Source organism: Pseudoalteromonas sp. SWXJZ94C (genome assembly GCF_015864385.1).
Classification (GTDB): Bacteria; Pseudomonadota; Gammaproteobacteria; order Enterobacterales; family Alteromonadaceae; genus Pseudoalteromonas.
Genome location: NZ_JADYXF010000022.1, coordinates 1 through 57,671, shown reverse-complemented (window position 1 = coordinate 57,671; position 57,671 = coordinate 1). Strand labels below are relative to the sequence as shown.

50 protein-coding genes (1 of these 50 running past the window's edge) are annotated in these 57,671 nt (G+C 37.3%); 34 read left to right on the top strand and 16 right to left on the bottom strand.

Features of this window, described 5'->3' with window-relative positions; genetic code table 11:
• The 18 genes from I6F65_RS11220 to I6F65_RS11135 all read left to right on the top strand — a co-directional run.
• A protein-coding gene (locus I6F65_RS11220) for a hypothetical protein (RefSeq protein ID WP_010553037.1) crosses the window boundary here: on the top strand, nucleotides 1–55 show its 3' end. Its footprint begins 512 nt before the window's first position; 55 of the gene's 567 nt are visible here — the last part of the coding sequence; the start codon falls outside the window, past its left edge; it ends in the stop codon at nucleotides 53–55.
• On the top strand, nucleotides 39–1,367 hold the full coding sequence (locus tag I6F65_RS11215; RefSeq protein ID WP_197112904.1) for an AMP-binding protein: 1,329 nt from the start codon (nucleotides 39–41) through the stop codon (nucleotides 1,365–1,367). The genes I6F65_RS11220 and I6F65_RS11215 overlap by 17 nt, the downstream gene beginning before the upstream one ends.
• Nucleotides 1,360–1,716 carry an acyl-CoA synthetase gene (locus I6F65_RS11210; protein ID WP_024611397.1) on the top strand — a complete coding sequence of 119 codons (357 nt, stop codon included), beginning with the start codon at nucleotides 1,360–1,362 and terminating at the stop codon, nucleotides 1,714–1,716. The genes I6F65_RS11215 and I6F65_RS11210 overlap by 8 nt, the downstream gene beginning before the upstream one ends.
• A gap of 12 nt (nucleotides 1,717–1,728) precedes the next feature.
• The gene (locus tag I6F65_RS11205; protein WP_166109547.1) at nucleotides 1,729–2,466 is read left to right on the top strand and encodes a glycosyltransferase family 2 protein; all 738 of its coding nucleotides are present in this window, start codon (nucleotides 1,729–1,731) and stop codon (nucleotides 2,464–2,466) included.
• Nucleotides 2,467–2,479: 13 nt separating this feature from the next.
• Nucleotides 2,480–3,469 carry a family 2 glycosyl transferase gene (locus I6F65_RS11200; RefSeq protein WP_166109549.1) on the top strand — a complete coding sequence of 330 codons (990 nt, stop codon included), beginning with the start codon at nucleotides 2,480–2,482 and terminating at the stop codon, nucleotides 3,467–3,469.
• 19 nt (nucleotides 3,470–3,488) lie between these two features.
• Nucleotides 3,489–5,045 (top strand): histidine ammonia-lyase, encoded by a 1,557-nt coding sequence (gene hutH, locus I6F65_RS11195; protein ID WP_166109552.1) that lies wholly within the window; start codon nucleotides 3,489–3,491, stop codon nucleotides 5,043–5,045.
• A gap of 9 nt (nucleotides 5,046–5,054) precedes the next feature.
• Entirely contained in the window at nucleotides 5,055–5,483 is a 429-nt protein-coding gene (locus I6F65_RS11190) for a thioesterase family protein (protein ID WP_024611395.1), read from the top strand.
• The gene (locus tag I6F65_RS11185; RefSeq protein ID WP_197112903.1) at nucleotides 5,473–6,036 is read left to right on the top strand and encodes a hypothetical protein; all 564 of its coding nucleotides are present in this window, start codon (nucleotides 5,473–5,475) and stop codon (nucleotides 6,034–6,036) included. Before I6F65_RS11190 ends, I6F65_RS11185 begins: the two co-directional genes overlap by 11 nt.
• Nucleotides 6,005–8,347 (top strand): MMPL family transporter, encoded by a 2,343-nt coding sequence (locus I6F65_RS11180; protein ID WP_139015442.1) that lies wholly within the window; start codon nucleotides 6,005–6,007, stop codon nucleotides 8,345–8,347. The genes I6F65_RS11185 and I6F65_RS11180 overlap by 32 nt, the downstream gene beginning before the upstream one ends.
• Complete coding sequence (locus I6F65_RS11175; RefSeq protein ID WP_024611392.1) at nucleotides 8,347–9,621, top strand: NAD(P)/FAD-dependent oxidoreductase; 1,275 nt, start codon at nucleotides 8,347–8,349, stop codon at nucleotides 9,619–9,621. Before I6F65_RS11180 ends, I6F65_RS11175 begins: the two co-directional genes overlap by 1 nt.
• A gap of 2 nt (nucleotides 9,622–9,623) precedes the next feature.
• Complete coding sequence (locus I6F65_RS11170) at nucleotides 9,624–10,184, top strand: DUF3261 domain-containing protein (protein ID WP_024611391.1); 561 nt, start codon at nucleotides 9,624–9,626, stop codon at nucleotides 10,182–10,184.
• A 1-nt stretch (nucleotide 10,185) separates the two neighbouring features.
• Nucleotides 10,186–11,355, top strand: coding sequence for a beta-ketoacyl-[acyl-carrier-protein] synthase family protein (locus tag I6F65_RS11165; protein ID WP_197112902.1), 1,170 nt, complete (start codon nucleotides 10,186–10,188; stop codon nucleotides 11,353–11,355).
• A 3-nt stretch (nucleotides 11,356–11,358) separates the two neighbouring features.
• Nucleotides 11,359–11,820 (top strand): hotdog family protein, encoded by a 462-nt coding sequence (locus tag I6F65_RS11160; RefSeq protein ID WP_197112901.1) that lies wholly within the window; start codon nucleotides 11,359–11,361, stop codon nucleotides 11,818–11,820.
• A complete protein-coding gene (locus I6F65_RS11155; RefSeq protein WP_024611388.1) occupies nucleotides 11,820–12,545 on the top strand; it encodes a 3-ketoacyl-ACP reductase FabG2 in 726 nt (241 codons plus the stop codon). The genes I6F65_RS11160 and I6F65_RS11155 overlap by 1 nt, the downstream gene beginning before the upstream one ends.
• Nucleotides 12,545–13,774 carry a beta-ketoacyl-ACP synthase gene (locus I6F65_RS11150; RefSeq protein WP_166109557.1) on the top strand — a complete coding sequence of 410 codons (1,230 nt, stop codon included), beginning with the start codon at nucleotides 12,545–12,547 and terminating at the stop codon, nucleotides 13,772–13,774. The genes I6F65_RS11155 and I6F65_RS11150 overlap by 1 nt, the downstream gene beginning before the upstream one ends.
• Nucleotides 13,767–14,579, top strand: a complete 813-nt coding sequence (locus I6F65_RS11145) for a MipA/OmpV family protein (RefSeq protein WP_024611387.1) — start codon at nucleotides 13,767–13,769, stop codon at nucleotides 14,577–14,579. Before I6F65_RS11150 ends, I6F65_RS11145 begins: the two co-directional genes overlap by 8 nt.
• Nucleotide 14,580: 1 nt before the next feature.
• Nucleotides 14,581–15,012, top strand: coding sequence for a hypothetical protein (locus tag I6F65_RS11140; RefSeq protein WP_024611386.1), 432 nt, complete (start codon nucleotides 14,581–14,583; stop codon nucleotides 15,010–15,012).
• A 67-nt stretch (nucleotides 15,013–15,079) separates the two neighbouring features.
• Nucleotides 15,080–16,381 (top strand): DEAD/DEAH box helicase, encoded by a 1,302-nt coding sequence (locus tag I6F65_RS11135; protein ID WP_024611385.1) that lies wholly within the window; start codon nucleotides 15,080–15,082, stop codon nucleotides 16,379–16,381.
• A gap of 34 nt (nucleotides 16,382–16,415) precedes the next feature.
• Here the strand turns inward: I6F65_RS11135 and I6F65_RS11130 are convergent, their stop codons facing one another.
• The gene (locus tag I6F65_RS11130; protein ID WP_197112899.1) at nucleotides 16,416–17,921 is read right to left on the bottom strand and encodes an amidase family protein; all 1,506 of its coding nucleotides are present in this window, start codon (nucleotides 17,919–17,921) and stop codon (nucleotides 16,416–16,418) included.
• Nucleotides 17,922–18,009: 88 nt separating this feature from the next.
• Entirely contained in the window at nucleotides 18,010–19,617 is a 1,608-nt protein-coding gene (locus tag I6F65_RS11125) for an NAD(P)/FAD-dependent oxidoreductase (RefSeq protein ID WP_197112897.1), read from the bottom strand.
• 195 nt (nucleotides 19,618–19,812) lie between these two features.
• Between I6F65_RS11125 and fdxA the strand changes: the two genes are divergently transcribed.
• The 3 genes from fdxA (at nucleotide 19,813) to I6F65_RS11110 (ending at nucleotide 24,649) form a co-directional block, all read left to right on the top strand.
• Nucleotides 19,813–20,136, top strand: a complete 324-nt coding sequence (gene fdxA, locus I6F65_RS11120) for a ferredoxin FdxA (protein ID WP_024611382.1) — start codon at nucleotides 19,813–19,815, stop codon at nucleotides 20,134–20,136.
• Between the two features lie 151 nt (nucleotides 20,137–20,287).
• Nucleotides 20,288–22,531 (top strand): carbohydrate binding family 9 domain-containing protein, encoded by a 2,244-nt coding sequence (locus I6F65_RS11115; protein ID WP_197112895.1) that lies wholly within the window; start codon nucleotides 20,288–20,290, stop codon nucleotides 22,529–22,531.
• A gap of 204 nt (nucleotides 22,532–22,735) precedes the next feature.
• Nucleotides 22,736–24,649 carry a bifunctional diguanylate cyclase/phosphodiesterase gene (locus I6F65_RS11110; RefSeq protein WP_024611380.1) on the top strand — a complete coding sequence of 638 codons (1,914 nt, stop codon included), beginning with the start codon at nucleotides 22,736–22,738 and terminating at the stop codon, nucleotides 24,647–24,649.
• 613 nt (nucleotides 24,650–25,262) lie between these two features.
• Here I6F65_RS11110 and I6F65_RS11105 read toward each other — a convergent pair.
• The 7 genes from I6F65_RS11105 to I6F65_RS11075 all read right to left on the bottom strand — a co-directional run bounded on the left by I6F65_RS11105 (nucleotide 25,263) and on the right by I6F65_RS11075 (nucleotide 32,088).
• Nucleotides 25,263–25,964, bottom strand: a complete 702-nt coding sequence (locus I6F65_RS11105) for a TorF family putative porin (protein ID WP_024611379.1) — start codon at nucleotides 25,962–25,964, stop codon at nucleotides 25,263–25,265.
• 9 nt (nucleotides 25,965–25,973) lie between these two features.
• A complete protein-coding gene (locus tag I6F65_RS11100) occupies nucleotides 25,974–27,191 on the bottom strand; it encodes a BCCT family transporter (RefSeq protein ID WP_197112893.1) in 1,218 nt (405 codons plus the stop codon).
• A gap of 157 nt (nucleotides 27,192–27,348) precedes the next feature.
• A complete protein-coding gene (gene betA, locus I6F65_RS11095; RefSeq protein ID WP_197112891.1) occupies nucleotides 27,349–29,016 on the bottom strand; it encodes a choline dehydrogenase in 1,668 nt (555 codons plus the stop codon).
• 11 nt (nucleotides 29,017–29,027) lie between these two features.
• Entirely contained in the window at nucleotides 29,028–30,491 is a 1,464-nt protein-coding gene (betB, locus tag I6F65_RS11090; protein ID WP_197112883.1) for a betaine-aldehyde dehydrogenase, read from the bottom strand.
• A 1-nt stretch (nucleotide 30,492) separates the two neighbouring features.
• On the bottom strand, nucleotides 30,493–31,068 hold the full coding sequence (gene betI, locus I6F65_RS11085; protein WP_024611375.1) for a transcriptional regulator BetI: 576 nt from the start codon (nucleotides 31,066–31,068) through the stop codon (nucleotides 30,493–30,495).
• 451 nt (nucleotides 31,069–31,519) lie between these two features.
• Nucleotides 31,520–31,831 carry a hypothetical protein gene (locus tag I6F65_RS11080; protein WP_024611374.1) on the bottom strand — a complete coding sequence of 104 codons (312 nt, stop codon included), beginning with the start codon at nucleotides 31,829–31,831 and terminating at the stop codon, nucleotides 31,520–31,522.
• The gene (locus I6F65_RS11075) at nucleotides 31,831–32,088 is read right to left on the bottom strand and encodes a DUF3081 domain-containing protein (protein ID WP_197112881.1); all 258 of its coding nucleotides are present in this window, start codon (nucleotides 32,086–32,088) and stop codon (nucleotides 31,831–31,833) included. The genes I6F65_RS11080 and I6F65_RS11075 overlap by 1 nt, the downstream gene beginning before the upstream one ends.
• 146 nt (nucleotides 32,089–32,234) lie before the next feature.
• Here I6F65_RS11075 and I6F65_RS11070 point away from each other — a divergent pair, with 146 nt between their 5' ends.
• Nucleotides 32,235–33,515 (top strand): flavohemoglobin expression-modulating QEGLA motif protein, encoded by a 1,281-nt coding sequence (locus I6F65_RS11070; RefSeq protein WP_024611372.1) that lies wholly within the window; start codon nucleotides 32,235–32,237, stop codon nucleotides 33,513–33,515.
• Between the two features lie 70 nt (nucleotides 33,516–33,585).
• Here I6F65_RS11070 and I6F65_RS11065 read toward each other — a convergent pair whose 3' ends face one another.
• The 4 genes from I6F65_RS11065 to I6F65_RS11050 are packed head-to-tail and all read right to left on the bottom strand — an operon-like array spanning nucleotide 33,586 to nucleotide 38,190.
• The gene (locus I6F65_RS11065) at nucleotides 33,586–34,389 is read right to left on the bottom strand and encodes a DUF1338 domain-containing protein (protein WP_197112879.1); all 804 of its coding nucleotides are present in this window, start codon (nucleotides 34,387–34,389) and stop codon (nucleotides 33,586–33,588) included.
• Between the two features lie 36 nt (nucleotides 34,390–34,425).
• Nucleotides 34,426–35,892: a succinylglutamate-semialdehyde dehydrogenase gene (astD, locus tag I6F65_RS11060; RefSeq protein WP_197112877.1), complete on the bottom strand. Its 1,467-nt coding sequence runs from the start codon at nucleotides 35,890–35,892 to the stop codon at nucleotides 34,426–34,428.
• A 7-nt stretch (nucleotides 35,893–35,899) separates the two neighbouring features.
• A complete protein-coding gene (gene astA, locus I6F65_RS11055; RefSeq protein ID WP_007580762.1) occupies nucleotides 35,900–36,934 on the bottom strand; it encodes an arginine N-succinyltransferase in 1,035 nt (344 codons plus the stop codon).
• A 50-nt stretch (nucleotides 36,935–36,984) separates the two neighbouring features.
• Complete coding sequence (locus I6F65_RS11050) at nucleotides 36,985–38,190, bottom strand: aspartate aminotransferase family protein (RefSeq protein WP_166109571.1); 1,206 nt, start codon at nucleotides 38,188–38,190, stop codon at nucleotides 36,985–36,987.
• A gap of 194 nt (nucleotides 38,191–38,384) precedes the next feature.
• Here I6F65_RS11050 and I6F65_RS11045 point away from each other — a divergent pair, with 194 nt between their 5' ends.
• A complete protein-coding gene (locus I6F65_RS11045; RefSeq protein ID WP_166109573.1) occupies nucleotides 38,385–38,813 on the top strand; it encodes an Lrp/AsnC family transcriptional regulator in 429 nt (142 codons plus the stop codon).
• Nucleotides 38,814–39,032: 219 nt separating this feature from the next.
• Here the strand turns inward: I6F65_RS11045 and I6F65_RS11040 are convergent, their stop codons facing one another.
• Entirely contained in the window at nucleotides 39,033–39,983 is a 951-nt protein-coding gene (locus tag I6F65_RS11040) for a hypothetical protein (RefSeq protein WP_166109575.1), read from the bottom strand.
• 372 nt (nucleotides 39,984–40,355) lie between these two features.
• On the opposite strand from I6F65_RS11040, the gene I6F65_RS11035 reads away from it, so the two are divergent.
• From I6F65_RS11035 to rluF, 10 genes are all read left to right on the top strand, one after another.
• On the top strand, nucleotides 40,356–40,658 hold the full coding sequence (locus I6F65_RS11035; protein ID WP_166109577.1) for an isoamylase early set domain-containing protein: 303 nt from the start codon (nucleotides 40,356–40,358) through the stop codon (nucleotides 40,656–40,658).
• A gap of 9 nt (nucleotides 40,659–40,667) precedes the next feature.
• Complete coding sequence (malQ, locus tag I6F65_RS11030) at nucleotides 40,668–42,659, top strand: 4-alpha-glucanotransferase (protein WP_166109579.1); 1,992 nt, start codon at nucleotides 40,668–40,670, stop codon at nucleotides 42,657–42,659.
• A complete protein-coding gene (gene glgB, locus I6F65_RS11025; RefSeq protein ID WP_197112875.1) occupies nucleotides 42,660–44,930 on the top strand; it encodes a 1,4-alpha-glucan branching protein GlgB in 2,271 nt (756 codons plus the stop codon).
• The gene (glgX, locus tag I6F65_RS11020; protein WP_166109583.1) at nucleotides 44,923–46,986 is read left to right on the top strand and encodes a glycogen debranching protein GlgX; all 2,064 of its coding nucleotides are present in this window, start codon (nucleotides 44,923–44,925) and stop codon (nucleotides 46,984–46,986) included. Before glgB ends, glgX begins: the two co-directional genes overlap by 8 nt.
• Nucleotides 46,979–49,516 (top strand): glycogen/starch/alpha-glucan phosphorylase, encoded by a 2,538-nt coding sequence (locus I6F65_RS11015; RefSeq protein ID WP_166109585.1) that lies wholly within the window; start codon nucleotides 46,979–46,981, stop codon nucleotides 49,514–49,516. The genes glgX and I6F65_RS11015 overlap by 8 nt, the downstream gene beginning before the upstream one ends.
• Nucleotides 49,517–49,530: 14 nt before the next feature.
• Nucleotides 49,531–50,832, top strand: coding sequence for a glucose-1-phosphate adenylyltransferase (gene glgC / locus I6F65_RS11010; protein ID WP_024611360.1), 1,302 nt, complete (start codon nucleotides 49,531–49,533; stop codon nucleotides 50,830–50,832).
• Between the two features lie 84 nt (nucleotides 50,833–50,916).
• Nucleotides 50,917–52,452 carry a glycogen synthase gene (locus I6F65_RS11005; RefSeq protein ID WP_024611359.1) on the top strand — a complete coding sequence of 512 codons (1,536 nt, stop codon included), beginning with the start codon at nucleotides 50,917–50,919 and terminating at the stop codon, nucleotides 52,450–52,452.
• A gap of 90 nt (nucleotides 52,453–52,542) precedes the next feature.
• Nucleotides 52,543–53,757, top strand: a complete 1,215-nt coding sequence (locus tag I6F65_RS11000; protein ID WP_197112873.1) for an HDOD domain-containing protein — start codon at nucleotides 52,543–52,545, stop codon at nucleotides 53,755–53,757.
• Nucleotides 53,758–53,787: 30 nt separating this feature from the next.
• Complete coding sequence (locus I6F65_RS10995) at nucleotides 53,788–54,858, top strand: DUF418 domain-containing protein (protein ID WP_197112930.1); 1,071 nt, start codon at nucleotides 53,788–53,790, stop codon at nucleotides 54,856–54,858.
• An 86-nt stretch (nucleotides 54,859–54,944) separates the two neighbouring features.
• Nucleotides 54,945–55,970, top strand: a complete 1,026-nt coding sequence (gene rluF, locus I6F65_RS10990) for a 23S rRNA pseudouridine(2604) synthase RluF (protein ID WP_197112871.1) — start codon at nucleotides 54,945–54,947, stop codon at nucleotides 55,968–55,970.
• Between the two features lie 14 nt (nucleotides 55,971–55,984).
• On the opposite strand, the gene I6F65_RS10985 is transcribed toward rluF, so the two are convergent.
• Nucleotides 55,985–56,569 carry a hypothetical protein gene (locus I6F65_RS10985; RefSeq protein ID WP_197112869.1) on the bottom strand — a complete coding sequence of 195 codons (585 nt, stop codon included), beginning with the start codon at nucleotides 56,567–56,569 and terminating at the stop codon, nucleotides 55,985–55,987.
• Nucleotides 56,570–56,605: 36 nt separating this feature from the next.
• Nucleotides 56,606–56,860, bottom strand: a complete 255-nt coding sequence (locus I6F65_RS10980) for a MetJ regulator of methionine regulon (RefSeq protein WP_166109593.1) — start codon at nucleotides 56,858–56,860, stop codon at nucleotides 56,606–56,608.
• Between the two features lie 275 nt (nucleotides 56,861–57,135).
• Between I6F65_RS10980 and I6F65_RS10975 the strand changes: the two genes are divergently transcribed.
• Nucleotides 57,136–57,468: a PBPRA1643 family SWIM/SEC-C metal-binding motif protein gene (locus tag I6F65_RS10975; protein WP_197112866.1), complete on the top strand. Its 333-nt coding sequence runs from the start codon at nucleotides 57,136–57,138 to the stop codon at nucleotides 57,466–57,468.
• The last annotated feature ends 203 nt before the right edge of the window (nucleotides 57,469–57,671 follow it).

The window sequence follows — 57,671 nt, the reverse complement described above, 5'->3', positions numbered from 1 at the left end:
GATTGTAAGAAAATGGCAAAAGGCAAAAAATAAATCGAATGAAGTGGCCAAATAATAATAACTATTTTTATGGTGAGAACCATGACTTTACAACTTGGCGTGAGCAGGTTAACGGGCACGCTAAAAAGTTTTCTAAGCAACCTGAAATTACGTGGTTGCTTTTTGATGCTGATAGCTACCAGTTTAGCGTATTGTTTTTTGCTTTATTAGTGGCAAAAAAGTCAATTGTTTTGCCCCAAAATGGACAACCTGCCCAGCTCACGCAATGCTTAAGCTATGCCGATGCATTTTGTGGTGATGCTAGCTTATCATCTGCTGACTTCACATTTACACCAGATTTAAGAAGTAGCACTACAGCTGAGCTTGATATTAACGAGCTTACACGTATTCGCTTTTTTACATCGGGTTCGAGTGGACAACCTAAAGCGGTAGATAAAACGTTTAAGCAATTAGTTTTAGAACTTGATGTACTTGAAGAACAATTTGGCGGGCAAATTGTAAATACGACTTTGGTTGCTACTGTGTCGCATCAACACATTTATGGATTGTTATTTAAAGTACTTTGGCCTCTATACTCTGGTCGAAATGTTTGTTTTAGTAGCTTTGAATACCCAGAGCATTTACTTTCGTTTATTGAAAATACAGCTAAAAGTGACATTACCTTAATTAGTAGCCCAGCTTACTATCATCGATTGGTTCAAGATAACGTATTAGTATCTGTTAAAGATAAATTACGCTGCTGTTTTTCATCTGGTGGACCACTACAATCAGTTGCTGCTAATTTACTAAGCGAGCAGTTTGGTTATGCACCGGTTGAAGTGCTTGGAAGTACTGAAACTGGCGGAATAGCTTGGCGTCAACAAAGTGAGTCTATAATCTGGCAAGCATTTACGCCTATAAAAATAAAAACGGATGACTTACAAAGACTTATTATCTCATCGCCTTATGTTGATCAGCGTCAGTGGTATCAAACAGATGATAGAGCGCAATTAACCAACAGTAATCAGTTTTCCTTATTAGGTCGAGCAGATCGCATTGTTAAAATTGAAGAAAAACGTTGTTCATTAGATGAGATAACACAAAAGATAAATCAATACACTTTGGTTAACGAATGCTATGTATTACTTCTTGAAAGTGAGCAGCAAAACAAACGAAGTGAAATTGCCGCAGTATTAGTGCTAACCCAAGAGGGTGAAGCTGTATTGGCAGAGCACGGTAAATTTAAGTTTTCACAGGCTCTTAAGAGTCATTTAAAAGCATTTTTTGAACCTTTAGTGATACCACGTAAGTTTCGTTATTTGTCGGCATTGCCTTATAACACGCAAGGTAAACTCGAAAAAATGCAATTGGAGAAAATGTTTGACTGATTTTGTATATAAACCTATTTGTGAAGTAATAGAACAAAGCCCTGAACATGTGCTTTTGCGTTTGAAAATACCAGAAAACCTATTTTATTTTCAAGGTCACTTTGCGCTAGCACCAATTTTACCCGGTGTAGCTCAACTTGATTGGGTGATGCATTATTTGACTAAATATTTGAATGTAGATTGCCAAAAAGCAATTTCAGTTGATGCATTAAAGTTTCAGATTATAGTTAAACCAAATTACGAAGTAGATTTATTATTAAAACAAATTAAAAATACTAAATTTAGCTTTAGTTACAGCTCAGAGCATGGGCAGCATGCATCAGGCAAAGTAGTGCTAAATGATGAATAAGAGTGCTTTATAATGTCGAGTAAATATGGATTTGTCATCCCAAATTACAATCACGATTTAGTGATTCACGATACGATATCTGCTTTAGTTGATTTTAATCTACCTATTATATTGGTTGATGATGGAAGCAACGAACAAACGCAAAATGTGCTTGAAGAAATAGATGCAGAGTTTGCTTTGGTTACATTGGTACGTCGCATTGAAAATGGTGGCAAAGGAGCCGCTGTACAAACGGGTCTTGTTCATGCGCATCAAGCAGGTTGGAGTCATGCAATTCAAATTGATGCTGATGGTCAACACGACTTAAACGATGTAGACCAACTTGTTGCACGCTCTAAGCTTTACCCTAAAGCATTAGTGAGTGGGCAACCTATCTACGATGAGTCAATATCAAAAGGACGTTATTATGGACGTTTTATTACTCATTTTTGGGTTTATATAGAAACGTTATCGTTTGCATTAAAGGACACTATGTGTGGCTTTCGTGTATATCCGTTAGATGCTTATATAACGCTTATAAATAGTACTCGTTTGGGCAATAAAATGGATTTTGATATAGAGGTAATGGTAAAGCTTTATTGGCAAGGTACGCCTGTTGAATTTATCAAAACTAAAGTTCATTACCCAGAGAATGGGGTATCACACTTTAATGTGTGGGACGATAACGTGTTAATTTCAAAAATGCATACGAGACTCTTTTTTGGCATGTTGTGGCGTTTACCACGTTTAATTGTAAACAAATTTAAATAGAGGGATTTATTGCGTGTCAGAGCAAAAAAAAGCACCACATAACGACGTTGATAAACCATTTCATTGGTCACAATTAAAAGAACGCGGTTCTATGCTGGGTATCGAAGTATTGGTATTTATATACAAGGTATTTGGTAAGTGGCTGTTTAAAATAGTTTTAACACCAGTTATGTTTTATTTTTACGTTACAGGTCGTTTATCTCGTCAAGCTATTTGGCATTATTTAGATAATCTTAATGTCAGTATGGGTGAGGATAAACGCACTGGTTGGGCGCGATTTAAACAAGGTTTTAAGTTGTACTTCTCGTTTGGTATGGCAATTTTAGATAAATTTGATGCTTGGCTTGGTAAAGTAAATATTAAAGATTTAGAAATTGCTACACCAGAAGGTTATCAGCAATTACTAGAGGCTAAAGGCGCTGTTATTTTTAGTGCTCATTTAGGTAATATGGAAATTTGTCGTGCTATTTTTAGCATGGGAGATAACAAACGACCGCTTAACGTGATTACTTATAATGAGCATACACCTTCATTTAATAATTTTTTAAAGAAAGTTAACCAAGATGCGGCCATTAATTTTATTCATATCAATAACTTTGGTCCAGATGATACAATTAAATTAAAGCAAAAGTTAGACGACGGTGAAGCCGTAATTATTTTTGCTGACCGTACATCGGTTAATAACCCAAATAGTGTACATCATGTGCCGTTTTTAGGAGAAGATGCTCCGTTTGCTGTAGGTCCATTTGCTCTTGCAAATATTATGGAATGCCCTGTATTTTTAATGTTTTGTATTAATGAGCAAGGACGTTATAAAACGTACATTGAAAAATTTGCAGACCCTATCAAGGTTAAACGTAAAGAGCGTCAAGCGTATTTTCAGTTAATGGCTACTAAGTTCGCACAACGACTCGAGTTTTATTGTAAAAAAGCGCCGTATCAATGGTACAATTTTTTTAATTTTTGGCCAAAAGCCACAGACAAAGATTCAAAGCCTAGCTAAATATCTGGAGAAGTAGTAAATGGAAAGTAATACATCAAGTCACCTATTATTTGGTGCAGGCCGTTTAACAATTGAAGACATTATCAGTGTTGTAAAAGATAAGCGCGGAGTTGCGCTTTCTGGTGATAGTCACTTTGCAAAAAAAATTGATTCTGCCGTCGCTTTTTTAGATAAGCTATTAGCTGAAGAAGGTCATATATACGGTGTAACAACCGGTTACGGTGATTCATGCACCGTTGAAATTCCTTTGTCACTCGTTAATGAACTGCCAATACACCTAACGCGTTTTCATGGTTGTGGCTTGGGTGATTTTTTTACGCCAGAGCAAGGTAAGCTTATTTTAGCAAGTCGTTTGGCGTCTTTGTCACAAGGTTATTCCGGTGTAAGTTGGGATTTACTTAAATTATTAGTTGAGATGATCAACCGCGATATTATTCCTGTTATTCCACAAGAAGGATCAGTAGGCGCAAGTGGTGATTTAACACCTCTGTCATATGTTGCTGGTAGCTTAATTGGTGAGCGTGATACGTACTATAAAGATCAGGTTGTTAATTCATTAGACGCATTTTCTGCTGAGGGTTTAAAAGCAATTACGTTACGCCCTAAAGAGGGTCTGGCTATTATGAATGGCACAGCCGTTATGACGGCGCTAGCATGTCAGGCATTCGACCGCTCTGAGTATGCGAGTCGTTTAATGACTCGTATAACTGCGCTTGCAAGTATTGCGCTCAAAGGTAATAGCAATCACTTTGATGATATTTTATTTAGTGTTAAGCCACATATCGGTCAGCAAAATGTTGCTAAACGTATTCAGCATGACTTAAACCATGTTGAGCACCCTCGTAATTCAGACCGCTTACAAGATCGCTACTCTATTCGATGTGCTCCGCACGTCATAGGTGTGCTTGAAGATAGCCTACCGTGGTTAAGAAATATGATTGAAAATGAACTTAACAGTGCTAACGATAATCCTATTATTGATGGTATTGGCGAGCATGTTTTACATGGAGGTCATTTTTACGGTGGGCATATTGCAATGGCCATGGACTCGATGAAAAACTGTGTGGCAAATTTAGCTGATTTAGCAGATCGACAAATTGCGACTATGGTTGATGTTAAAATGAATAATGGTTTGCCATCTAATTTAAGTGCAGCTTCAAGTGAACGTCACTTTATAAACCATGGTTTTAAAGCGATTCAGATTGGCTGTTCTGCCTGGACTGCTGAAGCACTTAAATTAACGATGCCAGCCAGTGTGTTTTCACGCTCTACAGAGTGTCATAACCAAGATAAAGTGAGTATGGGGACCATTGCTGCACGCGACTGTTTACGTATTTTACAATTAACAGAACAAGTACTCGCGGCAACTTTACTTGCTGCTGTGCAAGGTGTTCGAATACGTATTTTAAATAATGAAATTGATGCTTCTGCGTTAAACCCTGAAATTACTGCAATGATTGATGATGTAGCAAGTTTCTTTGATTTATTAGAAGAAGATCGCCCAACAGATATGATATTACGTCAAACGATTGAGTATATTCAAACTCAACGTTGGGCACTTTATCAAAATAGCTAAAGGTAAATAATGAAAAAATCCAAAGCAATTGTTAGTGCCTCCATAGATATGGTGGTGCCATTTTATGATTTAGACCCAATGCGAATTGTGTGGCATGGTAACTATGTAAAATACATAGAAGATGCCCGTTGCGCATTGCTAGATAAAATTGGTTATAACTATAATGCGATGGAAGAGTCAGGCTTTATGTGGCCGATTGTTGATATGCGATTAAAGTATGTTGCATCGGCTGTATTTGGATCTCGTATACGTATTCACGCCTCTTTGGTTGAATTTGAGATGCGGATTAAAATTGATTACCGTATTGAATGCCTTGATACAGATAAGGTTCTGACCAAAGCTTATACGATACAAGTTGCGATGGACTTACATACTCAAGAGCTCCAATTTGAATCGCCAAGTATATTTACTGATAAAGTGATGGTTTATGTTGAATAAACTGGCTTTAGTATTTTTATTTTTTTTTAGTACGCACGCTGCAGCTAATGACTTTAGTCGCTTTAAAGTATCGCAGGGTAAAGGACAGTTTAGCCAAGCTAAACATTTTACATTTTTAAAGCGGGCGATTAAATCGCAAGGTGAATTTGTTATTTATGATCAACATGTTTACTGGCACACCATATCACCGGTTAGCAGTGAAATGCTGTTACTGCCTAGTGGGATTTATCGTCGCTTAGAAACATCAAAAGAATATGAAACGCTTACTCAAGATAAGCAAATAAATAGTTTACTTGCAAAGCTCCTTAGTGGGCAAATTAATGAAAGTGATTGGAACATAACCGCTTTAGACAATGAATATTGTTATAACTTAATACCAAAACTTAAAGACGTTGCTGCATTATTTACCAATGTTAACTTGTGTGCACTTGATGAAAGTCAACGCAGTATAGTATTAACAGACCAGCAGAATAATAAAACAGAGATAATTATGGTATTTACCAGCAAGGAGCTGACTCAAAATGACATGGATGTCGTTAAACTCACGCACTAAGTTACTCCTTTGGGGATTACAACTACTTATTTTACTCGCTGGTTTAAGTTATTTATGGCTATTTAAGCCTTTTGCTATTGTGGCAGATATTAACCAGATATTTACGGTGGAACAAAGTGAGGATGTGCGATTAGTGAGTGATAAAGTTGAGCAGCAACTGTTGCGTCAACACGTCATGCTTGTTGGTCATAAAAAGCGTAGCAACGCGATAAAGTACGCAGAGCAAGCTGCATTTGCGCTAAGGGATATTAATGGTATTGAAGTTAATATTCATTTTGGAGCACTTCCAGAACTGCAATCTGTAGTTAAGGATTACCTACCTTATAAATATGCATTTCTGAGTGAAAAGTATAAACAGCTATTACAAAACAAAAATTCAGATGCTGTGTTTAATTATCAATTTAGTTTATTAAATGAAATGGGGTCGCCGTGGGTGGCAGCAACATTAGCTTCTGATCCTAATTTGGGTTTAGCTGATTTTTTTAATCAACAATACGCCCCCTCAATGAAGCTTAAAAACTACCAAGGTTATCTTATTGCTCAAGATGAGATAAAAAACGGTCGTTCTGACGATAAAATTTACTATGTGCTTATTAATTTTGTTAGTTCTGATACTGGCTTAGATTTAAATATAGCCAAAGACATAGCTGCAAAAGTTAACGATATAAAAAGACAAAATGACGAAAAAAAATCCGGTGTACATTATCTTGTTACCGGAGCCGCATTTTTTACCGCTGACGCAAGTATGACGGCTCAGAACGAGATGACTGTATTTGGCAGTATTTCCATTATTGCTACTTTATTGTTGATTTTGGTTGTTTATAGAAGCACGTTAAGTATTTTTTGTACGTTATTTGTCATCTCTATAAGTATGCTTTACGGTTATAGTGCATTACGTTTATTTTTTACTGAAGTAAATATATTAACGTTGGTATTTGCAGTTACATTAATTGGTATTGCTGCTGATTATAGTTTTCATGCATTGAGCGAATTACGCTTTAGTAAAGTTGACAGGTTTAACCCCTTACTCAGTATTCGTTCGTCACTTTTATTGGGTTTTATTACGACAACAGTCGGTTATTTAATTTTAGTATTTACACCTTTAGTATTATTTAAGCAAATTGCCGTATTTACTATGGCTGGTTTATTAGGGGCTTTGCTTACGGTATTACTTGTTTACCCAAGTATTGTTGGTTTTATTGTAAAAAAACCAAGCGTAATTCCTCACTTTGTTACTCAACTTAATAATTGGCAAAAAGCACTCCTTAAAAAACGCTTAAACTATTGGTGGCAGGCTGGTTTTTTAGTTATAGCGATAGTAGCTTTAAGTATGGTTAATAATGTTGATGATCCGCGTACGTTTTATAAAAGCTCAGCTAGCTTAGTGACTCAACAACAGAAAATTTCAGAAATATTAAATGCACAATGGGACAGCCCATATATTTTAGTGGCGGGGGATTCTTCTCAGCAAACATTGGAACGCTCTGAACAATTAGCTGAAGACTTAAGCCAACTAAAGCAAAATAATGCCTTTTCCAAATATTCAAGTATCAGCCAGTGGTTGCCTTCAATTGCTATGCAGAAAAAGTCGCAAGCGTTAATGTTGCAAGCCGAAAATGACGGTTTGTTTAATCAATTAAAAGCTTTATTAGAATTATCAGAAACGCAAAATAATACAGAACTAAGCCAGTTAAATTTTCGGACGTGGCAAAAAAGTCAAATATCCCACTTATTTACAGATCAATGGGTCGAAATTAATAATCGTTATTACAGTATTATTAAGTTGCAAGGTATTAACGATCCAAAGATGCTCGAAAGGACCTTAAATAACTACAAAGATGTTTTTTTTGTTGATAAAGTATTAGCTGTAAGTGAGCAGGTAGGTTTGTTTAGGCATCATTTGGTTTTAATTTATATTTTTGCACTTGGTGCTGCAATGCTTGTTTTTTGGCTACGGTACGGATTGCTTAATGCGTTTATTGCCGTAAGCCGACCGGCAATTGCTATGGTAATAGCACTTGTTATTAGTGCATGGTTTTTTGACAGCTTAAGTGTGTTTAATTATGTAGCGGGGATACTCATTTTGGCATTGGGTTTAGACTACTGCGTATTTTATGCTGAGCATGGTCTTTGTGAAAAAATAACATTAACCACGCTCATCTCAGCTTTAAGTTCTTTATTTGTATTTGCAATTTTAATTGTTAGCTCAACACCCGCGGTGAGCCAATTTGGTTTCACTGTATTTATAGGTGTTGTTATGGTGTTCATTATGGCCCCGCGCCTTACTCTTGTATCGAAAAGGAATATTTAATGATATCAACTGATTTTGATGTAACTATAATTGGTGCTGGTCCGTCAGGAACAGTTGCTGCGTGTTTATTAATGCAGCATGGTTTAAGTGTATGTTTAGTAGAGCGAGATGAGTTTCCTCGTTTTTCTATTGGTGAGAGCTTATTACCACAATCAATGGACTACTTACGCCAAGCAAATATGCTCGATACCTTATTTGAAAATGCTGAAAAACTGGGTTTCCAATTTAAAAACGGCGCTGCATTTTACCGAAGTGGTCATCATACGAATTTTAATTTTGAAGAAAAATTTAGTGAAGGTCCTGGCACAACGTATCAAGTAAAACGAGCTGAGTTTGATAATTTATTAGCTCAAGAAGCAATTAATCAAGGAGCTGAAATTCGCTTTGGGAACCGTGTTACAAACTTCACAACTAACGAAAATGGTACGTGCATTGACATTACTAATTTAAAAACGGAGCAACAAAGTAAAATAACAGCCCGCTTCACTTTAGATGGTAGTGGATTTGGTCGAGTTCTTCCTCGTTTATTAGATTTAGAAGAAGCGAGTGAGTTATCACCTCGTAAAGCCGTATTTACACATTTTAAAGATAATATAGATTGTCCTAAATTTGATCGTAATAAAATACTTATTACAGTTCACCCAGATATTCCTGACGTGTGGTATTGGCTTATCCCATTTAGTGACAGTACGGTGAGCGTAGGCGTTGTGGGTGAAACCGCACAGATAGAAAATCCAGATATGAGCCTTGAGCAAATATTACTTAAGTTTATTAATGAAGATGATAACTTATCATCATTGTTAGCTGATGCTGAAATAATTGCTCCTGTTCGCACTATTGGCGGTTACTCAGCAAATGTAAAACAGTTACATGGTGATAAATTTGCGTTATTGGGCAATGCAGGTGAATTTTTAGATCCCGTATTTTCTTCTGGGGTAACAATTGCACTTCGTTCTGCGGTACAGGCATCTGAACTTGTGGTTAAACAATTACAAGGTGAGACTGTTGATTGGAAAAATGAATATGAAATACCACTGCGTGAAGGGATCACTGTATTCAAATACTTTGTGAACTCTTGGTATGATACGAGTTTACAATCAGTTATCTTTTTTGCAGATGGTCAGCCTGATGTAAAAGCAATGGTCTGCTCCATTTTAGCGGGTTATGCATGGGATAAAAAAAATCCGTTCGTTAAAAACACTAAACGAGGTCTCAATATTTTAGAAAAAATATGTGACTCTGAAATGGCTGATAACGATGCTGCTGTTGTATAAGTATGTTGCTTAATAAAAGTATTAAAGCGGTATTTATTATCATTTTTATAGTGTTTTTAAATGCTTGCCAGATTACTCATAAACCAAAATTTGATACTGCATTGTTTGAGTTAATGCCAATACCTAATGAAATGGTTGGCAAAGGCTGGCTTGAGAAATTTCAATTTTCAGGTGTTGTTGAGCAGTCAATGCTAGTGTCTACTGAATTTTCTGAGGAAATGATCAACGTTGCAGCATTGAGTTTTGAAGGTGTTCCACTATCTCAGTTGCAATTTAATACCCTCACGGAGCAGTTAACAACGACTAATTCGTTAGAAGTTGACCTTGACGGGAAAAAAATTATTTATGATATGCAAAGTGCATTTTGGCCATTAGCACTACTTAAACAACATATGTGTAAAAACTGCCAAGTAACACAAGCTGCTATTGCAGGGCAACTAACACGTCGTTTTTATCGAGGCGATACATTAATTCGTGAAGTTATATATAATGCCTCACAGACTCAACTTATTGAGAACGAGCAGAATTATCGCTTAACTATAGAAAGATTAGAAGAATATTAATATGCAACAACCGCTATTTATTAGCCATTACGCCATGATAAATGCACTAGGGTGTGATAATCAAAGTATAAAACGTAACTTACTTGCAGGCAGTCAAGAGGGTATTGTTATCAACAATACTTTATTTGACGAAGGTCCTATTTATGTTGGCGCTGTGGATGCAGAGTTACCCGAGTTAACTGACCGACCTCTTGAGTTTCAAACTCGAAATAATCAATTGGCAGCACATGCACTTGAGCAATTAAGAGAGCCCGTTACTGAGCTTAAAAAACAATATGGTGCACAGCGAATTGCAGTTATTGTTGGTACAAGTACATCAGGTATTGCCCAAGGTGAACAAGCAATGAAAACTCAACAGCGGGATGGTCTTTTTCCGAGTGAGTATCATTACCAGCAACAAGAGATGGATAATCTAGCGCAATTTATTCAAAGTGAGCTGGGTTTAGAAGGCGTTGCTTTTACGTTATCTACAGCATGTTCATCAAGCTCTAAAGCATTTGCGACAGCGCAAGAAATGATAGCTTGTGAATTAGCCGATGCTGCAATTGTAGGTGGTGTAGATAGCCTGTGTGGGATGACGGTAAATGGTTTTCATGCTTTAGCATCAACATCTGCAGGTATATCAAACCCATCAAGCAAAAATCGTGATGGAATAAACATAGGTGAAGCCGCTGCTTTATGTATTGTGCAAAAGCAGGGAAAAGTTAAATTATTAGGCGTTGGTGAATCCAGTGATGCGCATCATATGTCGGCACCTCATCCACAAGGTGAAGGAGCTGCAATGGCAATGCAAAGTGCGTTAGCTGCCGCCAATATCAATATAAATGAAGTCGACTATGTAAATTTGCATGGTACTGCAACGCCTAAAAATGATGAAATGGAAGCCATTGCTGTAATGAATGTTTTTGGTATTGAAACACCATGTAGCTCATCTAAAGGTATGATTGGTCATACATTAGGTGCCGCTGGCGCGACTGAAGTAGGTTTATGTTGGTTATTATTAGGGGACAATGATTATGCGCCTCATGTATGGGATGGTGAACGAGATACCAATTTACCCAAAATAAACCTTGTTTCAGTTGGTGCTAAACACCCTTCTATAATAACTACCTGTTTATCAAACTCATTTGCATTTGGCGGTAATAACGTCAGTGTATTAATCGGACTATAAGCTATGAATCACCCTCATCACCCAATCGAAAGTGTATTACCACACACTGCACCAATGATTTTAATCGATAGCTTAGAAAGTTATGACGAAATTAGTGGACGCTGTCTTGTTACAATTACTCCACAAAGTAATTTTTATGACCCTGAGTTAAAGAGGGTACCAAGCCATGTTGGAATTGAATATATGGCACAAACTATTGCTGCTTATGCTAACGCAAACCAAGTAGATAGTGGTGCTAAAGTAGAAGTTGGATTTTTAGTAAGCAGCCGTAAGTATAAAATGCATTGCACTGGTTTTTCTCTCAATAGCACTTTAACCATTGAAGTTGAAAAATTATATAGTGAAGAAAGTGGTTTAAGTGCATTTGAGTGCAAAATTAAAGAAGGCGACGCGCTATTAGTGGATGCCAAAATTAATGTATTTCAACCAGAAAACCCTAGCCAATTTTTAGCGGAGCAAATTTAATGTCAAGACGTGTACTAGTAACCGGTTCGAGTAAAGGTATTGGTAAAGCCATTGCTTTACAGCTAGCTAAAGATGGCTTTGATATTAGTTTGCATTGTCGATCAGGGATAGAGGCGGCACAACAGGTTAAATCTGAAATTATTGCTCTAGGTGTCAATGTTGATATTTTGCAATTTGATGTTGCAGATAGAAAATCAGCTAAAACAATTTTAGGTGGGTATGTAGAGCAACATGGTGCATTTTATGGCGTGGTATGCAATGCCGGGATTACAGCTGACACTGCATTTCCAGCAATGACAGATGAAGAGTGGGATAGTGTAATACACACAAACCTAGATGGCTTTTATAATGTGTTACATCCTTTAGTTATGCCAATGGTAAGTAATCGTAAAGGTGGGCGTATTGTCGCTATGTCATCAGTCTCGGGTGTTGCTGGTAATCGCGGGCAAGTTAATTATAGTGCATCAAAAGCGGGTATTATTGGAGCTTCGAAAGCTCTTGCTGTTGAACTTGCAAAACGAAAGATTACAGTTAATTGCGTGGCACCTGGTCTTATTGATACCGGTATGACTGATGATTTACCAATAGCTGAAATGAAAAAAATGATCCCCGCTAACCGTATGGGAAATGTAGATGAAGTGGCAGCAACTGTCGCTTTTTTAATGTCTGATGGTGCAAGTTATATTACCCGTCAGGTAATTCAAGTTAATGGTGGAATGGCGTAATGAAACGTGTAGTAGTAACGGGAATGGCGTCTATCACTGCGCTAGGTGATGATTGGAATGTATTCAAAGCGGCTTTAATAAAAGGTGAAAATGCGGTTAAACGTATGCCTAGCTGGGATTATATTGATGGCTTAAATACCAATTTAGCAGCCCCCGTTGAAGGCTTTAGTCGCCCAGCAAACTATACGCGAAAGAAGGTTCGTTCTATGGGGCGTGTTTCTCTAATGTCGACAGTTGCGACTGAGCGTGCCTTAGAGCAAGCACAATTGTTGGATCACCCAGCTTTAACTGATGGTTCTACCGGTGTGTCATACGGCTCTTCAATAGGTTCAACAGAGCCTTTAGTCTCTTTTGGTCGTATGATGGAAAGTGGTTCTATGAACGGCGTAACCGCGACGAGTTATATTCAAATGATGGCTCATACTGCACCGGTTAACGTTGGCGTTTTTTTTGGTTTAAAAGGTCGCGTGATCACGACAAGTTCAGCGTGTACTTCTGGTTCACAAGGAATTGGTTATGCTTATGAAGCCATAAAATTCGGTCGCCAAAAGTTGATGGTCGCAGGTGGTGCTGAAGAGTTATGTGTTACAGAAGCGGCTGTTTTTGATACTTTGTATGCAACGAGTACAAAAAATGAAACGCCTAAAAATACACCTAGACCGTTTGACAAAAACCGTGATGGATTAGTTATCGGTGAGGGCGCAGGTACCCTCATTTTAGAAGAGTATGAACACGCTAAAGCACGTGGTGCAACCATATTAGCTGAAGTTGTTGGTTTTGGTTGTAACTCTGATGGGCAACACGTAACGCAGCCAACTTCTGAAACAATGCAAGTTGCAATCGAAATGGCACTGCAAGACGCTAATATCTCAGCGGATCAAATTGGTTATATTAATGCACATGGTACATCAACCGATAGAGGTGACATTGCAGAATCTCATGCAACATTTAATGCATTAGGTGCTAAGCCTATTAGCTCTCTAAAAAGTTATCTAGGGCACACTCTTGGTGCGTGTGGTGCTATAGAAGCATGGGCAAGTATAAACATGATGAATGATGACTGGTTTGCACCTACTATTAATTTAACAGCAATCGACAGTGAATGCGCACCTCTTGATTACATTACTGAGGAAGGTCGAGAGATTCATACAAATTTTGTAATGAGTAACAACTTTGCTTTTGGTGGTATTAATACATCTCTTATTTTTAAACGGTTTCAAGGTGAATAAAGTTAAGTGGTTATACCTATTATTAATTTTATTTAGTACATTTTCGTTTAGTGCATCAAAGCTTGAAGTGGGTGGCGGTATTTTTATGGCTGACATCCCACATTACCTAGGTTCTGATCAAAGTGAACAGTATGTACTCCCCGTACCTTATATCCGTTATCAAAGTGATGATTTAGATATCGACCGCAATAGCTTTACAGGCTACTTGTGGCAGCAGGGGAACCTGCATTTAGACATTTCGGCAGGTGTAAGTATTGCCGTTGACAGTAAAGATAACACAGCACGTGAAGGCTTAGATGATTTAGATTGGGTATTTGAACTGGGACCATCATTAAATTATTATTTAATAGGAACTCCACAAACAAAACACCACCTATATTTTGGGCTTTTTACTCGAAAAGCTATGGCTACCGATTTTGGGTCTATTACGAATGTAGGTTGGCATTATGGACCGAGTGTGTATTTCGAGACGCCACTTTTAATAACGAATGATTATGAGTTAAGCACCAGTATTAGAGCAAATGCTAATTTTGCTGACGATCGTTATTTAAATTATTATTATGGTATTTCATTACTTGATAGTAGTACTGAACGAGCTGAGTTTAATAACCGTTCTGGATATTCAGGATCAGATTTATCCATTGGGATAAATCTTGATACTAAAAAATATTGGTTAGGTGGTTTTGTAAAATATGATTACCTAGCAAATACAAAGCAGCAACAGAGTCCTTTAGTTAAGCAAAATAGTAATATATCGCTTGGCTTTGGCGTTGCATGGAAATTTTATACACGAGAAGGAAGATAAAATGAAAACGATTATAAGTACGTTGCTTATTGCCACAGCATTAATGACATCGGCTGCTCAAGCCCGAGATGATATTAGTAAATACCCAATTCAAAAATTGTTAGAAACAACTAAAGCAAAAAATGCATTATTGGATATTCCACTTTACTTTGCTGACCAAAGTTATTCAAAAGAAAGCAGCAAATACGGTGAAGTAATCACTAATAAAAAAACCAATGCATTTGGTAAGTCTGATACTGAGGCATGTGAGTGGGTAATGTTAAGTGCACTTAAAGCATTACAAGAGCGTGCAGTAAAAGAAGGCATGAATGCAGTTGTTAATATTCAGTCATATTACAAAAAACGTGAGTTTGTTAGTAGTACTGAATTTGAATGCGGTGCGGGTACTATTATGGCCGGTGTTGCATTAAAAGGCACTTTAGTTAAGTTATAACTAACTGTTACTACTTTTTTGCTGTATAATTTGCGACCCTTGATAATGTGGCCGTAGGTTATACAGCATGAATTTTAAATCTTTTAGTTTCGCTCCTGAAATCATCCAGGCGTTGGACGAACTTAACTATCACACTCTTACGCCCATTCAGCGCGCAGCAATTCCAGCTGTTCGTAAAGGTAAAGACGTTTTAGCCAGTGCACAAACTGGTACCGGTAAAACTGCCGCGTTTGCTTTACCTATCATCCAAAAATTGGTTGAGTCTGAACTCAGCACTACTAATGCTCCTCATGCATTAGTTCTTGCCCCTACTCGTGAGCTTGCAGAGCAAATTGCTAATAATTTTAGAGACTTTGCAAAGCATACTTCACTTAAAGTAGTTAGTTTATTTGGTGGTGTTAGTACCGCTGGTCAAGCTAATTCACTTAAAGAAGGCGTAGATGTAGTTGTTGCTACACCAGGTCGTTTATTTGACCATATTCGTTTAGGTAACTTAAGCCTCGCGAATGTTAAGCATCTTGTTCTTGATGAAGCTGACCGTATGCTCGATATGGGCTTTATTGAAGATATGCAAAACGTGATTAAAAGCTGTGCAGAAGAGCGCCAGATTTTACTTTTCTCAGCTACTTTCCCTGCAGCAATTAAACAATTTGCATCTAAAGTATTGAAACAAGCTGAAATAGTTCGTGTTGATCAAACTAACAGTACAGCAAGTACAGTTGAGCATGTTGTTTACCCAGTTGAAGAGCGCCGTAAGCAAGAGTTACTTTCTGAGCTGATTGGTAAGAAAAACTGGCAACAAGTGCTTGTATTCGTAAACATGAAAGAAACAGCTGACGAGCTTGTTAAAGAGCTTAACCTTGATGGTATTCCTGCTGGCGTTTGTCATGGTGATAAGTCTCAGGGTAATAGACGTCGTGCCTTACGTGAATTTAAAGAAGGCAAAGTACGCGTATTAGTAGCTACTGAAGTTGCTGCTCGTGGTATTGATATTGATGGTTTACCTCGTGTAATCAATATTGATCTACCTTGGCTTGCAGAGGATTATGTTCACCGTATAGGTCGTACTGGTCGTGCTGGTAGACAAGGTCAAGCAATCTCATTTGTTAGCCGTGAAGAAGAAAATACATTATTTGAAATTGAAACGTTAATCGGTCAAAAAATCAAACGTGTATATTTAGAAGGTTATGAAGTAAGTAATCGCGAAGTGCTAATTGATAAAATTGGTAAAAAGCCAGCACATTTACGTCGTACACGTTCTAATAAATTATCTGGACAAGCGACGGGTGAAGCACGTGCGGTTAATCGCTCACGCATCTCAAGCATTCGTAAAAACTTAAAAGGCGAAAAATTGTCACTTAAAAAGTAACAGTTAACGCAGTTAAGTTTTTAAAAACCTGAGTTTACTCAGGTTTTTTTATGTCTTTAGAAAGTACTTTATCAATAATTTGAGCATAAGCGTAAGCTGCATACTCACCATTTATATCTGCGATAATTGATAACCCAACAGGTAAATGTTCTACTCTACCAACAGGCAAGGTAATGTGTGTTGTTCCAGCAATGGCAGGTAATGAACTGCTATTGTTTTTAGTACTATCGCCATTAATCAAATCAGTTTTCCAGGCTGGGGATGTTGTGGGTGCAATAACTATATCCAATATTTTATTACTGTATAGATTAGTAATTGCTTTTGTTGCAACAGAACGATAACGTGATTTAATTTGACGATATTTACGTTTTTCATCTAAGTTAATAGCATTAGATTGAATTAAAATATTCTGCCCAAAATGAGGCATTTCAATTTCTTTATTCTTTTCATTAAAATCAATTAAATTGCTCAAACTTTTTACGGTGACTTCTTTTGGCGTGTTTTTAAGGTATTGATTAATTTCATTCTTAAAGTCATAAAGTAGAATGTAGTATTCATCAGCTAATAATGTGTCTAAATTATCGGTTATGATAATGTTGACAAGTATATGCCCTGCAGCTTTTAAAGCTTGAATTTGTTTAGCATAGACTTTTTGTGTTTCAACTGTGAACTTATCACTCGGTAATACACCAATGATGAGAGGTTGTTTATTTTTTATGGTTGTCCGCTTTAGTCTAAAGTCGGTTGTAGATGTGTCCAGTGGATCTCTACCTTGTATTACAGATAAAACTGTTAGTGCATCATTTAAAGAGTGAGCCATTGGACCAATAGAATCTTGACTACTTGAAAGAGGTATACTGCCTGACCTAGATACTTGACCCATACTTGGTTTTATAGCATATATACCGTTAACAGAGGCAGGGCTTGTAATAGAACCATCTGTTTCAGTGCCAAGTGCTACAGGGGCTAAATTAAGCGCTATTGCAACGGCTGAACCGGAACTAGAACCCCAAGGACTTCGCGTTATATCGTGTGCGTTATTAGTTTGCCCTGCTATGCCACTCCAACCTGAAGATGAGAAAGACGACCGAAAGTTAGCCCATTCACTTAAGTTGGTTTTCCCTAAGATAATAGCGCCGGCACTGCGTAATTTTTTAACTACAAAGGCATCATTATTTGTAACGTTATTTTTAAGTGCTAAAGAACCAGCTGTTGTGGGAAGAGTACCTATAGTTTCTATATTATCTTTAAGTAGAACGGGAATACCATGTAAAGGTCCTGCCCATAAACCTCTTTCAGCCAGATTATCAAGAACCCTAGCTTGTTTTAATGCTGTAGGTTCGATGCTAATTACAGCATTATATTGTGGGTTAAGCTCTTTAATACGCTTAATATATAGCAGCGTAAGTTGTTCAGCATTAATGATTTTATTTTTGTAAGCGTTATGAATTTCGCCAATTGTTTTTAGCTCTTGTGCTTTTATATTAAATGTTACGAATATGCTTATAAATATTAGAAGGCTAATTTGTTTTTTAGTCATTATTAAAAGTAACTTAGTGTTTTACATATTTTACATAAAAAAAACCTCACAATGTGAGGCTTTTCTACAAAGAGGGTATTAAGTAAGTTTAAGCGTTTTCTAGCATAGACAGCGCAACCGCCTCAGCTGCTTTAATACCATCAATGCCAGCTGATAAAATACCGCCAGCGTAACCTGCACCTTCACCTGCAGGGTAAAGCCCTTTAGTATTAATGCTTTGGAACGTTTTATCGCGTTTAATACTGATTGGCGACGAAGTACGTGTTTCGACACCGGTTAGTAAACCGTCGTTAGTAGAAAAACCACGGATTTGTTTATTAAACGCAGGTATAGCTTCGCGAAGAGCATCAATAGCAAATTGCGGTAGTACCTTACTTAAATCAGTTAACTTAATACCGGGGGTGTAAGATGGTTGTATTTCACCTAACTCTGCAGATGATTTACCTTTTAAGAAGTCACCAATTAATTGTGCTGGTGCATCGTAGTTGCTACCACCAAGCTCGTAAGCTTGCTCTTCAAGTTTACGTTGTAAGTCTATACCTGCAAGCGGATCACCAGGAAAATCCTGCTCTGGAGAAATACCTACAACAATAGCGCTGTTAGCATTGCGCTCACTTCGCGAATATTGGCTCATGCCATTGGTTACAACACGTCCTTCTTCAGAGGTTGCCGCTACAACAGTACCGCCTGGGCACATACAAAAGCTGTAAACTGTGCGACCATTATCACAATGGTGAACAAGTTTATAATCGGCAGAGCCTAAAATAGGGTTACCTGCATTTGTACCAAAACGGCATTCATCGATCATTGATTGTTTATGTTCGATTCTAAAACCGACTGAGAATGGCTTTGCTTCAACGTAAATGCCTTTTTTGTGGATCATGTCAAACGTGTCACGAGCACTGTGACCTACAGCTAATACAACATGGCGAGTATTTAACTGCTCACCATTTGAAAGCGTTAAGCCTGTTACTTGCCCATCATCTAAATGAATGTCGTCAACACGTGTACTAAAGCGAATTTCACCACCGAGTTCTATTATGCGGGCACGCATTTTTTCAATCATGGTAACAAGTTTAAATGTACCAATATGTGGCTTGCTTACGTATAAGATTTCATCCGGTGCGCCAGCTTCTACAAACTCAGTTATTACTTTACGACCATAATGTTTTGGATCTTTTACTTGGCTGTATAATTTACCATCTGAGAAAGTACCTGCGCCACCTTCACCAAACTGTACGTTTGATTCTGTATTAAGTTTACGTTTACGCCAAAATCCAAACGTGTCTTTTGTACGTTCACGTACTTCTTTTCCACGTTCTAATATAATGGGATTAAAGCCCATTTGAGCAAGCAGTAAACCAGCAAACAAACCACAAGGACCAAAGCCAATAACAACAGGGCGTTCTGTAATGTTTTCTCCTGCTTGTGCTACAAATTTATAGTTTGTATCGGGTGCTGTTTTTACGTGCTGATCTTTTTCAAACGCAGCTAATAAATCAGCTTCGTTATCAACTTCTATATCGAGCGTATAGATAAGTAAAATTGCTGTTTTTTTACGTGCATCGTAACCACGTTTAAATACATTAAAGCTATGCAGTTGTTCAGGTTGGATTTTAAGTTTATTTACAATTGCTTGTCCAATTGCATTTTCGTCATGATCAAGTGGCAGCTTTATTTCGGTTAAACGTATCATTTATATCTCTTTTAGGTGTCATAGCGGGATTTAATTTACCGCTCACAATAAGGGGATGCAGGGCACAAAGTGTGTGCAAACATAAGCCGCGTATTTTACGTTAAAATAGTGCCATATGGCACTTATTTATTGTATTTTTGGGATGGATGGGTATGATCCGCACCTGTTGTTTTAAATATTAGGTATTAAACTATTATGGCGTTTGTAGTCACCGAAAATTGTATAAAATGTAAGTATACTGATTGTGTATCAGTGTGCCCTGCAGATGCATTTTTTGAAGGTCCTAATTTTTTAGCCATTAGCCCTATTGATTGTATTGATTGTGGCTTATGTGTACCTGAGTGCTCAGCCGATGCTATATTTCAAGAAGACGAATTACCTGAATCACAAAAAGAATTTACAGAGTTAAATGCAGAGCTTGCGCTCGTATGGCCACGTATTACAGAAGTAAAACCAGCACCGGACGATGCTGATATGTGGAATGGTGTTACAGATAAACTAAAACTTATTGAAACTTAACCTTTATACTTCGTTTAATTAATCCTTTATTATTAATTAGTTAATAAATTGCGTATTTAGTTTTTCAAAGTATTAACAAATCTATCCAGTTAAATTACAATCCAGCTTAGAAATCATTCTTATTGAATGAATGTAGTCTAAATGGATGTTTATGCAGTACTTTATAACTATAAAAAAACAAATTTACCTCTTTTTTCTAAGTAGCACTTTATTACTTTCTAGCTTTAACACTTTTGCTGACAAACAACACTTTTCACTTACTCGACTTGATCAAAGTATTACTGTTGACGGGGTTATGGATGAACCTCATTGGATCAATGCCACACACATTCCTATAGTTTATCAAGATGAGCCAAATGAAAAGGGCACACCTCCAGTAAAAACGGATGCTTATTTATACGAAGATGGCAGCAGCTTATATGTTGCTTTTATTGCCCAAGATCCAGACCCATCACAAATGCGCGCCTCTCTTCGTGACAGAGATACACTTTGGGAAGATGACGCTGTTATTCTTGTTATTGATACTTTTAACGATGAGCGAACAGGTTATGAGTTTCACGTAAATCCGCTTGGTGCACAAGGCGATATACGAATGACAGATACTGATGGCTGGAGTTCTGATACCTCATGGGATGCTATTTGGGATAGTGCCGGACAAATTACCGATCAAGGTTATGTTGTTGAAATGCGGATCCCTTTTAAAGCGCTGCGTTTCTCCGAAAATAAAAAAGAATTAACGTGGGGTTTTTCAGTAATGAGAAATTATCAACGTGACGTATTTTATCAGTTATCAAACATGGGCTTTGATAGAAATATAAAATGCAGCCTATGCCAATTTGATAAATTAATTGGTTTCAACGATATTGAATCAAGTAAAAATGTTCAAATAACGCCTACGTTAACTGCGCTTCGTAATGATTCAAAACCTCAAGTACCAGGTGATTGGGACAATGGTGATTTAGACACCGAAATTGGCTTAGATTTACGATGGGGTTTAACAAACGACGCCGTTATTAATGCAACAATCAACCCTGATTTTTCTCAAATCGAAACAGATTCTTTAGAGCTTGATGTTAACACTACATTTTCTATTTATTATGCTGAAAAACGTCCATTCTTTTTAGATGGAGCATCGTATTTCAAAAGTAGTTTATTTGAACTTTTATATACGCGAACTATTGCAGAACCCACGTTAGGTGCAAAGTTAACAGGTAAAACGGGAGATCATAGTTATGCATTGATGTTAGCTGATGATGATAATAGTAATATTTTACTTCCAACAAACCAAGGTTCTGGCTTTGCAAGTCTTAACGATAAAACAAATGCAGCTGCAGCAAGATATCAATTTGATATGGGTGAACAGGGTATAATTGGTCTTACAAGTACGCACCGAGAAAGTGATGATTATCATAATACTGTTTTTTCGATTGATGGGAGCTATTGGTTTAATCAATCAGATACTCTTTTATATCAAGCATCGACAGCTGACACCCGTAACTCTGAATTTTTAATTGAAAATTATAATACGTCTGAAACACAGTCAGACCAAGCGTATGCGTTGGAACTAACTCGTGATAAACGTGACTATAAATTATTTTCATATTATGAAAATATTGGTCAAGACTATCGGACTGACTTAGGCTATCAGGCTAAAGTAGATTACGAAAAAGTGGGGTTTGGTGGCGGACAAACATGGTATAGAGACGAAGCTGATTTGCTAACTTCATGGTCGTACGAAGCAGAATGGGATAAAACATGGGCACAAAATGGTGACTTACTTGAAGAAGAATACGAGGGTTTTTTAAGTTTTAAAGGTCAAAAACAATCTATTTTTGAAATTGGTTTAGTGCACCGTTATGAAAATTATAACGACAATTTTTATAATCAAAATATTGGTTATATTTACACTGGGTTTAAACCCACTAAAGATTTAAAGTTATCACTATATATTGAATACGCTAGCCGAATTGACTATGCAAACGAGCAGTTAGGCGATGCTTTTGATACACAAACGCAAGTAGTGTGGGATATTAACGATCATTGGCAAATGGACCTAAAACACAATTACAGCCAGTTAGATGCGCCAGATGGTGAACGTATTTTTACCGCGAACCTTATAGATTTTAGACTTTATTATAAATTTAGTATGCGCTCTATGCTTAAGTTAATATTACAGTTTGAAGATATTGACCGAAATGAAGATGCTTATTTTTATCAGGTAAGTCAAATTAATAAAGACTACGGCAGCCAACTTGTTTACTCATATAAAATTAACGCACAAACGCTATTTTATTTAGGTTATTCAGATAAAGGCTATCAAGATGATTCACTTAAGAGTGTTGAGCGAGATCAGCGTACGTTTTTTACAAAAGTTAGTTATGCATGGCAACTTTAATAATTAGTAATAGGTTGATTGATATTTACGCTATTTATATTAATTAGCTTAAAAACTGAGGTCTTACCAGCAGTTTTTATCAGTCATATTATTGTAACTAATTACTATGTAGTACATTATTACTTGCGTGGTACTAAAAGTAGGCGATATAATCTCTCTTTAGTTTGGGTTTAATAGGAAAGAAAACGTAGATGGATTTTCATAATGAATAAATTTAAGCCGATGGTTGCTCTATTTGTTATTGTTATTTTATTTGGCTTTTGTCTAAATATAGAATTAACGAGTCAAATTAATCGTATAAATTTATTTCAATCGAAAATAGATATACGCACTTTTAATATTAGCAGTACAGATCTTGATATGGCACCTTGGTACAACCCTGTACTTAATGGTCATTATATAATCCATCAGCCCAACATGGATTATTTGTTAATAAAAACAACTGACACTGAATTTGTAGCTGCAAATGCTAACAGCTTAATCATGATGGCTTTAAGTTCTCCTTTTAACTTTTTAATGGTATTTATCGCATTTTTTGGTTTTGCTGTGTATGTAAAAAAAGAGCGAAGAAAAAGCTTTTATAAAAATAAAATTAAACAATTAAATACCCAAACCAATAGTTTATTAAATGCATTTAACTTAAAAAGTAAACTTTCAGAAAATCCCAACGGAATAACAAACCTTGGCCAATCTATAAATACTTTAAATACACACGTTGCAAATTACGTTAAACAAACACAAACCAGTATATGCCAAGATAAGCTAACACTTTTAATTGACCGACATGCATACATAGAGCATATAGATAGACAAATTAATCACACCGAAAATGACACTCTTAAATGCGCATTACTGTTTATAGACTTAGATGGTTTTAAACAAGTAAATGACTCGTTTGGGCACAGCTTTGGTGATGAAATTTTGGTTCAAGTAGCTACTCGTTTAACCAATGTATTGCGCCATCATAAATTAAGTCATATCAACAGTGCTAACCAGCTTGAGCAAAATTTATCGCGTTTAGGTGGTGATGAGTTTTCAATATTTATTGAATCGTTAGAGACAGATGAAAAAGTTGTTGATATAGCAAAGCACGTCCTTAGTGAGCTTGAAAAAGATTTTGTACTTGGTAATAAAATTGTAAAAATTAGTGCAAGTATTGGTATTGCCGCTTATCCAGAGAGTGCATCTACCCCTCAAGCATTATTGCAGTTAGCTGATGTTGCAATGTACCGTGCTAAAAGTGATGGTAAAGGTATTTTTAAAGTTTACTCTCCTGAAATGGGTAACAAAATGCGACGTTACCACTATTTACTCGAAGAATTACGATTAGCAGTAGCCTGTAAAGATTTTTACTTAGCTTTTCAACCAATTGTGCATGTTGAAGATTGCATGATTGATTACTTTGAAGCGCTTACTCGTTGGGATCACCCTATAGAGGGAATGATCCCTCCTTCTGAATTTATACCTATAGCAGAAGAGTCTAATTTAATTTTAGAGTTGGGCGATTGGATAATGCTTGAATCGTGTAGGCAGATGGCTGCTTGGCATAATGCCGGTATGCGAAAAGTTAAAATATCAGTTAATGTTTCAGGGGTACAATTAAAGCATCGTGATGTTTATGATTGGATAATGAAAAAGCTTAAGAAAACAGGTCTACCTGCTAAGTCACTTATGTTAGAAATTACAGAGTCGACATTTATAAAAGCAAATCCACTGATGATTAAAGATCTTGAAAGATTAAGAAAAGAGGGGGTGACTATTGCTATTGATGATTTTGGCACGGGTTTTAGTTCTCTTAGTACACTTGCTGATTTACCAATAGATGTTATTAAAATAGACCGTTCTTTCATAACTCAAGCTAATAAGAGCCAAAAATATAACGATATATTAAATACAATAAGTGAGCTTGGTCAAAAGTTAGGTCTCAAAATTGTAGCTGAAGGGGTAGAGGACATAGCACAATTTGAATTAGTTAAAAAAATAGGTGTTAGTTCAGTACAAGGTTATTTGGTGAGTCGACCAGAGTCATCTGTAAACGTAGGTAATAAAGTGTTACGTAATAACACAAGTAACCTTTCAGCTTCGGGTTCAAGTGCTTGGGAAATACCTTCATCATAATAAGTATTTTATAAATAATGCTTTATTAAAAAGCATTAAGCATACTTTTAGTAATGTAAGAGCTTAAAATATCTTTATATGACATTACATCTTTGTATTAGTAAATCTACTAAATATAAATACACGTTACATAACCACGGCTTAATTTAAAAACTCCTATACCACTTTAAATTTAACTTTGTTATAAGCCAGTGCTCTTAGCATTAAGAGGTTTAATGACTAAATATATTGGCGTAATAGATTAAGTAGGATGATTTAAATATCTTGTAAAACCTATAACTAAAATTATAAATGCTAAATACAACCTGCTAAAAATCACACTTCTTCAATTACCTTTTAAATTTTTGTGCGTAGTTAAATCCCTTTCGTTCATCGTTATATGAACTAAGGTAACAATTGCAGCTAAAAATTTAGAGTAGGTCATTCTTTATTAAATGTTGTTTAAAATTTTAATGAATAGAAGTTAAGTAGAGTGGATAACATTGTGTAAATTACGTGTGCTTTTTACTTAAAGATAAGGGGTGTAGTTGTTATTCTCATAATATTAATTGGTGAAGGTGTAAATAAAATATAAAAAAGAGCCACAAAAGTGGCTCTTTTAAATGAGTATTACTTATAAATCAAATGTACGTGAAATAGCTAAAACAATACGCTCATCAGAATAATCGTAATCTAAGCTGGTATCTTCAGCCGCTACTTCAATATTAAAACCTTCGTAACTAGTTTGATAAGCTAGGCGGTAATGTCTGTATGATTTTTTCTGGTTTACATCCCACTCCCATTTGTCGCCATCAAGTGAGTTTGATATATCAAAGCTGGCACGTAGAGCGTGGTTTGGTGCTAGCTCGTACGTGTGTGCAATCATTGATATTACATGACCCGCACCGGTTCCAAAGTAGTCCCAGCTGTACCAAAAGTTAAGTTCAGTTTGACCATACTCACTCGCATAACCAAATTTAGTGTATGTTTCTGCGTAATTAAAATCGCTGTTGTTACCTTGGTAAGTATAATAAGCGATACCGTAATCTGCACTAAATTGCTCATTTAGTTGTACATATTTACCTACATAAGCATCAAGTTCAAAATCAGTGTCATCACCAAAATCAACATTTGAAGCCCATACGCCAGCATATACGCCGCTATCAAAAGCATAGTCTAAGCTGCCTTGAATTGCTGGGTCGCTATCCGTTTGGCTTACACCGTTAAACGTATAATCAGACGCTGCTGTGATTGTTGTTGACCAATCAGCTGCTGCGGTTGTTGATAAAAGTGCAAATGGTAGTGCTACTACAAGTTGTTTTAGTTTGTTATTCATTGTTTATCCCTAGTGTACAGTGTCTATTTTTGTGTAATCAATTTTATTTTCTTTTGGTGAGCTATCAATATTAGTTACTGTTTTAAATTTGTTATAGCCAATAAATGCGGCACAAATAAAGAACAAACCAATTACTAATGCACCTACCCATTGAATTTGTAAAAATTCTAATTTAAATAATAGCGTCAATAACGATAGGGCAATAACGTTCATCGCCATGTACTTTGCTTTACCAAAACGTTTTACAGTTAAATTAAGGTTATCTGTATATAAGCGCACTAACGAATCAAGTGAGTTAATTACAAATACAATACCTACAAACACCATCGCAAAGTTTTTAATACCCTGAGTCGAAATGCCTGCTTCGTGGTATTGGTATAACACGCTAAACCAGATTGCAATTGGAATTGAAGGAAAGATTAACATTGCACCAAGTACTTGGTATGTTTTAAGACCCCCGACAAAACGTGATGTAAATTGACCAATCATTATGCTCCATGCGAACCACCAGAATAAATAAAACTCATGATAGTCATTAAGCGGTAAAACAAATTCATTAATATTAGCGAAATACGTTCCGATTGATCCTAGGTTATCTGTAAATGCTGACATCTCATTGTCGCCCATTGCAAAAGCGCCAACCCACATAAAGGCAATCAATGCTAAAAACAGCCACGTAGTAGAAATACTTAAAATACGAACATATTTAATATCTGTACTCGAGTACACAGCAAAACAAATAGCAGCGAATACGATTAGATAAAACTCAGGAGCTACACTTGAATCATCAGCCAATCCAGGTAAATACCAAGATAAATTGTTCAATAATAAATAAGCGGTGAATGCGCATGTACCAATAATTACAACATTATTGATAAATTTAACCCAAGGAATTTCGAAAAATTTAACTTTAGGTTCTATTACACAGAAATAAAAGCACGTAAGAAAGTAAAATCCCCAGATTAAAAATCCCCAGTAGCCAAACTCAATAGCCAGTGGATTTGCAAACGCGTATTCTGGGCTTGCTTTTATGTCTGCATAACCTGCAAACTCGGTTAAAGGAAACATAATAAGGCCAACATCAAGGCCTGACGTAAATAGTATAGCGATAAAAGTAAAGGTTTTTACCGGTGTAACACCTACTACGCGAACATTACCCCATTTTATTAAAATAGTGATAATGGCAAGTAAGGTAAAAATGATGCCTGCACTAAGCCAAATAGTCATTGTTACCCTCCAGTAATGAATAAAAATAATTCATAAGCACTCCGTATTTTATTGTTTTATTCTTGCATTAACACAACGTAACCTATTTACATCGTGTGCCACTGCAAGGCGCCCTTTGGTTTAGCCCGACGAGACTAAACCAAGCGAGTGGCTAAAGTTAGATCTCCGTACTACGTTGTGTTTCTTGCCAATTAGAATTTATGGCAACATTCACATCCGATTTCTGTAATGGGTTTTTACCTAAGATTATGTCAGCTGCTTTTTCGGCAACCATAATAGTAGGTGCATTCAAGTTTCCGTTAGGAACAGTTGGGAAGATAGATGAGTCAACAACACGTAGTCCTTCAATACCATGTACTTGGGTATTAGAATTAACAACGGCCATATCGTCTTCACCCATTTTGCACGAGCAAGAAGGGTGATATGCGCTTTCTACGGCTTGGCGTACAAAGGCATCTATTTCTTCATCTGTTTGAATATGTTTACCTGGTTGAATTTCTTCATCGCGGTATTCATCAAAAGCATTTTGCTCAATTATATCGCGCGTTAAGCGCACACAGGCTCTAAAGCCTTCAATATCGTCTTGATGCTCAAGGTAATTAAATAAAATGGTTGGTGGCTGCTCTGGGTTAGCTGAAGCTATAGTGACACTACCACGGCTTTTTGGTTTGTTATGACCAACATGTACCTGAAAACCATGACCAGCAAATGCACTCCTGCCATCGTAACGCATAGCGGCTGGCAAAAAGTGATACTGAATATCAGGCCATTCAACACCTGGTTTTGAGCGAATAAACGCACACGATTCAAAATGATTTGTTGCACCTAAACCTGAACGCGTTAATAACCAACGAGCTCCAATCAAACCTTTTGAAATAAGACCTAGCTTGCCATTGAGTGTAATAGGTTGCTTACACTTGTATTGAAAGTAAAACTCAAGATGATCTTGTAAGTTTTGACCAACACCTGGTAAATGATGTGTTACTTCAACGCCTGCTTTTTCTAGCGTTTGAGTATCACCAATACCAGAGAGTTGTAAAATATGCGGAGAACCAATCGGTCCTGCGCTTAATACAACGTCTTTTGCAGCATGTGCGGTTTTAACGTTGCCATTAACTTTGTATTCAATACCGGTAGCTTTTTTGCCATCTAAAATCACACGCTGTGCTAACGCACCAGTAATAATAGTTAAATTACTACGCGACTTAACAGGGTCTAAATATTCACGAGAAGCAGAGCTGCGCACACCGTCTTTTACGGTCATGTGCATAGGGCCAAAACCCTCTTGCTGCGACGCATTGTAATCATCTGTAGAAGCGTAACCGGCTTGAACACCTGCTTTGATAAAGGTGCGGTAAAGCGGGTTTTTCATTTCGTTGCCGTTATTAACGCCAAGCGGGCCTTTGCCACCACGGTAAGTATTTTCACCAAGGTAAAAGCTTTCTGCTTTTTGAAAATACGGCAAACATGATTGGTAATCCCAACCGTTTGCACCGTGTTGTTGCCATTCGTCAAAATCTTTTGCATGACCACGTACATACACCATGCCGTTTATAGATGACGAACCGCCTAATACTTTACCGCGAGGACAATGCATTTCACGATTACCTAAATGAGGTTCTGGTTGTGTATGAAACTGCCATGCATATTTGTCACTATTCATAGGAATAGATAACGCGGTTGGCATTTTTATAAAAATACTTTTATCGCTACCGCCAGTTTCAAGTAGTAATACACGGTTACTTGAATCTTCAGACAAACGGTTTGCTAAAACACAACCAGCCGAACCCGCACCAACAATAATATAGTCGTAATGATTACTCATAGTAGGGCGCCTTAAAATGGGCTTTCTATGTCGGTCATACCAACATAAATAGACTTAGTTTGTGTGTAATGATCAAGTGTTTCTATGCCATTTTCACGACCAATACCCGATTGCTTATAACCGCCAACTGGCATTTCAGCAGGTGAGTTACCGTAAGCATTAATCCAACAAATACCCGCTTGTAATTGGTGTATAACGCGGTGCGCGCGTTTAATATCGCTAGTAAATACACCTGCGGCTAAACCAAGGTGAGTGCCGTTAGCACGTGCAATAACATCGTCTTCGTCTTCAAAAACAAGCACGCTCATTACCGGACCAAATATTTCTTCTTTAACGATAGTCATGTCGTCATTACAATCAATAAACACAGTCGGTGCTACAAAATAGCCATTAGGGGCAGATTCCGGAGACAGTGTTGTGCCACCAGTTAATAGCGTTGCGCCTTCTTCGATGCCTTTATTAACGTAGCTCATTACTAAATCTTGATGCTTTTTAGAGATAAGTGCGCCAAAGTTTGTATTTAAATCTTGAGGGTCACCGGCAATAATGTTTTTCTCAGTGCGCGCTTTAAGCTCATCAATAAACTGCTGATATACATTTTTATGAACGTAAATACGTGTACAGTTAGTACATATTTCGCCTTGCGTATAAAAATTACCTAACATCGCAGCGCTAACAGCTTGCTCAATATTGGCATCATCAAAAACTAATAGCGGAGATTTACCACCAAGTTCCATCGTTACATCTTTTAAAGTACCCGCAGCGCTTGCCACTACTTTTTTACCTGTGCCTACTTCACCAGTGAACGATACCTTATCAATCTCACTGTGCTGTGTTAGCCACTGACCTACATCGCCCGCACCTTGAACAACATTAAACACACCAGCCGGTACACCAGCTTCAACAAATACTTCTGCAAGTTTTAGTGCACCTAGTGGCGTTTCCTCTGATGGTTTGAATATAAACGCATTACCAGCAGCGAGAGCAGGGCCCGACTTCCAACATGCAATTTGCAAAGGGTAGTTCCATGCACCAATACCAGCACATATACCTAATGGTTCTTTGCGTGTGTAATAAAAATCGTTGCCAACCATTTGTTGCTGGCCTACTTGTGCAGGAGCTAAACCAGCAAAGTATTCAATTACATCAGCGCCAGTTTCTATATCAACACAATTTGCTTCTTGCATTGGTTTACCAGTATCGAGTACTTCTATTAGTGCTAACTCATCGTTGCGTTCGCGTAACAAAGCAACGGCTTTTAATAAAATACGACTACGTTCAATTGGCGCCATTGCTGACCATTGAGCAAAACCTTGTTTTGCGCTTTCAATAGCTGCGTTTTGAATAAATTCATCAGCAATTTCTACTGCGTAAATAACCTCACCCGTTGCCGGATTTGTTACATCAAATGTTTTGCCGCTTTGGTTTGCAAGGAAATGGCCGTTAATAAAATTTTGATAGACAGGTGTAGTCACGCTAGGCTCCATATTGCTTTATGAGTGAATGTACATAGCTTTTTGCTAAATCTTCACTGTGTTTAAACTGGTTATTATCTGATTTACTAAGTACTGCTCTTAACCATAGGCCATCGATCATTGCGGCGCTAAGTTCAGCAGCTTGTTTGGCTTGCTCTGTAGGCATTAATTGCTTAAAAGAGAATGCTAAATTACTTTGCAAGCGGTTACTGTTTACATTTTGTAATCTGTGTAGTTCAGGGTCGTGCATTGATTGAGCCCAAAAGCTCAACCATGTTCTAGTGGTGTCACCGCGTTGCTGAACAAGTGCAAAGTTGGCTTCAACTATAAACATCAACCTCTGTACTGGGCTTGTATTACTATCAACTTTCCCAATTAACTCTTTATTAAGATTTGAGAGTAGGTATCTAACAGTGGCTTCAATGAGCCCTTGTTTGCCACCAAAATAATGACTAATTATGCCAGACGATAAACCTGCATTTTTACTAATGCTATTTATCGTTGTTCCTTGCAATCCACGCATTGCAACCGACTCTATTGTCGCGTCAATTAACTGCTGACGCCTGACAGGTTCCATTCCAACTTTAGGCATAATTATTATTAATTGAACGTTCAATAAACATAAGCTTAAGGTAATAGCTCTAATAATTCAAGGCTAAAGTAAATTACTAGATGCTAAAATGTAGATAGATTATTAACAAAAACACACGAAAGCCCGTAAAGTTAGTGCTTAAAGGAGGTGCTTATAATTCATTAAAAAACAAATGGTTAGGTTTTGCTTTGACGAGGGGGATGGTTGTAACGTATTCTTTACTTGTTCGCATTAATAAAACGATTAAAAATAATGTTAGTACGGTAATGATTAGAGTACTAATAGTATTATTTTAATACAATGGGTCAATAATGGAACAATTACTTAGTACACTAATAAACTTTGAAAGAAGGAATGATTGCTAAAAGCAACCTAATTAGACCATGCACATCTAGCTAAAGTTGCTGTTAAAACTAAATGTAAGCAATACGCCAATTTAATGATCTATTGTATTTATTAACCCTTTAAAAAGCAGAGGGTAGCGTCTTAATCTGTTTCCTATATAGTCATCAGCCAATATTTGTTGGCAAATAAAATCAATATCTTCGCTTGCTTCAAAAACCCAATCAAAGCGCTCTATGGCGAGTAAAAAGCCACGCTTTAAATGGGCTTGGGAGCGATACTGCTCCAAATTGCTTTTAATAATAGAAACTTTGCTAGGATTAGCTCTAAGCTCTTCTACTACTTGATTTATAAAAGTAGTATTGAGCTTACTGGTAGGGCGGTGTCTGCGTTTTCGTGGGTGCATTAGCTCTCGTTTGCAATGTTATATAATTTTTTTAAAAAGTCGTCTTTGTGTTTTTCATGTTCGTATTCAAGATGGTAAGTATTGTGAAAACCAAAGCGTAATTCAACACCGCTACCTTGTAAGTATACGGTGTAACCATCTACGTCTGAATATGCAGTAACACCTTGATAATGTTTACCTTCATCAGTCATTTCACCTTTTTGAATTATGCGTTCATACACCGCTAAAATCTGTTTATTGTCGAGTTCGTTTTTCATGCTTCATACCCTTCGTTTAGTAACTCATACGATATAGATATGAGGGTCGATCATCTTAAAAACAATAGCTAAAAAATTGTGATATTACTTTGTAATTTAGCTTTTTTAAATTATGCTCAAAACTCATTTATTTTTGAGCTTACACCATGATAGACAAGGCGTTACTACTTAAAACTCGAGAGTTATCAGATCAATTAATTGCTCTTCAAACACCCATTAGAATACTTGATGCTATTAATTGGGATAAGCAAACTAAAGAGGAATTTTTTAGACAAAAATGTCAAAAAAATCCACTTATAGACCGCGCATATTACCAACAGCGCGATCTCGGATTTGTACCTAGCGAGTTACGCCAAGCGTTTTCTACTTTGCACCGCAACATTATTAATCAATTGGGGCAGTTAAATCCGATTGCTCAATATATGGGAAAAATGTGCACCGAGTATAAAACGGTATTAAGTATGCTTGAATATCGTGGCACGCCTGAGTTTCATGACTTATCGGTGGAGTTATTTGGTCACCCTAAAGATTTATTTCATGCGGGTGAGCCATCACTATCTGAACTAGCTAATATGTTAGAGCAGCCATTACAAAACTTATTAGTTGCAGACATACTGCCAGATGATCCAAAAAACATTGATGCGGTTGATGCTGTGCGCATTTTATCTGAGCAAGTTAATGCAAGTATGACGGGTATAAATGTAGAAGTAATGCTTAGCGATGGTATTGTCAGTGATGCTGCAGCGGGTGCTAATAATATAAAACTAAATCAAGATGTTAAGTTTTCTCAGCGGGAACTTGATATTTTAGAAGTTCACGAAGGGTGGATACATGTAGGTACAACTCAAAATGGTTTGGCTCAGCCGTATTTAACATGTTTGAGTAAAGGCACGCCTAGCTCAACTATTACCCAAGAAGGTTTAGCGGTACTAACCGAAATTATTACTCTAAAATCGACTCCAAGGCGTTTATCTAAATTAGTGAATCGTATTCAAGCCGTTACAAAGGTAATAGATGGCGCTGAGTTTGTAGACATTTACCGTGATTACGTAGCGCAAGGTTTATCAAAAGACGACAGCTACACACTCGCGCAGCGTGTATTTAGAGGCAGTACGCCAACAGGTCTGCCTTTTACAAAAGATATTGCCTATATTAAAGGCTTTGTACTGGTATATAACTTAATTCGCGTAGCAATACAGCTAGGTCGAATCGATAGACTGCCTTTATTACTCGTGGGTAAAATATCGATAGATGACTTTAGATTAATATCTCAACTTCATGATTTAGGTGTAATAGAAAGCCCTAAGTTTGTGCCACCACATTTTAAAGATTTGCGTGGTTTAGCAACTTGGTTGAGCTTCGGTCGTTTTATTGGTGACTTATCGTTTGAAAAGTTAGAAAACGACTATAAACCGCTATTTTTATAATTAATCAATATACTTATCGACATAAAAAAAGCCCATAACGGGCTTTTAAAATAAAGTACTTTAGGTTTTGCTATCGAGCGTTGGTGCTTTCAAATATTTTGTCAGCTGAGGCTGCAACAAAACCAGTATAAAGCTCACCGTCGGCTTTAGGGTAACGAATAGCAAACTCATAAAAACAGCTAGGAATGCTCATATCACCGTCACTAAAGGTAACAGAGTATTCATCAGCCAGTGTTGACGATTGCTCTAGTAACACCTCTGGTGAGCCTTTAACTTCGCCGCCTGACGTATTAAGCGAAAAGCCAGCGTCTTTTAGGGCTTGGTTAACATCTTCAATGTTATTAAACTTAGCAAGCGTATTAATATTTACGGTAAAGTGATTGGCACGGTAGCCCCACGCCGACATCCACGCTGCATATTCGCTTTCAGCTAGCAGCTGCTTATAAGTATCGGTGCTTACTTGCCAATGCGTGCCTGAATACAAAAAGTTATCAGCAGTAACAGCACTTTCATCAATTTTATCAACCATATCGGTTACGATAGCTTGTAATTCTGGCGAGCATTTTTCTACTAGTAGCTCAGAAATAAACACTTTTGGCTGATTAGGATCGCTATGCTCGTAGTGCTTTGCGTAGAGTTTTTTAGCTTCAAAATGGTACTCACCACATTCTTTGTAACCAATAGCTAAAAAATGAGCTGCGAGCTTTTCAAGACCTACTTTTTCGATATTAAATGTACGCAGCGCAATATGATCGTTAATAATGTCATCTTTTTGCGTTGACCCTAAAAGGTCATGAATTTTGTCTGCCGATGGTGTTACGTTTAAGTAGTTTTTCCAAAGGCTCTCAAATAATGTGTTTACATCAGTATGCATGTTAAATCCTTAAATCTAAAATTTTGGTTTTATTACTTATTCAATTACCAAGCCTGGCGCTAGGGTTTGCGGTAAGCTCACTTTGTCTGACTCAACAGATGCTACAGGATATGCACAGTAATCAGCGGCGTAATAGGCACTTGCTCTGTGATTACCACTGGCGCCTATGCCGCCAAATGGAGCTGCGCTAGAGGCACCCGTAATAGGGCGGTTCCAGTTAACAATACCTGCACGAATGCGCTTTAAAAAGTGAGTGTAATCATCTTCGTTATCAGCTAGTAAACCTGCAGATAAGCCAAAGCTTGTGTTATTGGCTTCAATGATTGCGCTGTCAAAGTCATCAAAGCGATACACTTTAATTAGCGGTCCAAAATGTTCTTCATCGGGCATGTCGGTAATGTTTGTTACATCAATAATGCCGGGACTTACAAAACCTGTGCCTGGTTTTAATTGCTTAAGTTCAACAAGGATTTGTGCGCCTTTTGACACTAATTCACTTTGCGCAGCGACCATACCCAGTGCTGCTTTTTCGCTTATCATTGCACCCATAAAAGGCTGCACTGTAGCAAAGCTGTCGTCTACAACTATGTTTTTAGTCGCGCTTATTAGCTTTTCTAAAATAGCATCGCCATTGAGCGATTTTTCAATAAATAAGCGGCGTGCACACGTACAGCGCTGACCTGAGGTAATAAAGCCTGATTGAATAATATCATGCACAGCAGCGCTTATATCACTCACGTCTTTTACAATAAGGGGGTTATTACCGCCCATTTCAAGTGCTAAAATTTTGCCCGGGTGTCCTGCAAATTGCTTATGTAGTAAGTGACCAGTGTTTGAGCTACCGGTAAAAAATAAGCCATCTATGTCTTTATGAGATGCAAGTGCTTTACCTGTTTCAATTTCACCTTGCACAAGGTTAATAACGCCCGCTGGCAAACCTGCTTTTAGCCAAAGTGAGAGCGTAAATTCTGCAACGTGCGGCGTCAGTTCTGATGGCTTAAATATTACGGTGTTGCCTGCTAAAATTGCAGGAACAATATGCCCGTTTGGTAAATGCCCCGGAAAGTTATACGGGCCAAAAATAGCCACAACGCCATGCGGTTTGTGTCTAATAAACGCTTTAGCACCGGGCATTGGGTTTTCGGTTGTACCAGTACGCTCATGATACGCTTTTACAGATATAGCTACTTTGCCTGTCATTGCGCCCACTTCGGTGCGGGTTTCCCATAATGGCTTACCTGTTTCGCGTGCAATTATGGTCGCAAATTCTTCACTGTGTTCTTTTAATTGTGCTGCGAAGTTTTCAAGAATGGCTATACGCTCTCCAAGTGGCTTATCTGCCCATTGTAATTGCGCAGCTCTGGCTGCTTTGATAGCTGAATCTACTTGATCAGCGTTTGCGCCATTACCTTGCCATACCACATCGCCATTACTTGGATTGATTGACTCAAATGCTGGACCAAGACCCACATGCCACTGGTTATTAATTAGGTGTGTATTCATAAATAATTTACAGGCGGAAAAATCGCGCTGCATCTCCTTGGCTTAAATTAAGCGCCTTAGCTACATCTTGGCTAATGACGAGGGTATGTTTTGCATGATTGTAATGTGCGTCTTTGGTAAATGTTGCTCTAAAGCCACTTACGCCTTGATTACATACAGCCAGCGTATCAGAGCTATTTTGTGATATGTGATCAAGCTCACCAATAGTAATAGGGCAAACTTGAGAGTCGCGAATGCTGCGAATATTACCAAGCTTTGCTTCAACCGTTGGACCTGCGTCAAATAAGTCAACGTAGCCTCTGTGCTCAAAACCTTCTTTTTCTAATAATTTTAGCGCAGGTTTTGTTTTTTCATGCACATGCCCAATAACTGCTTGGGCTTTTTTGCTAAGCAAGTTCACATAAATAGGGTATTTAGGCATTAACTCGCTAATAAATACCTTATCGCCTAAGCCAACTAAGTGATCCGCCTCTGGAAATTCGATACTAAAAAAGTGCTCTTGCAGCCATTGCCAAAAAGGAGAATGGCCGTCTTCGTCGCTAACACCGCGCATTTCTGCGATAACAGTATCGGCAAAACGCTCGCTATGCTGAGCCATAAACAAAAAGCGTGAACGCGATAAAAATCGCCCCGTTAAACCTTTGCGGCTATTTTCGCGCAAAAATAATGTGCATATTTCAGAGCAACCTGTGTAGTCGTTACACATGCTTAAAATATCAACGGTGTTATATACATTTAAAGTAGGCGAGTGGTGTACTGTTTTACCTAAATGATAATGATATAAAGGCACCGATAAACCTACCGCAGCTTCTATAGCGGTTGTGCCAATAACGTCACCTGTTTCACTGTCTTCTAAAACAAATAAATAGCTTTCATCAAGTGGCTGGTTAATGTTTTTGGCAAAGCTTTTTTCAGCACGTTCAATTTTTTCTTTAAGCTGTGCATCGTCCACAGGTAAAGAGGTAAACCCATGACCGGATTCAATCGCTATTTGTTTAAGCGCGTCAAAATCATTGGCAGTAATAGGACGTAATACTTGCATTTATTGCTTGCTCCAATAGCACGCCTGTAGGCGTGCTAATTTAAACTATATTAACCGTTTACTACATCGCTAACGGCTTTTTCAAAGCGCGCTAAGCCTTCTTTAATATCTTCAAACGGAATAACTAAAGACGGTGTAAAGCGAATTACATTCATGCCAGCTACAAGGTTCATTAAACCATTATTAGCACTGGCTACTAAAAAGTCGCGTGCACGTCCTTCAAATTTGTCATTTAGTACTGCGCCAATTAATAAGCCTTTACCACGTACTTCGCTAAATACGTTGTATTTTTCGTTAATTGCGTTTAATCCGTCACGGAATAATTGCTCGCGCTCTTTAACACCGTTTAGTACGTCTGGTGTATTTACTGTATCAAATGCCGCTTCAGCAACAGCACAAGCAAGTGCGTTTCCGCCATAAGTAGAACCGTGAGTACCAATTTTTAAATGCTCAGCAATTGGTGTACGAGTGATCATAGCGCCAATTGGAAAACCACCACCCAATGCTTTTGCCGTTGTTAAAATGTCAGGAACAACACCTAAACCTTCATAAGCGTATAAATCGCCTGTGCGACCAACACCCGTTTGTACTTCATCAAAAATAAGTAACGCGTTATGTTTAGTACAAAGTTCACGTACTTTTTTAGCAAATTCATCTGTTGGTGAAATAATACCGCCTTCACCTTGTAATGGTTCCATCATAACAGCACATGTTTTATCGCTGATCAGCGCTTCAAATGCCGCTATATCGTTAAAATCACAATGTACTATGTCAGCTGGTTTTGGACCAAAGCCATCTGAATAAGCAGCTTGCCCGCCCACAGTGACTGTGAAAAATGTTCGACCATGGAAACCTTTATTAAATGCAATTATTTGCGTTTTTTCAGCGCCATATACGTCCAATGCATAACGACGAGCTAACTTAAGCGCTGCTTCATTGGCTTCTGCGCCTGAGTTTGCAAAGTAAACTTTATCAGCAAATGTTGCTTCAACCATTTTTTGAGCTAAACGAAGTGCTGGCTCATTGGTCATAACATTTGATAAATGCCAAATTTTTTCGCCTTGCTCTTTTAATGCTTTTACTAATGCAGGATGACAGTGACCCAAACAGTTAACGGCAATACCACCAGCAAAATCGATAAACTCGTTATTATTTTGATCCCAAACGCGCGAACCTTCACCACGAACTGGAATAATTGCTGATGGATTATAGTTTGGTACCATTACGTCGTTAAATAAGTCTCTTGTTACTTGCATTTTTACACCTAAATTTTGTGGCTGTTTAAAAAGAATTGTTGCTAAAACAAAGAAGAATATAGCCTGTATTCTTCAGCAAGCTTGATATTATTTTGTATAGAGTGTCATTATCGAACGTTAGAGGTTAAATTTGCAGTGCTATTTTGTGAAAAATGATTAGAATAAAAGGCAAAATAACGAAAGTAATGTGCATTATGATAACTCCACAAGACGAAAAGCTATTATCTATATTAAAAACAAATGCTAGAGCGAGTATTTCAGACTTAGCAAGGCATCTCAATCTTTCGCGCTCTACCGTACAAAGTAGAATGTTAAAGCTTGAGGAAACCGGTGTAATTAAAGGGTATAGCGTAGATTATGGAGATGATTATTTAAGCAAAATGGTGTCGGCGCATGTATCTATTAAGGTAAGACAAAAGCTAACAACAAAAACTAATTTAGAATTAAAACAAATTGATGCTATTTCACAGCTGTATGCCATAAGTGGTGAATTTGATTTAATTGCTGTAGTACAAGCGCAAAACTTAGAAAAGCTGAGTCACTTGCTCGATGATATTGGAAATCTTGATGGGGTAGAGCGCACAACATCTTCTGTTATTTTAGAAACAAAATTCAAGCGTTAAAGCTGTATAGTATTTTAAAAATATAAGCATTATGAAACGTTTTAATAATTAAACGTTCTATTATTTAATATTATATAAAGATTAATACTAGATTTAAGTTGTGCACGTTTTTATAAGCTCTGTTTTGCAAGCGGTTGTTTTAAAGCTTAGCTAAAGATTGGTAATCAATAAAAATAAGTCGGTTTAATAATGATAACTTTTTTATTAATTCTACCGTTATTATTTAGTTTGTATTTGCTTTTTTTCTGAGCTCTCTGGATGAAGCGCTCTTTTTACGACTATTTTTTTAGCTTTATCAAGCTTTATAAAATAGGCATTACCGCCAATTCCATTAAATTCTTCATCAGTAAATACAATTGTATTATCGTCGTAAAAAGTAATGGCTTCTTTTTGCGTAACAATACCTAAGTCAATTCTTGATACATCCCCTGAGAAAAACTTGTCGCCTTTAAAGTTCTCGAATAGCCAAATACTGGTTGAATCGAGTAATACTAATTTTTTACGATCAGGACTTAATGCAGCTGATGTTATCCAACATAGTTTTTCCATGGTTGTGCAGGTTTTAAATGAGTCGATGAGCTCGGCGTTAAAATTGGCAGCATGATCTCCCACTTTATAAACTTTTGTAATGCCATCAAAAGGTTCAGTACGATTTTTAGTAAATAGATACAAGTGACGCCCTAGCGCTACAAAAGCTTCTAAATCAAAATTACGGTTGTTTGGTTTAATAGGTGTGCCATCCATTTCTGGATAGGTAAATTTTATTATTTCGGCTTCGGTTGTATTTGTTTTTATATCGATTGGGTTTTCTATTTTGTAAATTGTTAACCATTTACGATCGTTTTTGTTATTTCCAAAGTCCCCTAAAAAGAAATGCCCAAATTTGTTTTGAGTCATGTCTTCCCAGTCAATATTTTTAGCATTAGTTACTAATATCTCTTTAGCAATTGAACCGTCTTTATTTAGTCTGTATAGCTTAGGATCGTCGCCACTGTCGTTAATAGCCCACAAGCGTTTATGCTTATCAAATTCGATGCCTGATATTTCTTTTAATTTAGGGTCTACTGATATTTCTTTTTTACTATAAAGGGTATAAATTGAAGATCCAATGAAGCTAGTAATAATAATAAAAATGAGCGCTATAGTAATAAAAATGCTTTTTTTCAACATGAAATTATATATATTTCAGAGTATTAAGATGTGTGTATTATCGCTGATGAAAGTATATAACAAAAGCGTTTTATAAAATTAGTATTATAGTTAAGGCTAATTGTGTCTTTAATAAATAAGTACCAGCTTTATATTTAGTTGGTTTAAAAATTGCTCTATATAACGGTGGTTTTTAAAACGCACTATTGAGCATTAAATTGCACTTAATGAGTGCGTTAAAAGAAACTACTGCACTGTAATAATGCGTAAATAAAGTTTTGTTTAACTTATACATGTTTAATGATTTTGAATGGAATCCACATCGCCTTTTTGTTTAGTTGTATGGCCTGTGGCAAAGATTAATTACCCTTTATGGTTTAGTTGGAGCCTGCTATGTTGAATAAACGTTTTTTTAAAACAAAAGATGAAGCTGAAGTTACTTTTGAATTTTCTCACCCAGAAGCAGAGCAAGTCTGTTTATTAGGTGAATTTAATGATTGGCAACCTGTGCCAATGAAACTTAATAAAAAGCAAGGTGTGTTTAAATACAAGCAACGACTTCCCGTTGATAAGCAATTTCATTTTCGTTACTTAATAAATGGCGATATTTGGGATAATGACCATCAAGCTGATGGTTATATTGGCAATACATTTGGAACAGAAAACAGCATAGTAAATACGCAACGTATAAATTAAGGTAGGGTAATGGACGCTCTTTCGCAGTTGTTTTACCTGCATGGTATTGGCTATGAATTCACTAAATATACTGGTGAACAGGTTTTTTTTAGCGAAGAAACGCGAAAGCGTGCTTTGCAGTGCTGTGGTGTAAACACCGAAGACAGCAATCAGGTTGCACATCTTAACTATGAGCTAGACGCCGCTGGTTGGTTACAATTAGTGCCAAGTGTTAGCTTGGTTGAATCACCTAAAAATACGTTAAAAATACGCATTGATGAGCGCCAACGTCATTTTACTGCCCATGTAAATATTGAATCACTTAATTGTAATTTAACATTCGATACACTTAATGATTATTCCGTTACAGGCGAATATAATTTACATGGGGTACGTTATGTTGAGCTCAGTCTTTTATTGCCCGATATGCCATCTGGTTATTATGATGCGACGGTGCAGGTAGGCGATAATTTATCTCATACTCAAATCTGGTTTGTGCCTGAACAAGTTTATCAAACCGTAGATAAAAAACGCACGGGTTTATCTATACAGTTATATACCTTAAAAAATAACGCTAAGCTTGGTATCGGTGATTTTAGTGATTTATTTACATTAACAAATTTGTGTAGTGAACAAAATATGGATTATATTTTACTTAATCCATTGCATTTATTGTTTGCAAATATGCCAGAACGAGCAAGCCCGTATAGCCCCAATAGCCGTGCACTTTTAAATCCTCTCTATATATCAATCGACTTATGTGAAGACGCTAATAATAACGCACAGCTGAGCACTTTAATGCAAAGTGATGACGTTGTATCACTTACACAAAGCAATGATCAGTTTATAGATTATGAAAAAGTAAGCCGTATTAAGTACACGTTATTTACAGCGCTCTATAATCAGTTTGAATTAACAGCAAGTAAAGAGCGCCAACAAGCATTTACTGATTTTTGTAAAACAAACACAAGCACATTAAATACGCTTGAGTCACTTAACCCATCATTTGACTATTACTTACAATGGCAAGCTCATACTCAATTAGCACTGTGCCAACAAAATTGTGAAGTTAAAGGAATGGCAATAGGTTTAATTAATGACTTAGCTGTTGGCTGTGCTGGTGATGGCGCAGAATTTAAAAGCCAACAGTCCTTATTTAGCCAAGGTGCTAATGTTGGTGCACCGCCAGATCCATGGGCAGAAGCGGGTCAAAACTGGGGATTACCTGCACTTAATCCACATAGCTTGAGCAATAATCATTATGAATTTTATCGCGCACTTATTCGCGCCAATATGCAAAATGTTGGCGGGCTCAGAATTGATCATGTAATGGCAATTCGGCGCTTATGGTGGTGTTTTGACAATAATAGTCAACAAGATGGTTGTTATGTTTATTACCCGTTTGAGCATTTACTCGCGATTTTAAAAATTGAATCTCATATAAATCAAAGCATTGTTATAGGTGAAGACCTAGGCATAGTTCCGCCTGAGGTGAGAGAAGCGTTGGCGAGTAGCGGTATTTTTTCTAACAGTTTGTTCTATTTTGAAAAGCAGCATAACGGTGAGTTTTTATCGTTGGACAACTTAGCACCACATTGCTTGTTAATGATTGCTAATCATGATGTTCCACCTTTTACTGGCTGGTGGCAGCATGATGATTTAAATATAAAGCAACAATATGCGCTAATAGATGAGCAACAACACGCAGAACTAACAGAAGTACGAGCGCAAGAACAAGCACGTTTACTGCGTTTTATTAATCAAACTGAAAATAAACAACTCACACTGCAAAGTAATGCGATAGATGTGTATAGCGCGTTAGGCATATGTTTGGCACGTTCACAGTCGCGCTTGTTTGCGCTACAAATAGATGATTTAGATGAGCAGCAGTACCCTGTAAATATTCCTGGTACAGATACAGAATATCCTAATTGGCGTCGTGTATTAACGCACACATGCGAAGAGATTTTTAGTAAAAATGCATCGCTATTAGCTGCTATCGATTCTATAAGGAAAGATTAAATGAGCAGTTCTATTACCAATAATTTAAAAACAAATAACGAAAAAGTAGAAAACGCTAAATTAGACACCTCTAAACAAGGAACCGATTACGACGCGCAAGTAAGCGCTTTAAATATAGGGCGTTTTAAGGATCCATTTAGTTTTTTAGGCGCGCACAAAGTAAAAGGTAACGGTGTTGAAATACGTTTATATTTACCTAAAGCGCTTAGCGTTAATATAATAATTAATAACCAGCTTATAAAAACTGAACGTTACAAACAAAGTGATTTGTTTATTGCTTGTTTAAGTGAATTACCCGTATTGCCGTATCAATGCGAAGTTAAGTACGAAGATGCGCTAATTACTTTTGATGATGAGTATAGCTTTGACAGCGCGCTTGATACAGATGCTATGTATTTATTTAATGAGGGTAGTTTAGAGCATGCTTACTCTCATTTTGGCGCACACTTTTCAACGCAGCAAAATGTTGATGGGGTACGTTTTTGTGTATGGGCGCCCAATGCAGCAAGTGTGTCTATTATTGGTGAGTTTAATTATTGGCAAACTAATCGTCATTTTATGCGTTTTCATCCAGCGAGTGGTGTATGGGAATTATTTATACCAGGCCTTAAAGCCGACATGTGCTATAAATTTTCGATTACAGCTCAAAGTGGAGAAGTACTTGAAAAAGCAGACCCTTTTGCCTTTAAAATGCAGCAAGCACCCGGTACTGCAAGTGTATTGCAATATAAACCAGAACCTATAAAACTAGATGAATACGCTCTACAAAACAGACAAAAACGTAACCATATTGATGCGCCAATTAGTATTTATGAAGTACATTTAGGTTCGTGGCAACGCGCCGAAAACAATCGTTATTTAAGCTATACAGAGCTTGCAGACAAGCTAGTTAACTATGCGCTTGAAATGAATTTTACGCATTTACAGCTTATGCCTATAAGTGAATACCCTTTTGATGGCTCGTGGGGGTATCAGCCAGTTGGTTTATTTGCGCCAACGAGTCGTTTTGGTGACTACAGTAGCTTCAAATATTTTGTAGAGCAGTGTCATAAAGCTAATTTAGGTATTTTACTTGATTGGGTGCCAGGTCACTTCCCTAGTGATCCGCATGGTTTACACCGATTTGATGGCACTCATTTATATGAACATGCTGACATGCGCCAAGGCTTTCATCCCGATTGGAATACTTATATTTACAACTATGATCGCCCAGAGGTTAAAAGCTTTTTAATTTCTAATGCTATGTATTGGTTACACCAATTTGGACTTGATGGTTTACGAGTAGATGCTGTGGCGTCAATGTTGTATTTAGATTACAGCCGAAAAGAAGGTGAATGGGTTGCTAATTGCTATGGAGGTCGTGAAAACCTCGGCGCTATTGAATGTTTAAAGCAGGTTAATTTACGCAGTTACAAAAATAACCCCGGAATAATGATGGTGGCTGAGGAGTCAACAGCATGGCCGGGTGTTACGCAAAGTGTTGATCATAATGGTTTAGGCTTCGGTTATAAGTGGAATATGGGATGGATGAATGACAGTTTACGTTACATGCAACACGACCCACTTTATAAAAAGCATCATCATCACGAAATAACATTTTCGATGGTGTATGCATTCAGTGAAAATTATATTTTGCCACTGAGCCACGACGAAGTTGTTCATGGTAAAGGGTCTTTAATTGAAAAAATGCCAGGCGATGATTGGCAGAAGTTTGCAAACTTGCGTGCTTATTACGCTTTTATGTGGGCTCACCCGGGTAAAAAGTTATTGTTTATGGGCTGCGAAATTGCTCAGCGTAAAGAGTGGGGGCACGATCATTCTATTGATTGGCATTTACTGGATCATCAAAGTCACAGCGGGATTCAACAAACAATTAAACAACTTAATTTAGTTTATAAAAACCAGCCCGCACTATACGAACTAGATACGAGTGCTGCAGGGTTTAATTGGATAGACAATAATAATAATGAACAAAGCATATTAAGCTTTGTTCGCTTTGCTAAAAATGCCCACGACTTTATTGTTGTTATTGCTAACTTTACGCCAATGTCGTATCAAAGTTACGTAATAGGTGTGCCAGCTAAAGGTCGTTATAACGTTATTTTAAACACAGACCAAACATTGTTCTTTGGATCGGGAATAGAGGTTACCCAAAACTCTTCCCAACTTATTGAAGCGTCAAATATTCCAAGTCATGGTTTTGATCAAAGCATTAATATAGCCATTGGCGGATTAACTACTATTTATTTACATAAGGTCGATGATGAGTAATCAATTTGAAGCAACTCATGGTCATGTTGAACCGTTAGGTTCAAGCGTTAAAAGTAACGGCGTTAACTTTGCGCTATATGCACCAAAGGCTACGCAAGCTTATGTGTGTTTATTTGATAAAAGTGGTCATTCTGAAATATTAAAAATGGCGATGAACATTAATGAAGGTGGTATTTGGAGTATTCATATAGCGCCTTTAAATGCTGGTGCGCTATATGGTTTTAGAGTTGAAGGAGAATATAACCCTCAAAAAGGGTTATTATTTAACGAAAATAAACTGCTCATAGACCCATACGCTAAAGACTTATTTGGCGAGTTTACTTGGAGTGAACGCCATTACGGACAAATGCCAATAGGCACTAAAAGTAATGTAAATAATGCCATCGATATACCTAAATCTAAAGTAGCGGCGCCTACATTATATGCTCATAAAAAACCAAACCACAGATGGTCTAATACTGTTATTTACGAATGCCATGTTAAAGGCACAACGTGTCGTCACCCTAAAATACCTAAATCGCTACAAGGTAAGTTTTTAGGTTTAAGTCATCCTACTTTTATTGAGCACTTACATAGCTTTGGTGTTACTGCTGTTGAGTTATTACCGGTGCATGCATTTATTAGTGAACAATTTTTGACTGGCAAGGGGCTGCAAAATTATTGGGGATATAACACGCTTAACTTTTTTACTCCGCACAAAGACTATTTGATAAACGATGATATAAACGAATTTAAACAAATGGTTAAAGAGCTTCATGATGCAGACATAGAAGTAATTTTAGACGTTGTTTATAACCATACCGCAGAAGCGGGCACTGATGGTCCTATTTTATCGCTAAGAGGCTTTGATAATTTAGCGTATTACCGCACAGTAACAGATAAGCCAAATGTTTATATAAACGATACAGGCTGTGGCAATACTATTAATATCGATCACCCTAAAACGCTGCAACTTGTGCTCGACAGTTTACGTTACTGGGTTGAAGTAATGGGGGTTGATGGTTTTAGGTTTGATTTAGCAACTATTTTAGGTCGTTCGCAATCAGGGTTTAGTGCGTCGCACACGTTTTTACAAGCGGTTGCTCAAGATCCAATTTTAAACAAAGTTAAACTAATTAGTGAACCATGGGATATAGGGCCTGGCGGTTATCAATTAGGCGCTTTTCCTTCGCCTTGGCGAGAATGGAACGATCAGTATCGTGATGTAATAAAACGCTTTTGGAAAAGTGAACAAGGTATTATTGCTAACGTAGCTAAGCGTTTGCATGGCTCGTTTGATATTTTTGAGCACAGTGAACGAGGTCCGCTAAATAGTATTAACTTTATAACGAGTCATGATGGTTTTACGCTTGCCGATTTAGTGAGCTACGAAGAGAAACATAATGAGGCAAATGGTGAACAAAATCGTGATGGTCACAGTGGCAACCATTCTTTTAATTGTGGCGTAGAAGGGTTTACTAACGATCCTAAAATAACAGCACTTCGCCTGCAGCAACAAAAAAACTTTTTGCTAACGCTTATTCTATCCAAAGGCGTGCCAATGCTCTCGGCTGGAAGTGAAATGGCGCATTCTCAAGGTGGAAATAACAATGCTTATTGCCAAAATAATCGTACTAGTTGGCTTGCATGGAAGGATTCGCAATTAAACCACGCTTTAACCCGTTTTATAGACGATGCTCTAAAAATTAGACGTGCCCATAGCGCGTTTAAACATAGTGTGTTTTTAGATGATATAGACGAGCGCTTTACCGTCAAATGGTTTACCGAAAAAGGTACTACCATGACTGATGAACATTGGCATGAAGATGCTAGGCAGTTTTTAATGTATAGCCTACTCGATAAGCAAAATAAACACGCGCTATTAATCGTCTTTAACGCAAGTAACAAAACAGTTTTGTGTCAATTGCCGCCGTCACCAATTAGCGCGCCTTGGCAAATGGTTTTATCAAGTGTAAATAATGCATCTGTGAGTAGTAACAACGATGCGATGGTTGAAATTTCTGCACAAAGTAGCTGGGTATTCAGTGCAAACTTAGAGGAAGTAGGTCATGGCTAAACAAGATGAACAAGTGTGTGTAGTAAAGGGTTGGCAAGAAGGTCCGGTTATTGATGAAAACACGCTAAAGGACGACTTAACACGGCATTTTTATTACACCCTTGGGCGCGATAAGGTTGGCGAATCAAGGTTATATTTATACCACGCTTTAGCACTGACTATTCGCGATCGGCTCGTTGCACGATGCAGAGAAACTAATCAGCAAATTAAACAAGAAAAGCGCCGAAAAACAGCTTATTTATCTCTAGAGTTTTTAATGGGTCGCGCACTTGGCAATGCAATATTAAACCTAGATTTAGACGACCAAGTAGCGGCTGCGTTACAAGAATATTGTACAACAATAGAAACATTAGAAGATGCAGAGCACGATGCAGGGCTTGGTAATGGTGGACTTGGGCGTTTAGCAGCATGCTTTTTAGATAGTTGTGCAAGTTTAGCATTACCCGTTATTGGTTATGGCTTACGTTATGAATACGGTATGTTTAACCAATCTATAAAAGATGGGAATCAAATTGAGCAACCAGATAACTGGTTACGTGAAGGGCATCCGTGGGAGCTTAGCGCCCCAGAGCATGCTAAACGCGTTAAATTTGGTGGTTACGTGCAAAGCTATACTGATAAGTATGGTCGTGAGCATCGTCAATGGATGAGCTCTCACGATGTATTAGCAGTGCCTTACGATGTACCAATTCCTGGATATAAAAACAATATTGTTAATACACTGCGTTTGTGGAAATCAGAGGCGACAGATGAATTTAACTTAACAGAGTTTAACGCAGGTAGTTATTCAGAAGCGGTCGCGCAAAAAAATCTGGCTGAGCAAATAACGATGGTGCTTTACCCAAATGATAGCAGCGAAAATGGTAAAGAGCTTAGGTTACGCCAGCAATACTTTTTATCATCTGCGAGTATTCAAGACATAGTTGATCAATGGGTTGCACAACATGGCGAGAGCTTCAGCGATTTTTCTGATTTTCATGTTTTTCAGTTAAATGATACGCACCCAAGCATTGCTGTTGCTGAGCTTATGCGTATTTTAATTGATGATTACGAACTTGATTGGGATGACGCTTGGCAAATAACGACCAAAACAATGGCATACACAAACCATACATTATTACCCGAAGCACTCGAAAAATGGTCTGTATCGTTATTTTCAAAACTATTACCGCGTATTTTAGAAATAGTTTACGAAATAAATGCCCGCTTTTTAGCACAAGTTGCACAACATTGGCCTGGGGATGTAAATAAACAGCGTGCGTTGTCACTTATTGAAGAAGGCGATGAGCCACAAATACGCATGGCGTATTTAGCTATAGTAGGCAGCTATTCTGTAAATGGCGTAGCAGCATTGCATACCGAGTTATTAAAAGCAGGTTTGTTTAAAGAATTTTACGCATTATGGCCTGATAAATTTAATAACAAAACAAATGGTGTAACACCACGTCGTTGGCTTGCACATTGTAACCCTATTTTAAGTAAACTTATTGGCGATAAAATTGGTAATGATTGGGTGGGTGATTTTGCTCAAATTAGCCAACTACGACGTTTTTTTGATGACAAAGCATTTCATGCACAGTGGCAATCTGCTAAACGTGAAAACAAACAACGCTTAGTTGATTTAGTTAAAGCACGGTGTGGTATCGAGTTTGATGTGTCGATGATGTTTGACGTACAGGTAAAACGTATTCACGAATATAAACGCCAGTTATTAAACGTGTTGCATGTAATTCATTTATACGACCGTATTCGCCGTGGCGATACAAAAGGGCTAGTGCCACGTTGTGTACTTTTAGGTGGTAAAGCAGCACCAGGCTATTACATGGCTAAAAAAATTATTAAGTTAATTAATAATGTAGCCGAGGTTATTAATAAAGATCCGCTTGCTGCACCTTATTTACGTGTTGCATTTTTACCTAATTATAATGTAACTGCTATGGAAGTTATTTGCCCTGCAACCGATTTATCAGAGCAAGTTTCAACAGCGGGTAAAGAAGCTTCGGGCACAGGTAACATGAAGTTCATGATGAATGGAGCCCTGACCATTGGTACGCTTGATGGGGCAAACATAGAAATTAGAGATGCTGTAGGCGCTGATAACTTCTTTTTGTTTGGCGCAGAAGCACATCAAATCGACGATATTAAATCGCGCTACAATCCAGAGCACTTAATTGCTCAAAATAGTGATTTAAATAATGTAATGCAACTACTCGAAAGCGGCCATTTTAACTTATTCGAACCATGCTTATTTGACGATATAACAAATGCAATTAAGAGCCCACACGATCCATGGCTTGTTGCGCACGATTTTGAAAGTTATGTGGCAGCCCAAAAAGAGGTTGATAAAGCTTACGCAGATCAAACTTACTGGACACAAATGAGTATTTTGAATACAGCCGCAAGTGGAATGTTTTCAAGTGATAGAACCATAAGCCAATACAGTGACGATATTTGGCACTTAGAACCACTCAATATTAGTGAAACAGACTTAACGACAACTAAAAGCCATGCCACTAAAAGCCTAGACTAAATGGAGAGAGTATTATGCCTAATTATGAAAACCGCTACATAAGTAGCCTAACAAGAGAAACTTATGCGTTAATACTTGCTGGTGGTCGTGGTTCACGATTACACGAATTAACAGATTGGCGTGCAAAACCTGCAGTATATTTTGGTGGTAAACATCGAATTATCGACTTTCCGTTATCAAACTGTATTAACTCAGGTGTAAGGCGCGTGGGTATTGCTACACAATACAAATCTCACTCGCTTATACGTCATGTAAATAGAGCATGGGGGCATTTTAAAAAGGAGTTGGGTGAGTCGGTTGAAATATTACCTGCTTCACAGCGTCAAGGTGATGATTGGTATTGTGGGACAGCCGATGCGGTTTTTCAAAATATAGATATTATTCGTCATGAGTTACCTAAGTATGTGATGATTTTGTCAGGTGATCATGTTTATAGAATGGATTATGGTGCTTTATTAGCTAAACATGTCGAAAATGGTGCTGATATGACGGTATGTTGTTTAGAAGTGCCAGTAGAAGAGGCCGCTGATACTTTTGGTGTTATGACCGTAGATGAAGAAAGCCGCGTTCGACGTTTTGACGAAAAGCCGGCAATCCCAAGCTCAGTACCAGGAAAGCCAGGTATATGTTTAGCTTCAATGGGAAACTATGTATTTAATACAGAGTTTTTATTTGAACAACTTAAAAAAGATGCCGAAACTGAAGGTTCAGGTCGTGACTTTGGGCACGATATTATTCCAGCCATTATTGAAGAGCATAATGTGTTTGCATTCCCATTTAGAGATCCAGAGCAAGAAGGGCAACCTTATTGGCGTGATGTCGGAACGCTAGATTCGTTTTGGGAAGCGAATATGGAATTAGTAATGCCAGAACCTCAGCTTGATTTATACGACCCACGATGGCCAATTTGGACTTACCAAGAACAACTGCCACCAGCTAAATTTATTTTTGATGATGACGATAGACGTGGTATGGCTGTTGACTCTACTGTATCTGGTGGGTGTATTGTTTCGGGTTCGTTAGTTAGAAAGTCATTATTGTTTTCTAACGTACATGTACGTTCTTTTTGTACTATAGAGCAGTCAGTTATTTTACCAGGTGCTGTTATAAACCGAGGTTGCAAAATCAAGCGCGCTATAATAGATAGAAGCTGTGAAATACCAGCAGGGCTTGAAATAGGTTACGACCGCCAAGCAGATCAAGAAAATGGCTTTAGAGTATCTAAAAAAGGCATAGTACTTGTTACCCGTGATATGCTCATCGAGCTTGCTAAAAAGCTAGAACGTCAATCGCGTGAGAATAAAAAGCTAGCTTAAACAATAAGCTAAAAAATAAGCACGGCAATAAGGCTTGCTCTTAATTGAGCAAGCCCACACAGAAATAAAGGAAGAAGTAAATTAATGCATGTATTAATGGTTGCAGCAGAAAACGACGCGTTACCAGGCGCAAAAGTAGGCGGAGTGGCAGATGTAGTACGTGATGCGCCAAAAGCACTTGCAGAACAAGGTATAACAGTTGATGTAGTTATTCCCGATTATGGCTTTGCCCACCTTAAGCGTGTTTATATTGGTGAAGTAACTGTTGCATTTCATGCACAATCACATATTTTAAAACTTTATAAAATAGAACAAACACAAAATAATGTAAGCCAAATTGTTATTAGCCATCCATTGTTTAGTGACTCTGGTAGTGTGTACTGCAACGACGCACCAGGTAGACCGTTTGCGACTGATGCAACTAAATTTGCTTTATTTAATGCTGGCGTTTGTGAAGCTTTATTGCAAGGCTTACTTACGCGACCTAATGCCTTACATTTACACGATTGGCACAGCGCATGTGTAGCTGTTTTACTCAAGTTTGAAGCTCGCTATAGCTCACTTATTAATTTACATATTGCCTACACAGTGCACAATATTGCATTACAAGGCATAAGACCTTTTAAGCATGATGATTCTAGCTTAGAAGCATGGTTTCCTTCACTTAGTTATAATGGTCAGTATTTATGTGACCCTCGCTATCCTAATTGTTTTAACCCAATGCGAAGTGCCATTAATTTATGCGATAAAGTACATGTTGTATCACCAACATATAGCCAAGAAGTGCTTAACCCCAGTAATTATGAACATGGTTTTTTTGGTGGTGAAGGGCTCGAACAAGACCTACAAAATGCAGCCAAGCAAGGTAAGTTAATTGGTATTTTAAATGGCTGTGAATACCCTGAACGTAATGAAGAAAAAGCTGATTTAAATACTTTATATCAAAGTATCGAAAATACCTTATTTAACTGGATGGCGAATAATGAGCAACTACAAAGTAGTTACTATATTGCTCATCAACGGTTACAGCAATTTAAAGCTTTACCTAGCAATGGACCATTAGTAACCAGTGTTGGGCGACTCACAGATCAAAAAGTATTGCTATTATGTCAACCAGTCGATGGTAAGTTAGCCATAGATAACGTGTGTAAGGTTATTAATAGCTTTAATGGGCGACTTATTATATTGGGTTCAGGGGATAGTGAACTTGAATTAATTTTTACAAAAGCAATGGCGCGTAATCCAAATCTTTTATTTTTAAAAGGTTATGGTCAGGGCGTTGGTGACTTGATGTATCAATTAGGTGATTTATTTTTAATGCCAAGCTCGTTTGAACCTTGTGGTATTAGCCAAATGTTGGCAATGCGTGCAGGGCAACCTTGCCTAGTTCATAGTGTTGGCGGGTTAAAAGATACCGTAAAGCATAATGAAAATGGTTTTAGTTTTATTGGCGGCACCTTAGCAACTCAAACGAGTAACCTACTTACTTGTTTAAACGAAACACTCTTAATTAAAAAGCAGGATCCTAAAAAATGGCTTAAAATAAAGGAAAGCGCAGAACAAGCGCGTTTTTCATGGCCACAAGTGGCTGCTGATTATATAACAACCTTATACCAGTAAATTGTTACGTAAGTTAGAAAGTTGAGTGACAATTTTATCGATTTAAGGTTTAATTACTTAGTATTATATAAAATCTAAGAAGTAGGTAATGTGTCTGTATTTGTTGCAAGGCAAGCAATATTCAATCGTCGTCAAAAAGTAGTAGCCTATGAGCTACTTTTTCGTGATAGCCCTAAAAACTATTTCCCTGATATAGCCGAAGGTCAAGCAACAGCTCGACTTATTATGGAAAACCAGCTCAATTTAGGTACTCGGCATATAACGTCGGGTAAAAAAGCATTGATCAATATTGGACCAGAGTCTTTAAAACTAGACTTATGCGCTTTTTTACCCAGCCAAGATGTTGTAATAGAACTGCTAGAAACAATAGAGCCAAGCGACGATAATTATGCTTTATGCTGCGATCTTTTTAATAGTAATTACAAACTAGCACTAGACGATTTTGTGTATAAACCACAGTGGGATCGTTTTTTAAAGTTAATCAAATTAATTAAATTTGATATAAAAATAACGCCTCTAAATGAAATAACTACAATCGTTAAAAGCCTTCAGAAAAATAAAAAAATTAAATTACTTGCTGAAAAATTAGAAACTCAAGAAGATTACCAACTTGCCTACGATATGGGGTTTGATTACTTCCAAGGTTATTTTTTTGCAAAACCAACCATGATAACGCAAAACGATATTGATTATAATTATGGGTTGGTTGTGGCTATTTATGCTGAAATAATGAAACAAAGCCCTGATATAAAAGTTATTTCTGGTTTGTTTGAACTCGATGCTGCACTTGCTTATAAATTATTACGCCTAATTAACAGCGGTGTTTTCCCTATTCAAAGTGAAATATCGTCATTAAAGCAAGCCTTGGTTTACTTAGGACACGACCGTATAAAGAAGTTTGTAAGCTTAATTGTAACTGCGCATACAGCGGGTAAAAAGCCTGCAGAATTAATGCAAGTTTGTGTAGTCCGGGCACGTTTTTGCGAATTAATAGCCAAAAGGGTAGCTAAACATCTCGTAGGAGAAGCGTTTTTAACCGGGCTTTTTTCGTTACTCGATGCAATACTTGATCAACCAATGAGCCTATTAGTAGAAAAGTTACCTTTTCCTGATGAAATAAAAGCGGCATTGCTTAATGATAAAAATAAACTTTACTACATTTTAAATGTTGTTAAAGCATATGAAAGTGGAAGTTGGTGGGCACTAGAACAAGCCGTACTCTTATTAAATATAGACAGTGATACATTACCTCCACTTTACCAGCAGTCAGTCGATTGGGCTGACAGTTATAAGAATAATATTTAACGGATAATAGCTTTAATGCGCAATTATAATATGGACTTTATTCGCGGCGTTGCCGTGCTCGGCTTGGTTTACATGAATGCTTACGCCTTCGGCCTTTTTGAATACGGGTATACCTCTTTAACTAATCCTCCTGTTAGCGACTCAATTATTCACACCTTTAGCAGTTTGTTTGTAGACGGGCGTTTTAGAACACTGTTTAGTTTGCTTTTTGGAGCGGGGCTTTATATTCAATGGCAACGTTATAAGTCTGATGTGCAATTAAAAAGCAGGCTTTACTGGTTAATATTATTTGGTTTAGCGCATGGTTTTTTACTTTGGGCTGGTGATATTTTATTCGTTTATGGTGTGTCTGGTTGGTATGCCCTTAAATATTTAGAAAGCGACAACGAACTACTCTTAAAACGTGGAACAGCGTTTATTTTATTGGGAGGAGTAACTACAGGGCTTGTTATGTATAGCGCCCCTGCTGATATTATTTACCGTAACTCTGAAGATTTCATCTCTTTATATAACCCTCACTACATTGATTACTTTATTTCGAACATTAGTATGAATGCATTAATGATATTTATAGTGCCAATAATGACTATGTGGATGTGCGTAGGTATTATGCTTATTGGTATTTATTTATATAAACAAGACGTATTTAGTAAAGGATTGAACTCGCAGCAGTTAACCGTTGCTGTAATTGTGAGTATTATTTTTAGTGTATTTAGGCTCTGTATTTCGCAATACAACAGTGGCTTTATGTATGCAATTCAAGAGTTAATAAATATGTTTGCGGCCCTTGGTATGGCTGCACTTTATATTCATTTAGTTGTTAAGTTTTGCAATAACAGCGCACACGTAGGTAAGCTTATTCAACAAGCAGGGCGCCTAGCATTTACTTTATATATTAGCCAAACACTCATGCAATTATTGTTATATAAAGTGCTATTTACCCACTGGGTACTTAGCTTTAATCGAATAGATTACTGGTTAGTAGCAACGGCTTTAGTTGCACTGCAATTGCTATTTACATTTATATACAGCCGCTATTTTAGCCAAGGTCCGCTTGAATTTGTATGGCGAAAATTAACTAAAGCAAAAATTAATGCTTAAACACCTATAAATATTAAATTAGGGGCGAAAAAATAGTGTGGGTGGTTTACACTACTCGCCTTAAAAATTACTACGCTATAAGTGCCATGACTGAATTAAAACGTTTAAATAAATTTATTAGTGAAACAGGATTTTGTTCACGCCGCGAAGCCGATAAATATATTGAGCAAGGTCGTGTCAGCGTTAATGGCTACTCCCCTGAAATGGGTGTAAAAGTAGCCGCTACCGATGTTGTATTAATTGATGGTAAGCCTCTTAAAGCCACGCCGAAGCGCGTTTACATTGCCTACAATAAACCGGTTGGCATAACGTGTACTACCGAGAGTAAAATTCAAAGTAATATTATACGAGCGGTAAATTATCCTACGCGTATATTCCCAATAGGGCGTTTAGATAGACCGTCTGAAGGGCTTATATTTTTAACCAATGAAGGCGACATTGTTAATAAAATTTTGCGTGCGGGCAATAATCACGAAAAAGAATACGTTGTTACGGTAGATAAACCGCTTAATCGTCAATTTGTTACAAAAATGGCGAATGGTGTGCCTATTTTAGATACAGTCACTAAAGAATGTAAAGTTACGCAAAGTGGCCCTAAAGAATTTAAAATAGTCCTTACTCAAGGTTTAAACCGTCAAATACGCCGTATGTGCGAATACTTAGGCTACGAAGTTGTAACCTTAAAACGTACGCGCATAATGAACGTAACACTTAAAGGTTTAAAAGTAGGGCAGTGGCGTCATTTATCAGATATTGAAATGGCGCAAATAAACGATTCAATTTCTGATTCTGGTAAAACCCAAGAGCACTCGCTTGATACTAATAAGCAATCAGAAGTTAATGTAGCTTCAGCACCTAAAAAGCGTGATTTTCAGGGAGAAAACCCACGACGCTTTAATAATGGCGACCGAAATAGTGATCGTAGTACTGAGCGAAATACAAATCGTAACTCTGAGCGTGGTAACGCTAATAGCGAACGTAAAAATGAGCGCAGTAACGCACCTTATCAAAAGCGCTCAACCACGTATGTTGGTAAACCTAAAAGTATTAAAAACGATAAGCCGGTAGACTCTAAAACGAATACGCGAAAAATATTAACTCTAAAAAAATAGTTTATCCTGAAAAATTACCACTGTATTTCATCAACAACAAATCCGAGTGGGCTTTTAACGCCCACAAAGGTTAGTTTTTTGTTTTGTAAGCTAACCAGTTTATGCTTATCTGCATACCACCTAAATGAACGTTTTCTGTACGTTGTTAAATCTAGAACCGTCAATTCTGAACATTCATATTCATAAAACCTTGGGCATTTATCTACTTTTATTAGTTGATATTCTCGCTGCCATGAATCACCACCTTGGTAGTGAGTAAAAATTTTCGGTAAGAGGCAAATCGAAGCCGACATCCATAAATAAAGTAACAGAGGGACTCCTAGTGCTTCGCGTAAACTACGTAATTTTCCGTATTCAGAAATAAAATCTTTAATATTTCCTCTAAAGTTATAACTATCGTTGTATTTTTTCCTTAAAAAAATAAATATAATTATACTTAAAATAATTGTAAGTATTGGAAATAACGTTTTTAAAAAGAAATCATAAGTATTGCTAGCAATAAAAGAAGGATCGACCTTTTCATCCCATTCTATTAAAATCCACGGTGGTAAGAAAAGGAAGAATATAAGTGATTCATAGAGAAATTTTTTTGCAGTCAAAGGTGATCACTTATTAAGTGTTGCATTGGTTACGGCTTAAATATAAAAGCCAATATAAAGTAAAAGCATACCAAAATAGATAGCAAATGCTGATAGTGCGTTTTTTGAGCGCAAGCGTTTAACTATGTCGCGTGTCCCGTTAATCATACCTAAAAACACTAGCCCTATACCACCTGTAAATCGGTAGTTGTTCAAGTTTACGTTACCATTATCGTCGCTTATAAAGCGTAGATAGCCAAAAAGTATAAAAATACTGCCTGCTATTAGTATCGCAATTTTAAAATTTTCCAACGCTTTTCCTGAATGTTGAGATAATAAACACAATACGATAGATTTTTAACCCGTATATAAACCTAACTATATTATGAATTTCATGTTTGTCTAGCAAACCATACTAAGTTCAACTAGTAGGGAAAGGCACTAAAAATCGTGGTTGTGTTGTTAAATTGCTCTTATCTCTCTTAAAGCCTGTTTTATATTGCGCATTACCAGTACGGCTTAGTTATATGTTGGATAAACTGTTAAGATGCGCCGTCTTAATAATGTAGAAAGGTTATAGAAGTAACATGTCAAAATTTTTCTTTATGGGTAAGCCCGACATAATGGGTAAAAATAACAGTAATGGATTTGCACCAAAACGTACCGCAAAGGTTGGCACAGAGCTGCACCCGTTAACGTTAATTGTAAACTCGGCAGAACGATGCTCAGAAATAGAAGCCTTATTAGCAGAGCATTCGCTCTTTGCTTCAATTGAAGTTAAAGAACAAGAACCAGAAGATATTCGTGAACTAGACTTTGCACTTAGTAAGTCAACGCCACAAGTATTTGATAAAGTACCAGAGCGCAATGCCCCCTGTTTATGTGATAGCGGTAAAAAGTACAAAAAGTGTTGCGGTTAATTTAATTGACCACTAAATAAGTAGCCTTTCTTATTTCACATGATTTATACCAACCTGCATAAATATTTGAACAATTTATCGAATTAAATCACTCTACAACGTTGTTAAAATTTTTTATTTAGAACACTAGGGGCTGTTGATCTTTGTAGTATATATATTAATCAGCCCACATTGGTAGCCACATCATAGTAAATGCTAAAGCG

Excerpts from the sequence above, each read along its gene's own strand:
- I6F65_RS11215 (WP_197112904.1), top strand. The coding sequence starts at position 39 with ATGAAGTGGCCAAATAATAATAACTATTTTTATGGTGAGAACCATGAC.
- I6F65_RS11205 (WP_166109547.1), top strand. The coding sequence starts at position 1,729 with ATGTCGAGTAAATATGGATTTGTCATCCCAAATTACAATCACGATTTA.
- hutH (WP_166109552.1), top strand. The coding sequence starts at position 3,489 with ATGGAAAGTAATACATCAAGTCACCTATTATTTGGTGCAGGCCGTTTA.
- I6F65_RS11190 (WP_024611395.1), top strand. The coding sequence starts at position 5,055 with ATGAAAAAATCCAAAGCAATTGTTAGTGCCTCCATAGATATGGTGGTG.
- I6F65_RS11185 (WP_197112903.1), top strand. The coding sequence starts at position 5,473 with ATGTTGAATAAACTGGCTTTAGTATTTTTATTTTTTTTTAGTACGCAC.
- I6F65_RS11180 (WP_139015442.1), top strand. The coding sequence starts at position 6,005 with ATGACATGGATGTCGTTAAACTCACGCACTAAGTTACTCCTTTGGGGA.
- I6F65_RS11175 (WP_024611392.1), top strand. The coding sequence starts at position 8,347 with ATGATATCAACTGATTTTGATGTAACTATAATTGGTGCTGGTCCGTCA.
- I6F65_RS11170 (WP_024611391.1), top strand. The coding sequence starts at position 9,624 with ATGTTGCTTAATAAAAGTATTAAAGCGGTATTTATTATCATTTTTATA.
- I6F65_RS11165 (WP_197112902.1), top strand. The coding sequence starts at position 10,186 with ATGCAACAACCGCTATTTATTAGCCATTACGCCATGATAAATGCACTA.
- I6F65_RS11160 (WP_197112901.1), top strand. The coding sequence starts at position 11,359 with ATGAATCACCCTCATCACCCAATCGAAAGTGTATTACCACACACTGCA.
- I6F65_RS11155 (WP_024611388.1), top strand. The coding sequence starts at position 11,820 with ATGTCAAGACGTGTACTAGTAACCGGTTCGAGTAAAGGTATTGGTAAA.
- I6F65_RS11150 (WP_166109557.1), top strand. The coding sequence starts at position 12,545 with ATGAAACGTGTAGTAGTAACGGGAATGGCGTCTATCACTGCGCTAGGT.
- I6F65_RS11140 (WP_024611386.1), top strand. The coding sequence starts at position 14,581 with ATGAAAACGATTATAAGTACGTTGCTTATTGCCACAGCATTAATGACA.
- I6F65_RS11135 (WP_024611385.1), top strand. The coding sequence starts at position 15,080 with ATGAATTTTAAATCTTTTAGTTTCGCTCCTGAAATCATCCAGGCGTTG.
- I6F65_RS11130 (WP_197112899.1), bottom strand. The coding sequence starts at position 17,921 with ATGACTAAAAAACAAATTAGCCTTCTAATATTTATAAGCATATTCGTA.
- I6F65_RS11125 (WP_197112897.1), bottom strand. The coding sequence starts at position 19,617 with ATGATACGTTTAACCGAAATAAAGCTGCCACTTGATCATGACGAAAAT.
- fdxA (WP_024611382.1), top strand. The coding sequence starts at position 19,813 with ATGGCGTTTGTAGTCACCGAAAATTGTATAAAATGTAAGTATACTGAT.
- I6F65_RS11115 (WP_197112895.1), top strand. The coding sequence starts at position 20,288 with ATGCAGTACTTTATAACTATAAAAAAACAAATTTACCTCTTTTTTCTA.
- I6F65_RS11110 (WP_024611380.1), top strand. The coding sequence starts at position 22,736 with ATGAATAAATTTAAGCCGATGGTTGCTCTATTTGTTATTGTTATTTTA.
- I6F65_RS11105 (WP_024611379.1), bottom strand. The coding sequence starts at position 25,964 with ATGAATAACAAACTAAAACAACTTGTAGTAGCACTACCATTTGCACTT.
- I6F65_RS11100 (WP_197112893.1), bottom strand. The coding sequence starts at position 27,191 with ATGACTATTTGGCTTAGTGCAGGCATCATTTTTACCTTACTTGCCATT.
- betA (WP_197112891.1), bottom strand. The coding sequence starts at position 29,016 with ATGAGTAATCATTACGACTATATTATTGTTGGTGCGGGTTCGGCTGGT.
- betI (WP_024611375.1), bottom strand. The coding sequence starts at position 31,068 with ATGGAACCTGTCAGGCGTCAGCAGTTAATTGACGCGACAATAGAGTCG.
- I6F65_RS11080 (WP_024611374.1), bottom strand. The coding sequence starts at position 31,831 with ATGCACCCACGAAAACGCAGACACCGCCCTACCAGTAAGCTCAATACT.
- I6F65_RS11075 (WP_197112881.1), bottom strand. The coding sequence starts at position 32,088 with ATGAAAAACGAACTCGACAATAAACAGATTTTAGCGGTGTATGAACGC.
- I6F65_RS11070 (WP_024611372.1), top strand. The coding sequence starts at position 32,235 with ATGATAGACAAGGCGTTACTACTTAAAACTCGAGAGTTATCAGATCAA.
- I6F65_RS11065 (WP_197112879.1), bottom strand. The coding sequence starts at position 34,389 with ATGCATACTGATGTAAACACATTATTTGAGAGCCTTTGGAAAAACTAC.
- astD (WP_197112877.1), bottom strand. The coding sequence starts at position 35,892 with ATGAATACACACCTAATTAATAACCAGTGGCATGTGGGTCTTGGTCCA.
- astA (WP_007580762.1), bottom strand. The coding sequence starts at position 36,934 with ATGCAAGTATTACGTCCTATTACTGCCAATGATTTTGACGCGCTTAAA.
- I6F65_RS11050 (WP_166109571.1), bottom strand. The coding sequence starts at position 38,190 with ATGCAAGTAACAAGAGACTTATTTAACGACGTAATGGTACCAAACTAT.
- I6F65_RS11045 (WP_166109573.1), top strand. The coding sequence starts at position 38,385 with ATGATAACTCCACAAGACGAAAAGCTATTATCTATATTAAAAACAAAT.
- I6F65_RS11040 (WP_166109575.1), bottom strand. The coding sequence starts at position 39,983 with ATGTTGAAAAAAAGCATTTTTATTACTATAGCGCTCATTTTTATTATT.
- I6F65_RS11035 (WP_166109577.1), top strand. The coding sequence starts at position 40,356 with ATGTTGAATAAACGTTTTTTTAAAACAAAAGATGAAGCTGAAGTTACT.
- malQ (WP_166109579.1), top strand. The coding sequence starts at position 40,668 with ATGGACGCTCTTTCGCAGTTGTTTTACCTGCATGGTATTGGCTATGAA.
- glgB (WP_197112875.1), top strand. The coding sequence starts at position 42,660 with ATGAGCAGTTCTATTACCAATAATTTAAAAACAAATAACGAAAAAGTA.
- glgX (WP_166109583.1), top strand. The coding sequence starts at position 44,923 with ATGAGTAATCAATTTGAAGCAACTCATGGTCATGTTGAACCGTTAGGT.
- I6F65_RS11015 (WP_166109585.1), top strand. The coding sequence starts at position 46,979 with ATGGCTAAACAAGATGAACAAGTGTGTGTAGTAAAGGGTTGGCAAGAA.
- glgC (WP_024611360.1), top strand. The coding sequence starts at position 49,531 with ATGCCTAATTATGAAAACCGCTACATAAGTAGCCTAACAAGAGAAACT.
- I6F65_RS11005 (WP_024611359.1), top strand. The coding sequence starts at position 50,917 with ATGCATGTATTAATGGTTGCAGCAGAAAACGACGCGTTACCAGGCGCA.
- I6F65_RS10995 (WP_197112930.1), top strand. The coding sequence starts at position 53,788 with ATGGACTTTATTCGCGGCGTTGCCGTGCTCGGCTTGGTTTACATGAAT.
- rluF (WP_197112871.1), top strand. The coding sequence starts at position 54,945 with ATGACTGAATTAAAACGTTTAAATAAATTTATTAGTGAAACAGGATTT.
- I6F65_RS10975 (WP_197112866.1), top strand. The coding sequence starts at position 57,136 with ATGTCAAAATTTTTCTTTATGGGTAAGCCCGACATAATGGGTAAAAAT.